The sequence below is a fragment of the Paenibacillus cremeus genome (assembly GCF_007786445.1).
In the GTDB taxonomy this organism is placed as follows: Bacteria; Bacillota; Bacilli; order Paenibacillales; family NBRC-103111; genus Paenibacillus_G; species Paenibacillus_G cremeus.
Genome location: NZ_VNJI01000061.1, coordinates 1 through 44116, shown reverse-complemented (window position 1 = coordinate 44116; position 44116 = coordinate 1). Strand labels below are relative to the sequence as shown.

General features: G+C 47.0%; 38 protein-coding genes, 16 tRNA genes and 4 pseudogenes. 9 read left to right on the top strand and 49 right to left on the bottom strand.

Annotated features, from left to right (window positions below):
- Positions 1–201: 201 nt before the first annotated feature.
- From FPZ49_RS30775 to FPZ49_RS30690, 17 genes and pseudogenes are all read right to left on the bottom strand, one after another.
- A pseudogene (locus tag FPZ49_RS30775) lies at positions 202–648 on the bottom strand (SDR family oxidoreductase); the annotation flags it as partial.
- Positions 649–756: 108 nt separating this feature from the next.
- Positions 757–1778: pseudogene (locus tag FPZ49_RS30770) on the bottom strand (AraC family transcriptional regulator ligand-binding domain-containing protein).
- 222 nt (positions 1779–2000) lie between these two features.
- Positions 2001–2447 (bottom strand): CBO0543 family protein, encoded by a 447-nt coding sequence (locus FPZ49_RS37345; RefSeq protein ID WP_315899216.1) that lies wholly within the window; start codon positions 2445–2447, stop codon positions 2001–2003.
- A 291-nt stretch (positions 2448–2738) separates the two neighbouring features.
- On the bottom strand, positions 2739–3833 hold the full coding sequence (locus FPZ49_RS30760) for a mandelate racemase/muconate lactonizing enzyme family protein (RefSeq protein WP_144854174.1): 1095 nt from the start codon (positions 3831–3833) through the stop codon (positions 2739–2741).
- Positions 3834–3887: 54 nt separating this feature from the next.
- On the bottom strand, positions 3888–4598 hold the full coding sequence (locus FPZ49_RS30755; protein WP_261381699.1) for a carbohydrate ABC transporter permease: 711 nt from the start codon (positions 4596–4598) through the stop codon (positions 3888–3890).
- Positions 4599–4748: 150 nt separating this feature from the next.
- On the bottom strand, positions 4749–5627 hold the full coding sequence (locus FPZ49_RS30750) for a carbohydrate ABC transporter permease (protein WP_144854172.1): 879 nt from the start codon (positions 5625–5627) through the stop codon (positions 4749–4751).
- A 15-nt stretch (positions 5628–5642) separates the two neighbouring features.
- Entirely contained in the window at positions 5643–7013 is a 1371-nt protein-coding gene (locus FPZ49_RS30745; protein WP_144854171.1) for an ABC transporter substrate-binding protein, read from the bottom strand.
- Positions 7014–7373: 360 nt separating this feature from the next.
- Positions 7374–7737 (bottom strand): annotated as a pseudogene (locus FPZ49_RS37120) (class I SAM-dependent methyltransferase); the annotation flags it as partial.
- Positions 7738–8084: 347 nt separating this feature from the next.
- On the bottom strand, positions 8085–9206 hold the full coding sequence (gene dgoD, locus FPZ49_RS30735; RefSeq protein ID WP_144854170.1) for a galactonate dehydratase: 1122 nt from the start codon (positions 9204–9206) through the stop codon (positions 8085–8087).
- Between the two features lie 270 nt (positions 9207–9476).
- On the bottom strand, positions 9477–11672 hold the full coding sequence (locus FPZ49_RS30730) for a carbohydrate-binding family 6 protein (protein WP_144854169.1): 2196 nt from the start codon (positions 11670–11672) through the stop codon (positions 9477–9479).
- Between the two features lie 76 nt (positions 11673–11748).
- On the bottom strand, positions 11749–12672 hold the full coding sequence (locus FPZ49_RS30725; protein ID WP_144854168.1) for a phytanoyl-CoA dioxygenase family protein: 924 nt from the start codon (positions 12670–12672) through the stop codon (positions 11749–11751).
- 526 nt (positions 12673–13198) lie between these two features.
- Positions 13199–14275 carry an NAD(P)H-dependent flavin oxidoreductase gene (locus FPZ49_RS30720; protein ID WP_144854167.1) on the bottom strand — a complete coding sequence of 359 codons (1077 nt, stop codon included), beginning with the start codon at positions 14273–14275 and terminating at the stop codon, positions 13199–13201.
- 791 nt (positions 14276–15066) lie between these two features.
- Positions 15067–16125 carry a Cj0069 family protein gene (locus tag FPZ49_RS30710; RefSeq protein ID WP_222429991.1) on the bottom strand — a complete coding sequence of 353 codons (1059 nt, stop codon included), beginning with the start codon at positions 16123–16125 and terminating at the stop codon, positions 15067–15069.
- 22 nt (positions 16126–16147) lie between these two features.
- Positions 16148–17047: a phosphotransferase family protein gene (locus FPZ49_RS30705; protein ID WP_144854164.1), complete on the bottom strand. Its 900-nt coding sequence runs from the start codon at positions 17045–17047 to the stop codon at positions 16148–16150.
- Positions 17048–17064: 17 nt separating this feature from the next.
- Positions 17065–17490 carry a chromate resistance protein ChrB domain-containing protein gene (locus FPZ49_RS30700; protein ID WP_144854163.1) on the bottom strand — a complete coding sequence of 142 codons (426 nt, stop codon included), beginning with the start codon at positions 17488–17490 and terminating at the stop codon, positions 17065–17067.
- Positions 17487–17921: a Chromate resistance protein ChrB gene (locus FPZ49_RS30695; RefSeq protein ID WP_144854162.1), complete on the bottom strand. Its 435-nt coding sequence runs from the start codon at positions 17919–17921 to the stop codon at positions 17487–17489. The genes FPZ49_RS30700 and FPZ49_RS30695 overlap by 4 nt, the downstream gene beginning before the upstream one ends.
- A gap of 269 nt (positions 17922–18190) precedes the next feature.
- The gene (locus FPZ49_RS30690) at positions 18191–18778 is read right to left on the bottom strand and encodes an NAD(P)H-dependent oxidoreductase (RefSeq protein WP_144854161.1); all 588 of its coding nucleotides are present in this window, start codon (positions 18776–18778) and stop codon (positions 18191–18193) included.
- A gap of 134 nt (positions 18779–18912) precedes the next feature.
- On the opposite strand from FPZ49_RS30690, the gene FPZ49_RS30685 reads away from it, so the two are divergent.
- The 3 genes from FPZ49_RS30685 to FPZ49_RS30675 all read left to right on the top strand — a co-directional run bounded on the left by FPZ49_RS30685 (position 18913) and on the right by FPZ49_RS30675 (position 20806).
- Positions 18913–19326, top strand: coding sequence for a MarR family winged helix-turn-helix transcriptional regulator (locus tag FPZ49_RS30685; RefSeq protein WP_391563887.1), 414 nt, complete (start codon positions 18913–18915; stop codon positions 19324–19326).
- Positions 19327–19403: 77 nt separating this feature from the next.
- The gene (locus tag FPZ49_RS30680) at positions 19404–19880 is read left to right on the top strand and encodes a DinB family protein (RefSeq protein ID WP_144854159.1); all 477 of its coding nucleotides are present in this window, start codon (positions 19404–19406) and stop codon (positions 19878–19880) included.
- A gap of 146 nt (positions 19881–20026) precedes the next feature.
- Positions 20027–20806: a lipase family protein gene (locus FPZ49_RS30675; RefSeq protein ID WP_144854158.1), complete on the top strand. Its 780-nt coding sequence runs from the start codon at positions 20027–20029 to the stop codon at positions 20804–20806.
- Positions 20807–20874: 68 nt separating this feature from the next.
- On the opposite strand, the gene FPZ49_RS30670 is transcribed toward FPZ49_RS30675, so the two are convergent.
- From FPZ49_RS30670 to FPZ49_RS30660, 3 genes are all read right to left on the bottom strand, one after another.
- A complete protein-coding gene (locus tag FPZ49_RS30670) occupies positions 20875–21090 on the bottom strand; it encodes a cold-shock protein (protein ID WP_261381698.1) in 216 nt (71 codons plus the stop codon).
- Between the two features lie 241 nt (positions 21091–21331).
- Complete coding sequence (locus FPZ49_RS30665; RefSeq protein WP_144854157.1) at positions 21332–22525, bottom strand: MFS transporter; 1194 nt, start codon at positions 22523–22525, stop codon at positions 21332–21334.
- 67 nt (positions 22526–22592) lie between these two features.
- A complete protein-coding gene (locus tag FPZ49_RS30660) occupies positions 22593–23168 on the bottom strand; it encodes a TetR/AcrR family transcriptional regulator (protein ID WP_144854156.1) in 576 nt (191 codons plus the stop codon).
- Between the two features lie 501 nt (positions 23169–23669).
- Between FPZ49_RS30660 and FPZ49_RS30655 the strand changes: the two genes are divergently transcribed.
- A complete protein-coding gene (locus FPZ49_RS30655) occupies positions 23670–24188 on the top strand; it encodes a CBO0543 family protein (protein ID WP_144854155.1) in 519 nt (172 codons plus the stop codon).
- Positions 24189–24508: 320 nt separating this feature from the next.
- On the opposite strand, the gene FPZ49_RS30650 is transcribed toward FPZ49_RS30655, so the two are convergent.
- A complete protein-coding gene (locus FPZ49_RS30650) occupies positions 24509–25405 on the bottom strand; it encodes an AraC family transcriptional regulator (protein ID WP_186446199.1) in 897 nt (298 codons plus the stop codon).
- Between the two features lie 208 nt (positions 25406–25613).
- Between FPZ49_RS30650 and FPZ49_RS30645 the strand changes: the two genes are divergently transcribed.
- Positions 25614–26456, top strand: coding sequence for a sugar phosphate isomerase/epimerase family protein (locus tag FPZ49_RS30645; protein WP_144854153.1), 843 nt, complete (start codon positions 25614–25616; stop codon positions 26454–26456).
- Positions 26453–27505, top strand: coding sequence for a Gfo/Idh/MocA family protein (locus tag FPZ49_RS30640; protein ID WP_186446198.1), 1053 nt, complete (start codon positions 26453–26455; stop codon positions 27503–27505). Before FPZ49_RS30645 ends, FPZ49_RS30640 begins: the two co-directional genes overlap by 4 nt.
- Positions 27506–28037: 532 nt before the next feature.
- On the opposite strand, the gene FPZ49_RS30635 is transcribed toward FPZ49_RS30640, so the two are convergent.
- Complete coding sequence (locus tag FPZ49_RS30635) at positions 28038–28679, bottom strand: HAD family hydrolase (protein ID WP_144854151.1); 642 nt, start codon at positions 28677–28679, stop codon at positions 28038–28040.
- A 621-nt stretch (positions 28680–29300) separates the two neighbouring features.
- Complete coding sequence (locus tag FPZ49_RS30630; protein WP_144854150.1) at positions 29301–30389, bottom strand: hypothetical protein; 1089 nt, start codon at positions 30387–30389, stop codon at positions 29301–29303.
- 328 nt (positions 30390–30717) lie between these two features.
- Between FPZ49_RS30630 and FPZ49_RS30625 the strand changes: the two genes are divergently transcribed.
- Entirely contained in the window at positions 30718–32061 is a 1344-nt protein-coding gene (locus FPZ49_RS30625) for an ABC transporter substrate-binding protein (RefSeq protein ID WP_144854149.1), read from the top strand.
- A gap of 141 nt (positions 32062–32202) precedes the next feature.
- Here FPZ49_RS30625 and FPZ49_RS30620 read toward each other — a convergent pair whose 3' ends face one another.
- From FPZ49_RS30620 to FPZ49_RS30515, 22 genes and pseudogenes are all read right to left on the bottom strand, one after another.
- A complete protein-coding gene (locus tag FPZ49_RS30620; protein WP_186446196.1) occupies positions 32203–32718 on the bottom strand; it encodes a DinB family protein in 516 nt (171 codons plus the stop codon).
- Positions 32719–32781: 63 nt separating this feature from the next.
- Positions 32782–34125, bottom strand: coding sequence for an FAD-dependent oxidoreductase (locus tag FPZ49_RS30615; protein WP_144854147.1), 1344 nt, complete (start codon positions 34123–34125; stop codon positions 32782–32784).
- A 173-nt stretch (positions 34126–34298) separates the two neighbouring features.
- Entirely contained in the window at positions 34299–34448 is a 150-nt protein-coding gene (locus tag FPZ49_RS37730) for a hypothetical protein (protein ID WP_391563886.1), read from the bottom strand.
- Positions 34449–34466: 18 nt separating this feature from the next.
- Positions 34467–34658: pseudogene (locus FPZ49_RS37725) on the bottom strand (nucleoside deaminase); the annotation flags it as partial.
- A gap of 31 nt (positions 34659–34689) precedes the next feature.
- Positions 34690–35199, bottom strand: a complete 510-nt coding sequence (locus tag FPZ49_RS30605; RefSeq protein ID WP_144854145.1) for a GNAT family N-acetyltransferase — start codon at positions 35197–35199, stop codon at positions 34690–34692.
- Between the two features lie 336 nt (positions 35200–35535).
- Positions 35536–36003, bottom strand: a complete 468-nt coding sequence (locus tag FPZ49_RS30600; RefSeq protein ID WP_144854178.1) for a DUF523 domain-containing protein — start codon at positions 36001–36003, stop codon at positions 35536–35538.
- A 203-nt stretch (positions 36004–36206) separates the two neighbouring features.
- Positions 36207–36277 (bottom strand) — tRNA-Gly (locus tag FPZ49_RS30595).
- A gap of 13 nt (positions 36278–36290) precedes the next feature.
- Positions 36291–36367: transfer RNA gene (locus FPZ49_RS30590), tRNA-Pro, on the bottom strand.
- A gap of 2 nt (positions 36368–36369) precedes the next feature.
- Positions 36370–36448, bottom strand: a tRNA-OTHER gene (locus tag FPZ49_RS30585).
- A 9-nt stretch (positions 36449–36457) separates the two neighbouring features.
- Positions 36458–36531, bottom strand: a tRNA-Arg gene (locus tag FPZ49_RS30580).
- A 76-nt stretch (positions 36532–36607) separates the two neighbouring features.
- Positions 36608–36679 (bottom strand) — tRNA-Gly (locus FPZ49_RS30575).
- Positions 36680–36688: 9 nt separating this feature from the next.
- Positions 36689–36772: transfer RNA gene (locus FPZ49_RS30570), tRNA-Leu, on the bottom strand.
- 12 nt (positions 36773–36784) lie between these two features.
- A tRNA-Leu gene (locus FPZ49_RS30565) sits at positions 36785–36870 on the bottom strand.
- Between the two features lie 93 nt (positions 36871–36963).
- Positions 36964–37036: transfer RNA gene (locus tag FPZ49_RS30555), tRNA-His, on the bottom strand.
- 26 nt (positions 37037–37062) lie between these two features.
- A tRNA-Tyr gene (locus FPZ49_RS30550) sits at positions 37063–37148 on the bottom strand.
- Between the two features lie 4 nt (positions 37149–37152).
- Positions 37153–37228 (bottom strand) — tRNA-Thr (locus tag FPZ49_RS30545).
- Positions 37229–37255: 27 nt separating this feature from the next.
- Positions 37256–37346, bottom strand: a tRNA-Ser gene (locus tag FPZ49_RS30540).
- 5 nt (positions 37347–37351) lie between these two features.
- A tRNA-Ser gene (locus tag FPZ49_RS30535) sits at positions 37352–37439 on the bottom strand.
- A gap of 3 nt (positions 37440–37442) precedes the next feature.
- Positions 37443–37516: transfer RNA gene (locus FPZ49_RS30530), tRNA-Met, on the bottom strand.
- Between the two features lie 20 nt (positions 37517–37536).
- Positions 37537–37624: transfer RNA gene (locus FPZ49_RS30525), tRNA-Ser, on the bottom strand.
- Positions 37625–37629: 5 nt separating this feature from the next.
- Positions 37630–37705, bottom strand: a tRNA-Asn gene (locus FPZ49_RS30520).
- A 4-nt stretch (positions 37706–37709) separates the two neighbouring features.
- A tRNA-Ala gene (locus FPZ49_RS30515) sits at positions 37710–37785 on the bottom strand.
- A 589-nt stretch (positions 37786–38374) separates the two neighbouring features.
- On the opposite strand from FPZ49_RS30515, the gene FPZ49_RS30510 reads away from it, so the two are divergent.
- On the top strand, positions 38375–40054 hold the full coding sequence (locus tag FPZ49_RS30510) for a ribonuclease J (protein WP_144854144.1): 1680 nt from the start codon (positions 38375–38377) through the stop codon (positions 40052–40054).
- A 462-nt stretch (positions 40055–40516) separates the two neighbouring features.
- On the opposite strand, the gene FPZ49_RS30505 is transcribed toward FPZ49_RS30510, so the two are convergent.
- Positions 40517–40696 (bottom strand): hypothetical protein, encoded by a 180-nt coding sequence (locus tag FPZ49_RS30505; protein ID WP_144854143.1) that lies wholly within the window; start codon positions 40694–40696, stop codon positions 40517–40519.
- A 531-nt stretch (positions 40697–41227) separates the two neighbouring features.
- Between FPZ49_RS30505 and FPZ49_RS36170 the strand changes: the two genes are divergently transcribed.
- A complete protein-coding gene (locus FPZ49_RS36170) occupies positions 41228–41389 on the top strand; it encodes a hypothetical protein (RefSeq protein WP_186446195.1) in 162 nt (53 codons plus the stop codon).
- 152 nt (positions 41390–41541) lie between these two features.
- Here FPZ49_RS36170 and FPZ49_RS30500 read toward each other — a convergent pair whose 3' ends face one another.
- The 3 genes from FPZ49_RS30500 to FPZ49_RS30485 form a co-directional block, all read right to left on the bottom strand.
- Complete coding sequence (locus FPZ49_RS30500) at positions 41542–42402, bottom strand: aldo/keto reductase (RefSeq protein WP_144854142.1); 861 nt, start codon at positions 42400–42402, stop codon at positions 41542–41544.
- 340 nt (positions 42403–42742) lie between these two features.
- Positions 42743–43114 carry a VOC family protein gene (locus tag FPZ49_RS30495; RefSeq protein ID WP_261381694.1) on the bottom strand — a complete coding sequence of 124 codons (372 nt, stop codon included), beginning with the start codon at positions 43112–43114 and terminating at the stop codon, positions 42743–42745.
- A 178-nt stretch (positions 43115–43292) separates the two neighbouring features.
- Positions 43293–43757, bottom strand: a complete 465-nt coding sequence (locus tag FPZ49_RS30485) for a MarR family winged helix-turn-helix transcriptional regulator (RefSeq protein ID WP_186446194.1) — start codon at positions 43755–43757, stop codon at positions 43293–43295.
- Positions 43758–44116 lie beyond the last annotated feature (359 nt).

Sequence of the window (44116 nt, the reverse complement as noted above, 5' to 3'; positions counted from 1 at the left end):
ACGCTTTTGCCTTCGTGCCAAGATTTTTAAAGTATCCCTGGTTTGGAACAAGAGTATTTCCATTCCTAAATTAAGAAAATTACGGAATTATTGAAGGGGTATTGACCGCCTCGTTCATATCAGCTTAACGAGGCTACCGATTGATCGCCGCGGCAGCCTCGTGGTTGTTTTGCTGAGCTCTTTTATCCGCCGCACAAAAAATTAAAATATTGTCGGTACCATTCCTCCATCCATGCGGATCGGAGATCCTTTGAAGGCGGAGGCCATCGGGCTGCAGATGTAAGCAGTCAATCGGCCGATCTCCGCAGGTCTAATAAACCTTTGGATTTCTGATTGAGGCAGGTTCTTCGTCATAAAGTCTTTCTCTTTAGCCTCGAAGGTCATCTCTTCGTTCGAATAAATGCTCTCGATGATCTGCTGCACGTTCTCGGAGAGGGTCGGTCCAGGCAGGATCGTGTTTACAGTAACCTCGGCGCCGCGGGTCAGCTTGGACAAGCTCTTGGACAACGACAACAGCATGGATTTGGTCACGCCGTATTGAGGCATCTGTCCGGAAGGCATGACGGCTTCCTCACTTGCGATGAAGATAATGCGGCCGTATTCGCGACTCAGCATGGAAGGTAAATAAAACTTGGTTAAGTCGTTGGCGACGGCCTCTGGTTGATCCCGTTACTAAAGCCGTCTTATTCTTCAGTCCCATATCCATCTGCCTACACTCCTTATGTCTAGGATAGGGATAATGATACTTCGTTTCGCCTACTCAGTAACTAGCGCAGAACGACAATGTTCTTGCGCAATGCGCCAATTGGCTGGGGTCTCCCCCTCCCATGAGCGGAACGCGCGATAGAACGAATTCTGGTCCTCGTAGCCGACGAGAAAAGCGACCTCTTTGATCTCCAACGACGGGTCTGCCAAGTAAGCGATAGCCTTCTCGCGCCTGGTTTGCGTCAGCAACTGCTTGAAGCTTGTGCCTTCGTCGGTCAGCCTGCGCTGCAAGGTACGATCGCTCATCCCTAGTTCGAAGGCTACGATTTGAATGTCGATTCTCCCTCGAGTTAGGCATCGTGACAAGATCCCTTTCACTTTAGCGCTCACAGTGAGCCGGCTCTGTCGTTCTTCCAGCGTACGATCCAAGGCGGGAGTCAGAATCTCGAGAAGCTCTTCGTTGTACGACGCAAAGGGATGGTCCAGATCGTCGCGATTCAGCATTAACCGATTGCGGTCCATCCCAATCTGAACGTGGCAGCCGAAATAACCTTCCAGAGCTTGAACGTCGCCCATAGGGTGTATGAATTCGACGGAACGAGCGGTCAGATGACGGCCGGTTCCACGGCGCCCGAGCTCAAGCAGATAGGCTAGCGTAATGCCGACAAGCACCGGCGGTCCGGGTTGCTCGGCATGTTGCCACTCCAATTCAATCGAGCATTGCTCACCTTCCTCCTGAATGTTTAAGTTTTCCGGAGGGCACATTTGATTATAGCGCGCCATTCGGTTCAACGCGTCCCTGTAGTTGTGAGCGTGGAAGGTCGCCAAAGCGGCCGGCGGATACTGAGCCGTCTCGTACGTGGTCGCAAGCTTAACGATTCCCGTAGCGGTGTCTCCGACTAATTCGGAATAGGCTTGCCAAATCGAATAATATTGTGCAGTCGTAACTAACGGCTCGTTGATGACGGTAGACGGGCTTGACGCACTATATCAATGGGTTCTACTCCTATTCCTCTCAGGTTAGTCCAGAAGCCTGGCGTGATCTTGATACGGTCTGCAGAAAGAGCGTTCATGGCTGTCAACCTCCAAGGACAAAGTCCAATTGCAAATGGTCCACGGAGCCCGTGGACCATTGATTCTTCTGATTATAGCCTATCCGAGTGGGGTAAGGCCACACGGTTAATTAATTCGCGGTGGCCTTACGAGATGTTTTTCACGCTATCGTATCCGTTAGTCATAATTTCCCAAAAAGTGGGATCTTGACCGCCTCGTTCATATCAGTTGAACAACCCAATTTACTTAGCGGATCTTATCCCCCCCGTTTGTTTCCTGATAAACCAGAGATAAAACGACCTGTCCACGTAAAAGGTTATCAGAAGGGAGATCCAAGTCCAGTACCAATGCCAAGTAATGTAATGAATGAGGTGAGTGTGCTTCTCTAACATTACCTCGAGTGCGGTCATCCAACTTGGGAAAAACAGATACCACAGTGTTTTCTGAATGATTCCTTTTTTTTCTGGAAATTTCATATTAAATACGACGCAAATAGCGGGATAGATGAAATATTCAAACGAAAAACTGTTCTGTGCTACATTGGCAAACTCGCGAACAGGGTATTCAAGCAGATTGTAATGAACAACTAGAAGCCCAAGGAGCCAGGTTTCCATTTGTTTAAACGAGAAGATTACGAACGCCTCTCGGATTTTAATGCGGGGGACCGTCAGAATTAAAAGCACACTCATTATAATCCATATACCGATCAATATGATTCTGTCCAATGTCAAAATAACGTAACACCTCATTCAAGTGAGATGCGCTCATTATTTCCAATTGACCAGATATTATTATTGAGCTATCTCGTAGCCGTCGTATTCCTGTAAAACAAATAATTTGGTGATTGAACAAAAAAAGAGCGCCTCGGTACGATGGGGTTACGCACGAGGTCATTGCCTCAAAAAGCCCATCAGGAGGTCGCTCTACTATGAAGTTTAAAGCACAAGATAAGCAAAATCAACTCATTGAAAATATTACCGTCAATCCACGCGATGCGCCGCAATGAAGTCCTCTCTGACCTCGGTGCCCATTCCCGGCGTATCGGGCAGCAGCACCTCGCCGTCAACCATCTTAAGCTGGGTGACCAGCATCTTGTTCTCATGCTTCAAGCTGCCGCTCTCCAGATAGATTGCATTCGGGATCGCGCACAGCATGTTCACGTTCACCGGCCCGCCGCCGTGGCTGGCGATATGAAGGCCTGCGGCATCAGTGATCGCGCCGATCTCCAGCCACTCCGTCGGTCCGCCGGCTCTGCGGTTATCCGGCTGCAAGACGGATGCCGCCCCTGCTTGAACCGCATCATAAAACTGATGCTTTGAGTAATAGTTTTCGCCGATGGCGATCGGGATGTCGAGCGCCTGCACGAGCCGCGCGTGATTTTGCTTATGCTGCGGGATGAGCGGCTCCTCCAGCCAGCGGATGCCGTACTCCTGGTACGCCCGACCGCGCCGGATCGCTTCCCTCTCGTCGAAGCCCTGATTCGCGTCGACCATGATTGTGAACTCCGACCCCAGCTCTCGTCGCGCCGCCTTGATGCGCTCAATGTCGTTTTCCAACGAATAGCGGCCCACCTTCAGCTTAATCGCCTTGAATCCTTCTTCAACGACGGCGATCACCTTTTCCAAGTAGGCCTTCTCCGAATCAAAATACCATCCGGCCATCGAATAGGCAGGAATCCGATCGCGGCAGGCGCCCAGTACCTTTGCTGTCGGCTGGTTCATCGACTTGCCGACGATGTCCCACAGCGCGATGTCGATCGCGGAGATGCCCCAATGAGCCAGCCCCTCGGCCCCGTGATAGTCGGCGATGTTCCACAGCTTGTGGCGGATTTTTCTCGTAAACAAGGGGTCCTCGCCAATCAGCGCAGGCGCCAGCTCCTTCTCCAGCAGCACCTTCAGCACGTCCGCCGTCGGCTTGCCACGGCCAATATGCGTTGTCGCGTAGCCGACATGACCCTCGTCCGTGTAGACTCGCGTCACTACCGTCCTCCCTGCATCATACGTATGCAGCGCGTCGCTGGCTGGATTTTTCACCTCCACCTCCAAAATGATCGCTTCGAGATTCGTAATTTTCATCTGTACAGCCTCCTTATTAGGTTGGTGGATCGCACAGTGCGCTGACCTGGGGTATTACTTGATGCCCGATGTGGCGATCCCGTCGACGATATATCGTTGAAAGAAAACAAACACAGTGAGCAACGGAATAAGCGATAGCATTGACATGGCGAACAGCTGGCTGTATTCCGACTTGCCCTCGCCCGACGTAATGAATAGGCTTAACCCTAGCGACACCGTAAAATGCTTTACTTCACTGATGTAAATGAGCGGGTGCAAGAAGTCGTTCCAGGTGGAGATGAACGTGAAGATCATCGCGGTCACCAGCACCGGCATCGACAAAGGAAGGATCAGCTTCCAGTAAATTTGCAGCCGGGAGCAGCCATCCACCGTAGCCGCTTGGTCCAGCTCCTTGGGCAGACTGCGAACAAATTGAATCATCAGGTAAATGAAGAAGGAGTTGACCGCAAAAAATCTCGGTACGAGCAGCGGCAAGTACGTGTTCACCCACCCGAACGTGTTGAACATGATGTACTGCGGAATGAGCAGCACATGCTCCGGGATCATGATTGTCATCAGCATCATGCCGAACAAAAGTTTTTTCAGCGGGAAGTCCATTCGGGCGAACGGATAGGCGGTAAGCGAGCAGCTGAACACGTTGCCGATAATGGCCACCATCGCAATTAACAGCGAGTTCCGGAAAAAGATCGCAAACGACGCTCCCGAAAAGCCGGACCAGCCGTTAATGTAATTGTCCAATGTCACTTTGCCCGGCCACAGACTCATACTGTCCAATATGTGCATATCCGCCTTAAACGAGCTGACCAACATCCACAACACGGGGTAAAACATAAAGCACGCGAAAAGGACGACTACAGTATGAAAAATGACGGATTGGAGTCTCAATGGAACTGCCATAACGTAAGTTCCTTTCTTTTATTCCATATAGTGCACCCATCGCTTGGAGGTCCAGAAGGTGAGCAGCGAGAACAGCCCAATGATCACCATCAGCAGCCACGCCATCGCCGAGGCAAACCCCATCTGATAGTTTTGGAAGCCCTGCTGGTACAAGTACAATGTGTAAAACAGCGTCGATTTGACCGGCCCGCCCGAGCCCCCGCTGACGATATACGCAGGCGTAAAGGCTTGGAAGGTGGCGATAATCTGCATGATCAGATTAAACAGGATGAAGGGGGTAATGAGCGGCAGCGTAATATGGAAGAAGCTGCGCACCCTTCCCGAGCCGTCGATGGCCGCCGCCTCGTACATTTCCTTCGGGATTTGCTTAAGTCCGGCCAAATAGATAATCATCGGCGAGCCGAACTGCCACACCTTTAGCAAAATAATCGTATACAGCGCCGTCTGCGGGCTCGCGATCCAGCTCGTCGCATGAATATCGAATAGCGCCAGAAACTTGTTAACTAGCCCCTCAGAGCCAAAAATTTGCCTCCACAATAGGGAGATCGATACGCTCGCGCCGATCAAGGACGGAATGTAGTACAAACCGCGGTAGATGTTGACCGCCCGGCTCATGCTGTTGCTGAGCAGCAGCGCGAGCGCCAAGGCGAAGATAAGCTCCATTGGAACGCTGAAGAAGACGTATTTGAACGTCACCTTCAGCGATTTATAGAAGGTATCATCCGTAAAGATATAGTGGAAATTTTGCAGCCCTGTCCATACCGGCTTATTGAACATATCATAGGACGTAAACGACAAGTAAAAGGAAGCCAGTAATGGGAACAAGCTAAACGTCAGCAGGCCTATAAGCCATGGCAGCAGGAATAAGTAAGCCGTCCGGTATTCTCTCCATTTCATACAATCGCTCCCGATCTACCGTTTTAACAGCTTTTCCGACTCCGCAAAAAATGCATCCACCGCCTGCGCGATCGTTTTTTGCTTGTAGGCGATTTGCTGGTTATTGTCGGCGATCAATTTATTGACCGCGTTACTGGCGACCGGATAAGGGTTGGTCGGTCCAGTGTTCTTGCTGACCGCCTTCTGATAGTCATTGACCGCCTTCATCGCCGGGCTCAAGGTTGGCTCAAGCTCCTTCATAATGTTGGTTTGGCCGACAGGACCGTACAGCAGACCGAATTCCTTCGCGGCGTTCAAATCGTTGGCGAACAGATTAATGATTTTGGCGGTTTCTTCGGGCACCTTGGACTTGGTGTAAATGCCCATGTATACGCCGGCGATTTGGTCGTAGGACGTGCCGCCTTTCGTTTGCGGCATCCTGGCGATGCCAAGCTTCGTATTCTTCATAATGTCCTGCGCCAGTGCCAGCTGGTTGGAGGCGCCCATTCTGACGGCGACTTTGCCGAGACCGAACAAGCCCTCTGCTTCCGGCTTTCCGTCATATTCGGCTGTCACGTCCGCAGGCGGAATGCCGCCCTTCTGGCGCAAGTTATCCCACATCGTGTACCAATCGATCATATCCTTTTTCTCGAAGCCAAGGCCTCCGTCCGCACTGTATAGGTCTTTGCCGCGCTGCTTCAGGAAGGCTTGCAGCTGGTTGATGGAGCCGCCAAGATCGACGCTGCCCCATGTCCCTTTACCGAGCTTGGCCGTGAGCGCGATCATCTTCTCCGAAAATTCATCCCAGGTCCAGTCAAAGGTAGGCTCGGCGACGCCTGCCTTCGAAAACAAGTCTTTGTTGTAGAAGGAAGCCAGAATCGAGTTGCCCTGTGAGACCGTCAGCAGCTTGCCGTCCACCCGGCCGCTGTCGATGATCGATTTGTCGAAGTTTTTCAGATCAATTATTCCTTTATCTACATATGGCTGCAGGTCCAGCAGCTGGCCGCGCTTGGCGTAATCATACAGCGTATACAGCGTGAAAATCATCAAATCCGGTGCGTTTCCGCCTGCCGTCTGCGTGTTCAGCTTGGTGTAGTAGTCGTTGGAGGCAGCGAATTCCCGCGTAATTTTTAGCTCGGGCAGCTTTTTCTGGATCTCGTCGTACGTCTTGTCATAAATTTTGTTGCGCTGAGCGTCGCCGTACCAGCTCACCCGAACCTCTTTCTGCGCTCCGCCACCTGCGGGAGCGCTCGCCGGGGCGCTTGGAGCTGCGGCGCTCGGCGCGTTCCCTGTCGGCTTTGGAGCCGCCGCGCCGCCGCCGGAATTGCTGCCGCCGCTGGAGCAGCCGACTATCGCCGCTGTCGTGCAAAGCGTCAGCAGCAGCATCGATACCGATTTTGTTTTCACAGTACCTACCTCCCGATATTACCGGACCTGAGTGTGCCGGCTATTGTTTGCCACAAGCTCAACTAAACCCCTTCTATCGATCTTCAACCGGTGTACTTTCATGAAGCCTATAAGTCTTAAACGTTAAACGCTTCCAACTCATGCTGACCTTTGCTTCGCTTGCCTCCTCTCCAGGAGCAATCGCCTGTTATTGCCTATTGTATACAGGCCGTAAGCTCTTTTCTTCGGAATTATGCCTGAAATCAGAAGGGTTGGGCAGGAAAAATTTAGACGATTGCACAACGTCCAATTTTCTCCATATAAGCGCTGCTGGATCCGTTAGCGTTGATTTTCTGGCGCCTTTTTAGCTAAAAAAAACCGCTACCCGTTTCGGGGAGCGGTGGAGCCAAATGATTTAGTCGCATCAAGAATAAGTGATACAAAGCCTAACGTACCACCTTTGTTTCTGTGATCAAATCTTTTTGATCGGTAAATAAATCCTTTTGCTTCATCCCAATCGTTATAATGAAATACCCCTTTTTCATCACAATACTCGAGCAGTTGTACATTATAACCTGCTTCCTCGAAAATGGATCGTAATGAATTATAAGTATGTACTATATTATGAGAAGCTACAGGATGATCTTTTGGCCCTGGCCCCCAATTTTGACTATATTTTGATACGCTTCATCTGGAAAATAACGTCTGGTACTGCACAACGAATGTAACCCCCAGACTTTAGATATCCTACCTCCAGAACCAATTACAATACGTACCATAGCTCTCCCCCTTTGCTCCAATCCATTCTAAATGATAGCTATACAAAGTCGGAATGGAGTAAAAGAATTCAAACATGGAATTAATTTACATATTTACTTTCCTATCCATTAGTGCAGCAAGGCTGCCGGATTTAGTCCCCGGCAGCCCTATAATGGTAATAATTATGCTATCTCGTACCCGTTATCTTAATAAATCGTGGCATTTTGGGGGATTACGGGACTGTATAGAAGTTCTTGTCTTGAGCAGACGACAAGAACTTCTTCGTGAACCTTTCTCCATTCCCATACAAGTCCGATTCTATAAAGAGTGGACCTAAATTTCAGCTACGCTTCCATCCACTTTATAGCGCGGTTCATACTGTTTATAGATGTATGGATATTTTTCAAACGCCTTTTCATCAAGTTCTATACCCAGGCCAGGACCTTCCGGCAGAGGAAAATACCCATTTTCAGGTTTAAGTGATATATTGAAGATGTCCGCCCGTTCGTATACAGAAGAGGCCGCAAACTCCAGGATATCGAAATTTTGAGTGGCGGCGCTAACGTGCAGACTCGCTGCCGTTGCGACCGGCCCATTGGGGTTGTGGGGGGCAAACCTGATATGATACGGTTCCACCATCGAAGCAATTTTTCGGATCTCTGTAATGCCCCCGCAGTGGCAAATGTCAGGTTGTACAATATCAACCAGCTGGTTTTCAACAATCTCGCGAAACTCGAAACGGCTGAAAAGGCGTTCACCTGTTGCTATCGGGACTTTGCTTGAGTTATCACGTATTCTCTTATATGCAGCTGAGTTCTCGGGTGGGATCGGTTCTTCGTAGAAGTAGACATTATGTTTTGCGGCTACCTCGAGCAGCTTGATAGCCTCAGCCGGTGCCGATTGACCATGACTGTCAATACAGATCACTTTATCCTTACCGATCGCCCTGCGGATTGATGCAAGATTCTCGTCCAAAAACTCGATATCGGAAGCCGGGTCGTAAATGAGTCCACTTTTCCCGCCTCCCGTTTTAATGCCGTCAAAACCCATTTCTATCGCCTTCAATGCGGATTCCGCGTTGCTTGCGTGCGTATAGGTGCGAATTTTGTCACGCACAGCCCCACCGAGAAGCATGTATACCGGTATATTATAAATCTTGCCGTTGATATCCCACAGCGCCTGGTCAATTGCACTCATGGCAGACATATAAATAAATCCGCCTTTCCAAAATCCGTGGCGATACATCTTCTGCCAGATCTTCTCGATATTGCGGGGATCGTCTCCAATGACGCTGCGCTTCGCCAATACATGAATGCTCTGTTCAACCGCCATCTCCTGTCCTTCTACGCTAGCCTCTCCCCAGCCATGGATCCCTTCATCTGTCAACACTTTGACAAATAGCCAATTCTGTCTAAGTGTAGATACCAAATAGGTTTTGATATCTGTAATTTTCATATTCTGCACCCTCCTACAATCTTTTGAAAAATCTTCACATGAAAAACGCCTTATTCGAACTGTTTCACCAGCTCTTTGATTGTGAACGGTTTTAACAAATCAATAGTTTGTTCAATGATCTTCTGCCCGCATTCGATGTAGAGATCCAACTTGAGTTTAGCCTTATCCACGCGGGAAGTGACGGATGCCTCCTTCCCGTTTACGTCCTAGCCCAGGAACTCTCTCCATGCACAGCATGTTTTGGAGGGCAATCATATAAAATGACTCCTTTTATTGCTTTACGCGAAACGTCTGCGCTATCGTTATATCTTGATCCACTTGAGCCTGAAGGGCTGTCACGTCCACTTTGCCGTAACCCTGACGCGTCAATTGTTGCGGCACATATTGGCTGGCGGTTTGGGCCGCATATTGTTTCCAATGTCCGGATGCAGTTTGTAAATGCTCAACAGCCGCCGTTTGATAGGACGCATCGTCCGTTTTTTGATAAAGACAAAGTTGCACCGCACCCGATATTTTGGAGGCGTAATATCTTCCTAAATAAGCCATCGCTCTCAGGTCCCCGATCGTCAAACGCAGCTCTTTGTCGGTTACCGCACTTATCCCCGCAATGAGCGATAACGTCCGATCCGCATAATTGTTCAAATCCTGACAGACCTGCTCCGGCGTTATTCCCGCGATGGCGCCGTCCCCGATCAAATGCCAGCAATATTCCGGAATGCTCATCAGACCGCTTTCGGGCATAGGGCCGTCATTCATAAAATGCAGTACCGTATGGAACCCTTTGGCTCTCTCCGGATGGCTATAGCAAGCCTCGGGATACCATTGAAAATCGAGATGGTTCTCCTCCCAGTGAAACCGGGTCACCAGCGGCAAAATTTTCGACGCGCTCGACCAAGCTTCAAACAACATACGGCTGGGCGCCTCGGGAAAACGACACGCAAGCTGCTGCTCGAAATGCCAGTCCGGAACGGTCGGGTCGTACGCCAGTCGGCCCCACAGCATAAAGCCGTACCAACGCTTCTTGATAATTGGCTGGCGCGGCGATTCCGGTTCGGTGCTGACGAATTCCCGGCCCCATATAACCCCGTCCGGCCCCATGTAGAAACCGGCCAGCTTCTCGGCTGGCGGCATATTGACAATGTACTGCCGGACAAATTCAGGATCGCCCCAGCGGAAATAATAATAGTCGTCGTCCCGGACGGTGAGCCACGTTTTCTTTCCTTCGGGCAGTCCGTTCAAGAAACCGGCCTGCAATTCCTTATAGCCATTCGTTCGATAAATGAATGGAGGGCGGACCGCTGAATACATATGCGCGAGCGAATATTTGTAGCTGACGTCAAACGTATCGGGGTAAGCCGCAAACGCCTCGTAAATGGTGGATAACGCGGACTCGTGCGCCCTATGAATGAACCTGATTTTGCGCTCCGGCATTTTCCGCTTTACGTCCATAACCCCTTCCCCGTAGGCCCGCCACAACCATTCTTCATTGAGCTGCGGTTGATGGCTCAGCATGTTTTCACCGGCGGTTACTCCGATGCCGGCAAGCAGCGGGTACGTTTCAAGCAGAGCGCGGACGCTTGCCCGGAAATAGTCGATCGTGACTTCGTTATCCTGATCGCTCGTAATGCCGTAACGATTGCCCTCGGTGCCGTATGTGAAAATATTCCACGTAATGATGTAGACAGCAATGCCGCGGTTTTTGGCGTACGTCATGACCTCTTGCCAAAAGGAAACTTTATCGGCCATCGTCATTTCCCGTACGGTTTCCAACTGAGCGAGCGTTGACTCGGTCGACATTCCGGTTCCTCTAAGACTTGCCCGGATTGGAGCAGTCGTTCGCTTTACGTCAGTAAGCGCGATGTCCGGATACTCGGGAACCTGGACCATCGACGGAAAAGGATGCATATTCCACAGCGACAACGTATTGTAGCGATAAAGCGCCATGTCGTCCAAAAACTGCCGCCAAAAATCCATATTCCACATTTCCGCGATATTGTGCTGCGCGGAATCTCCGTTATCGGAGTAGCTTGGCGTGCGGGCGTCGAGCGGAATGTTGAATTTGACCCCCCGCCTAGATATATACGGCTTAGAGGTCTTGTTCCCGATATTTTCGATATCCGTTCCGGCATTGACCGTGTCCGCCACGTCGAGTCCGCCGTACATCGCCCCTTCGGGGTCGGCTCCGATTACCCGGCATAATGTAAAATCGCTTTCCTGCTCCAGCCTAATGGCATAACCTTCCGGGGAAAGCGATGGCATAGACAGCACGCCCGGTTCGGCATGACCTTTGTGCAAGGAAGTCAGCACGATGCGAAGCGGTTCGGTTGACGCGGATAATGCGGCCGGGGAGGCAAATGCAACGGTAATACCTCTGTTTTCTAAGGATTCCCGCAGCTTGACGGCAGCGAAGGAAATAGTTGGATAAGCTTCGTCGAATACAATGACAGCCTTATTAATTTCAATCATCCCCTATTTTGTCCGCGGAGGGCGGACTCGTGATTATACACTATTATAATATTCACGTAGACTGTTCCTAATTTGCTCAAGATGATCCTGCCGTATCTGCTAGTGCGAGTTTGATGCTACGTTCAAGCGGGGAATATTCCGCATCATTTGCCCTGTTTAGGTTCATTTTTTCCTTGAGTGGCGTCGTCCGATTGCACATAAACCTTGGAATTGACGAGTGATTTTGTGATGCCGAATGAAATAGGAAGGGATGACATAAGAAAACATCTCCTGCTAATCCTGTCGTTTCAACAACCTTTAACCGGATCCCGTTAGAATCCCTATAATACCGGTTCATGAATATTTCATTACGTTCTACCGTCGAGCCAATTCCATCAGAAGTATTGTCCGTCAATTCCGCAAGCCATGGATGACTGACGCTTGCAGCTTTGATTCCATCAATCAGATCAATTCCCTCAGGTCGCTCATTTAAAAATCGAGCCACCAGCTTGTGGGAGCCTTCCGCCACCAATGTTCCTCCCCCCTTCGGGGAAACGTCTGAAAACAAGCAGAGACATAGGAGCCCTTGATCCGGGCTGTCAATGTAATGACGAAAGTGGATACCGTCCCAATGCCACCCATTGGTCGGTACCGTCCAAGGCCGATCAGCGCCAGAGGAAAAATTCACTGGCCACCAGCCCCATCTGTTCTTTTCCGAATCCTTGCCGTACACGATTCGCTGGGCAAAGCGCCCTTCACCGATTAAATCCTCGATCGCGTCCGCAAGCCGGTTTGTATTGCATATTTGAAACACATCATCATCATAAGCTTCACGGATATGGATCATGGGCTCGGTCCATGTAGTTGAATCCGATTTGGAGACGCCACTTTCTTTCAATCGGTCCCATATAAAATTTTGAGCTCCCATCGCAACCTTCCTCGGATAAGCCTGTTCCAGTTTGATGTAACCATATTCCATAAATTGCTCAATCTCCAATGGGGTTAACACTTTTGATCGCACGAATATTGCCTCCGATCTAAACGGTTGTTGTCATTTTTCCCTTTAATAACGCATTGCGAGATAGCGATCATAGTTCTTAAGCCCGGCAGCGTAATATACCAGAATTGCGCTGCGGCCGGCACCTTCGCAACGGTCGCTTCAATAAATTAGGAGCGATGGATGTAAGAAAGGCAAAAAAGATGACCGCATTCCATCCGGCTTCTTTCCATATACTTTGCGATACGTAAATCCAGCGGAAGCATTTATCTGTGAATAGTGTACGCGCGTTCATTATAATTATAAATGAATCCGTTTAAAAAGATTGTCGAATATTGGAGTATAATATAAAAGAATTTCGTATTCCTAGTAGATCAATATGATGCGTAGAACGTTAGCAAACCCTGCTCAAGCAATCCAAATTTGTTCTACCATTCAATTGTTTCATTTCTGGCTGTGTCGAGTTCTTCGAGAACCTCAACTGGAAGTGGCTGAAATCCGACGTATGAAGGCGATGGATTGTCCTCCATCGCCTTTTTCTCTATATATCCTAACTATATTTGTTGAGGTTTTTTATTATGGACTCCGTCTGGGTAATGAGACTATCAAATATTTCTTTCGCAGGTAAGCATCTGCTTAATCGTGAGGCTTGGCCTGCCCATAATGACATAAATTCTATATCGTTTTGTTCCGAGGCGGCTTTTCTGATATCCTTTGTCAACTCCCCTTGAATCGGGTAACCAGGGATAATATCGTTATAACGTTCCATCTCCGTTATAAATTTATTCCGAATCCCCCTTGCTGGTTTTCCGGAAAACGTTCTTGTAACCACCGATTGTTCCTCAGTACTGTTTAAGATCGCTTCTTTATGTTTTTCGTGAGCTCCACTTTCTTTACTGGTTAAAAAGGCAGTTCCCATTTGTACACCAGATGCGCCTAAGGCCAACGCCGCAGCAATACCGCGGCCATCCATAATGCCGCCTGCCGAGATAACCGGAATATTTACGGAATCAACGATCTGAGGAATCAATGCCAATGTTCCAATCAAGGAGCTATTGAATTCCCCGAGAAATGTTGCCCTATGGCCACCCGCTTCGCTCCCTTGACCAACAATCATGTTAACCCCGCATTGTTCCAAATATACCGCTTCCTGTACTGTGGTCGCAGTTCCAATTACGATGACACCATTTCGTTTTAACTCATGAACCCTTGTCGGATCAAGATAGCCAAAAGTAAAACTTATTACCGGGACCTTCTCTTCAATAATAACTTCAATCTGCTCATCAATACTTTGAACAGGAATTTGAGTATCGTCAGAAGGGGGAAGAATTCTCAGCTCTTGCCTATACAGGTTCATCAATGAGTTGATTTGATTGACATGATCTAAGCCATTAACGGCTTTCTCAGGAATAAATAAATTTACGGCAAAAGGATTATTGGTTTGTTCCCTAATTTTCCTTATAGCCGATCGAATCATTTTTGCATCAGAGCTTCCTGCACCGAAAGAACCTAATCCTCCTGCATTTGATATCGCGGAAACAAGTTCTGGTTTCGTGCTCCCGGCCATGGGGGCCTGAATAATCGGATACTTAATGCCCAGTTGCTCAGTAAATTTAGTAATCCACATTGGTTACTGCCTCCTCCGTTAGAATCGATTCGTTGAAATAATTGCGCTTTCTAGTAACTCTTATTTTACCGTATTTACTTACTATTGTGTGTTAATGTATGCCGTCGAATCCAATCAGAGGAATTGAGGGCTTTATTTTTTCTGGCCTAAGTGATTGCATATGGATGAATCCAGTTTTTGATAAAAACGAATAGCCCTTAAATTTTAAAAATAAGGCCTCAGTAAGAGAATTCAATTAATGTAACGTTAAAAAAGACAGGAACCATACGGGATTTTACCCCGCTCGGTTCCCGTCTTTTTCATGCGTCTAGTCGGAAATGAGATAATGCGTTCCCATCAAGTAGGCGCAAACTGTGCTAAAGTTCAACAGGCAGCCCAAGATACCGACTGCTGCCTGTTCCTCATGATGCTATGTACCGTTAGCATTCCTGTAGATGGATTATTTTCCGTTTTGCAAAAAAACAAGCGCCTCAGTTCGATGGAAGTACGCAACGGGTCAAAAGCCCTTTTATCCCATCATCCTGGAGGACGCTCTACTATGAAGTTTAAATCGCAGGCTAGACAAAATCAACTCATTGAAAAAATTACCGCACAGCATTTGGTTGTCGGGATCCGACATCGACAGACACAAGTGCTCCTACATAAACGACACAAATCCTTCTATATAAACATTCTCTATTCTTACAATCCTACTAAACGAGTGTGCTTCAAAAAACAACAAAACAGCGGCAGACTTCTTCCGCCGCTGTTTCCATACTTTTAAGCTTAATAGCAAAATACATGTTGATATTTCAGTTTATTCCTTTAGTATTCTTGATTCTCGTTGCAGCTCTTTGAACCAGTTTAGAGACTGCAGAATCCGGGAAAGGGTGAACACTGCTTACATTAATTTCGCACAATATGTATGAATCTTCACCAGAAGCTGATTTTGGTCCGTAGAGAAAATCCGCATCCCAAATAATAGGAAGATCCTCAGTCTCAAGTCCGAGTAAGCTCTGCAAATGCGGAATCCATTCCGACTCCATCTTTACTTTTAATGCCTGAAATTCCGGTTTGGATTCTGGATGATAAATTCTTGGTTGCGGCTGCAGAGGTTCAGAATCATGTTCTGATCGGAGTAATGCTGTTACATACTGGTGTCCAAATCCGACAACCTCGTTCTGGGACATATAGCACCGAACCATACCATTGGGCTCGGGAGAGTAAAATGGTTGGTCAATCATTTGACCGGAGCCTTCAAAATAAGCCTCACACTGGCTAAAGAATTCACTAAGAGGCATCTGTGCTTCCAAACTGTTACGCATTGCATGGAGTACACGAACCATAGGATCTTGTCCCTCTATGGCGTTCCCTTCAATGAATTCGACTCTCCAAACTCCGTTTCCGCCATTGCCTCGATTCTGCTTTAATACACGAGAAGCTCCATTGGCAAGACGAACCGGCAGGTGCTCACGGAGTTCGTGGATGGTTTTATAGAGATGAATGTCGCCTCCCCATTCCATTTCCCGTGTCTGGTACAGAACCTCTTTGGTACCCAGTTTCAGGATCACATCCGGATGCGTGCTGACAAAAACTCCACTCGAAGCTACATCCCTTAACATGTTGTCTAGAATCGACCGATTACTTCCGCCTTCAATAGGATTGACCCACACAAGAACTCCATCGACTTGACGCAGATGCTGTCGCACTTCATCGACAAATTCATCGTTGTAAACTGCAGGTACAGCTGTAACATTGTAATGTTGAAACTCTTCAAATATTTTACTGAACTTATTGTTTTCAGCAGTGGCATTATTCCGAGCTTCATGGTTACCGTGCCAGAGAATCGCTACTTTTGCTTGTTGGTTCAAAATCTAACAGCTCCTTTATTGATTATGATAGTTTCTCTAATATCGCGGCTAAATCAGCGCTCATGTTCTCCTTATTGCTAGACACGGTAAAACTGTCTAGGATCTGTACCACATCCCAAACTCGCATAAACTCTTCACTTACGGGCTTCTCCGACACATACCCGGCTAAAAGCGTACCTCTGTCAAGTAATCCCCATCTCCGAAGATCAAAAACCGGATGGCTGATATACGCATCACCAAAATCGATCGTTCCCGTATAATGTCCAGTTTCTGGATCTACAAAAGTATGAGTTGTTGCCGGATTAGCGTGTACAGCCACGAGTACATCATTATCAGGTAAGTGAGCCAATGCTTTCGTGGCAATTCCCTGTGCGAGCTCGATCTCGTCTGCGTTGCCTCTTAAAACAATTTTTCCAATCTCTTTATCAAAAGCCGATTTCAATCTGGTTTTTGTATCTTCGAAAGTCCGATCACCCGGGAATAATCCGCTCTCAATGAATGGCTGTTGCACGGCCCCATGAATGCGTCGTAATCTCTTTCCCAGTTCAATGAGCATGTTGTTCCGGGCTTCGAAAGCTAAGCTTGCATACTTCACCGCAATACCTGGTATCCGGGACATACAAGTATACTCAATGCTCCCTTCCCTCCCGTACCCCAGTACACGCGGCACGCTTATATCAGGATACTTCTCCAACTCCCGAAGGAAAAAAGCTTCTTTTTCCAAACTGGTACTTGGACGTATTTTGTGTGGGCGCTGCGTCTTTAGGATAATTAGTTCATCGACAGCATAGGTTCTTGCCTCTCCGCCTGTTTCATCGATTCCAGTTACGGATTGTGCTTCGGGCACGTGACGTCGTACAAGTGAGAGCACGAGAGCATCGTCTAAAATCGGATCCTGAACGTTTGATTGTATATCGGCCATGAAACACCTTACCTTCCTTATTTTTGGCTATTATCTGAGGCAATCTGAGCATATAGAGCTTCGTAGATCATATATCCCCGTTCCAGAGCCTGCGTATCATCCACACTGATCAGACGTAAGCCATGGCAGATGTTATCCAGGCCAGAAGCAGCTGGCTCGAGCTGGACCTCTTGGATCGTATCCGCTTCATCCACAATGGAGGCAATCCGGTCAAGAATCTGATCCTTGAATTGGTGCTCTCTTACCATCGTGTGAAAAGAGCAATGACCGCGGTAATGCGAATAACGCACACCCGGGATATCGAATGGCTCCGCAGCCTCTGGAAACTGTTTACTGCCGACAGGTATAAATATGAACTGGGCATCTGGATCAATGAATCGTTTAATTAGCCATGCGCAAGCCATACGGTCTACACCTACGTTTTCCCACGTAACCCATTTCACCTGTCATCTCCCCCTCTTGATGCAAGTAGTGCTTCTCTTACCTTTTTACCAATGATCGATTGAAAATGGTCATGCTGCATGATTTGCTGATATTTCCGTGAGAGTACGTTCAAATCAGCGTCTTTCAATTGAATCGCATTCCATATTTCTTCATAAGCAGAATCCGTTTGTTGAGTGAATTGTTGAATCAATGCCTCCTCTTGTCCGGATAAGACTGCGCTCGACTTCCACACATGTGCCTTACCGCCAAGTTCGATAATTTCAGCAGCTAACCATTGAAATTGCTCAAAGGATCTCGACGTATATGGAAGGACCCAAATCGCATCAAACACTAGAATGGCTGCGAGCTTCTTTAATTTCCGCCATACATATACCCGAGGTGTGGTCGGTTGACGTGGAATTTTATAGCTGAGCAATAGCCACTCATGCAAGCTTGCCACCTCATTTCTATTGATTCACTTTTTTGCCTAGAACAATGACAGCTCTTGTAATTGTTAGTGAAACCACGGTTACATTTTACCCTACTATTACCAGTTTGATCAATAAGCTCTTGGATTCACTTTCGAAGCTACGACATGAAAGTTCCTACATAATCAAAAAAAACTCAGTGACGCGTTTGTGCGTATGAGTTTGATGAACCGTCAAGCAAATCTCCCCTGTACTTCACCAAACGGTTCACCGCGCTGTCTTGAACGGCAAGTTATTTTCCTACCGTTTTGAAATAGCGATAGATTTTATTTAGTTTTTCCTTTTGTCTGCCCCGTGGGCTCTCCATGCTGCCAAACTCAAAGAACTTCACGTTTTTGATGCCAACGTAGCTAAAGAGTGCTTTGCGCATTAATATTTTGTGTGCATTATTCAGCCATAGCAATGGATAATGAACTGGTCCTTTCATACTGGAGACGCAAACAACCGACTTACCTTTTAGAAGTCCTTCCGGCATAAGCCCACCCTTATCTTTGTACGCAAATCCTGAAGCAAACATTTGGTCTATATATCCCAAGAGCATAGCCGGGGGACGCCCCCACCAGATCGGATATACAAGAACAATTTTGTCCGCCCACATCAGTTGCTCTCTGTATACCGCAAGATTTGGGTCGGCATGCATATCTCTCCTGCGTTTATTCTCGTTAAAAATCAGAACCGGGTTAAACCCTTCCTCATACAAATCCAGCACTCTTACCTCTTCGATCATCGCATTTTCATTGCATCCTCGAAGGACCTCCTGAAAAAACGCAAAACATAAGCTCCGATGATTAGGGTGCGTGTAAATAACCAGCGTTTTCATCCGCGTGCTCCTTTACTTATCATTTGATAAGCAAACGGTAACATGATTCAATTATTGTTGTCAATTGATAATTGTTATTTGATAATTAATTTGTTATTGTGTCAGTATGAGGTGATCTTGTGGATAGGAATATAATGTTCCATAAATTTGTGGCCTTCACAGCCGCGGTCCATCAAATAGCGAATGACATGACAAAAGATGCAAGATCTGAAACGATTACGCTTGTTCAATATAAGATTCTTGAGTACATTGCCATCAATCAACCAGTTACTCTCAGTGAGATCAGTGAATGTATGCATATGTCCATGCCTAACACTAGCCGCGAGCTGAGGAAATTAAGCGATAAACAGCTATGCGAAAAAGCTGCCGATACCGAAGACCGGCGCAAGCAATTTATTCGGCTTTCCGAAAAGGGGGAGGCCATGATGAAAGAGGCTTTTCAAAGCATTGAAGCCCGGTTCATCAAACGAATCGAAACGGTTTCTGATGAAGAGTTGAACGAAATTGAGCATGCGCTCGATCTTCTTCACACTAAAATTTTTTATTGAAGAAACTTGCCGTTACTTATGGTACGGTTCAGCGCGACTGATCTTAAACTATCCTGCAAAAATTGGAGAGTGGCAATATGATTCATGATATAAAGGAATATGTAAAATATTTAGATGGGATTCATAAACGAACGATGCAATATGTGAAAGCAATACCTAAAGAATTCTTAGATTGGAAACCTTCTGAAGACAAATTTTCTACAGGTGATTTATTACGACATATCGCATCAGCTCGATTGATGTTTCTTGGTATATTTGAACATGAAACGTGGACATACACAGGACATGATAGTAGTAAGGGAGCTTCTCTTGAGGATATTTCAAATTATTTAGAGGCATGTCAGATTAAATTAACAGAGGGTCTATTAAAACTTGGCAATGATGTGTTGACAAAAAAGGTTAAAACCCTTCATGGTCACGAAGTTAGTGCGTGGAGAATTCTTATGGCAATTCCAGAACATGAAATTCATCATCGCGGACAAATCTCTACATATTTACAAATGAATAAAATTGAACCGCCTCAAATTTTCGGGTTAAAAATTGAGCAAGTTTAAAAAATGTAATTCTATAGAAGTGCTTTATCTCGTTGTTTGGCGAATACACTTGCAGCATGTTTATCATAAATGACAAGAACTTGGGCACACCCCTGCTCCTTCCCTCATACAATAAGGAATGATGCGTATCTACGGGGGACTGGGAGATGAAGGGGCAAGATTACGACAATCGATTGGCGATATTTTTAGCGGCTGTGTGCGGGCAGACTTACACCCAGTTCAGCAATAAAGATGGGTCGTTCGTTGTCCCCAAAGGCTATGAGCTGGTTACTGGCTTCAAGGGGGTCGCCTTCTACGGGATCGAAGAATGGTTTGGCTATATTATAGAATCGGATGAGAGAATTATTATTGCCTTTCGGGGTACTAGCTCGTCAGCCGACTGGATGGCGAACGCTATGGCGCGTCAGGTGAAATACAAGTTCGTGTCGGACGCGGGCTGGACGCATAAAGGATTCACACAAATATACAGCTCGCTCCGAGATGATGTGATCGGAGCCTTGAAGCGATTACCTGCGCGTAAAACAATGTTCTTGACGGGGCACAGCCTAGGTGGGGCGTTAGCGACTTTATGCGCGCTTGATGTAGCCCATAACACCAAGTTCAACTCGCCAATCATCTACACCTTCGGGTCTCCGCGTGTGGGGAACCCGGATTTTGCCAGAGCATTATCGCGTAAAATCAGTCACCGGGTTGCGAATAAGTACGATCTCGTGCCTCACCTGCCGCCGCTTCTGTTCAAGGTGCCCGAGGATGACACGATCTATTATTATATGCACGTCAAGGAGCTGCACCAGCTCGAATTCCAGGACGATTCCATCACAGCGAACCATATCATTGCTGATTATTTCAAGGACTTGTCCAGTTCAGACAGCGCTTACTCCCAGCATATGTGCACTAACAATCCGGGGTTCTGTCCAGAGCCATGATCAAGTTACCATGAGCGTCACCGACTGCTTAAAATTTAACAGCTGGTCATCTCGTCATTGCCGACGGTTTAGCTTTCACACGATACTGCGACGGCGTTTTTTTCAATGCTTAGAATAGGAAGAACTTTTGTTCTGCGAACCATCTCCGAGTCATACAGTGCACATTTGAGAACTTTATTGAACGGAAAGTCTTCACGGACCCATCCCTTGTATTCTTCTTTTACACATATCCAAACTGATGTCTCTTGTTCTTGAACTGGTGGTTTATTTAACTGTCCTTTCAACAACCGTCCCTCCTTTTGAACTGAACTGATCGAACTAGGAATTTCATTTAAAATTCGCGCACTAAAACGATCCCCTAATCTTCCTGGGATCATTTTAGTAATTCTCAACTCGTCAAACTACTTTTTTACGTAATTAAAACAAGAAACCGCTTTTCAGCGGTTTCTTGTTTTTTGGCTGCCGTTTGGCTGTAAAAGGAACTGCTCCGATGTTTTTTAGATGCAGTCAAGGTTTTGCGGAATATCACTTACTATACTCCGTCGCATAATACGCCATGGCGATGGCCGGTAAGGCGATCCCGATCAGCAGCGCCGCCTCCCAGCCCCCCGTTGCGTAAGCCCATCCCCCTGCCGCTGAGCCGATAGCGCCCCCTAAAAAGAAAATGGCCATATACAAACCGTTAAGCCGACTGCGAATTTCCGCCCCTAATGAGAAAATCACCCGCTGCCCGAGAACCATGTTGGCGGATACCCCCAGGTCGAGTAAAATGGCCGCAACTACGAGTATGGGGACCGCGATAGCAGAACCCGATGGAACCACCAAGGGAAGCAGCCCGGACAAGATGACGATGGCCAATGCCCAGCCTGTCGCCGGACGAACCCACCCACGGTCCGCCAAACGACCCGCCGCTGGCGCCGCAATTGCCCCCATTACCCCGACTAATGCGAACAGAGCGACCTCCTTCTGAGTAAAATGAAACGCCGGACTTGTCAATACCAACGGAACTGTAGTCCAAAACAAACTGAACGTCCCGAATACACAAGCATGATAAATTGCCCTCCGGCGCAATGCCGGTGTCGTCTTCAGCAGATGCAGCATGGAGTGCAGCAGCGCCGGGTAAGCTGTGGCGGTCGAAGGCTGCCTTGAAGGCAGTGCCTTTGCCAATACAAGAGCCAGCGCGAAAATCAGTGCTGCGGAGATGAAATATACGGCGCGCCAGCCCATATACTCCGCCACCAAGCTTGAAATGGGACGCGCGAGCATAATCCCCAGAAGTAGCCCGCTCATGACGTTGCCCACATTGCGACCGCGCACGGCTTCAGCCGAAAGATGAGCCGCATACGGCACAAGGATTTGCGCTGCGACGGAACCTACTCCGATCACGAGTGAAGCGATAAGGAACAGGACAGCGCTTTTGATTACAGCTGCAATTGTCAAAACGGCGGCTGTGAGGAGCAATGACGAAACGATCAGCTTACGATTTTCTAGGATGTCTCCCAGTGGTACGATAAATAACAAGCCTATCCCGTAGCCGACTTGGGTCATCGTAACGATGAGTGCGGCAGCCCCGGAGGAGAGCCCGATAGTCGAACCGATCGGACCTACCAATGGTTGAGCATAATAAAGATTCGCCGCGATGATACCGCAGGCGGCTGCCAGGATAAAAATCAGTGATGCCGAAATCGATTTCTCCGTTGGAATTAAAGCTGAATGCATAGAGAGAGCTCCTTTGCTGGTCAGATAAATTTACTGGAACAATCGTTCCGATATAGTTAAAAAAAATTTACAGTATTTCCAGCACCGTGTCCATCATCTGCTTCATCTTGCTGCGGTCACCCTGAACCTTCGCAACGATATTTATACTATGATTCAGGTTTGAGAGCAGATACGATAAAGTCTTGATATCTTTCTCCGGGATGATTTCTCCCGTCTCCTGACCTTTGCGCAGCAGCTCGTAGAAGGATTTCTCCAGCTCGTCAAACCGCTCCCTGATCAACGCATTCAGTTCCTCATCTGGCGAATCCATGCCGACTGCTGCATTAGTAATGAGACAGCCCTTTGGCGACTCGCCGCCCAAGGCGGAATCGATGTGTAGCTCGAAGTACTGCCGGATTCCCGATTTTGCGGATGTCGCATTGACGAGGATGTCCCGTTTAGCTTGCTTCCACTTCTTGTACCAGTTGATCGCCTCGATATAAAGTGTTTGTTTGTCCCCAAACGTTTCGTACAGACTTGATCTGCTAAGATCCATGGCTTCCAGCAAATCGGGTATGCTTGCCGCATCGTAGCCCTTTTTCCAAAAAACGAGCATCGCTTTATGGAGCACCGCTTCTTTATCAAACTCTTTGTAGCGTCCCATGGTTCTCCCTCCGTTTCCGTAGGTACAGTATATATTTTCTGGAACGATAAGTCCAGTATTTCCTTGTGCAAATAAATTGTTACGACGGGATCCTATAATTATACGGTTTCTGCTACGACCACCAATGACGGGTAACGTCACGTCCTATGAGGCGATGAGGTTGATGAAATGAAGGTACTGTTCCTCGGTAATTAACCTGTAAAGATGCCAGAAATCCAACTCATTCTTTGTAACCTTCTCCGGGTGGGCCCCCATTAATTAAGCTTGTTCATGATCTGATAATCGTAGACCATCTTATACTTTTCACCGGTTTGCTGGAACTTGCTAAGTTCATCTGCTGATCTCAGGGGCTGGGTTATTAACGTCTCTGAAGGATGACATAAAAATTTCAATTACCATAAAGTATTCTTTAACCAACAGTCGCTATAGGATGTGGTATGGTTATATGGATAATAATGGGAAATGAGTTATTAACTTAAAGAAGGTAGGTGTGAGAATCTAATGCACTTTGCAATCGCAGTTTTAATTTTGATCGTCGCGTGGAAACGAGGAGATTGGAAAAATTGGAGGGATTATCACACTACAATGATGTATTTTGTACTTGGGGATTTGCTTTATCTTTTTCTAACCGCAAATTATGCATTGTGGAGATTAAAGCCTGATATTTTGCTAAATAACGCTTTCACTGAAATGATTTATATGTTTGTTACTTTCCCGCTTACTGCACTTCTATTTTTGTCCAAATATCCAAAGGGTGATATTGGTAAGCAAGTCATTTATATTCTAAATTGGGTTTTGATTTACGCTGCAGTAGAGTGGATTCTATTGATTACTGGCCGTATTATTTATCAACATGGCTGGAATCTTTATTGGTCAATAATTTTTGATTGCACAATATTCCCCATGCTTCGATTATTCTATAAACGACCCGTGTTAGCCTATGGTATCTCATTAATTATGTGTGTATTTTGGGTGTGGTATTTTAAAGTTCCTGTTAATGTACCGGTCGAAATAAAATAGCGTCCACTGAGGCTTCCGCCTGAGGGTTGGACCCGCTTAACGAAAATAAGAACACAGCAATCGACTCTCAGTTGCTGTGTTCTTATTTGGAATGGTACTTTAATGTTCCGGTCGAACTAAGCTAATGCCTGCATCAAGTGGGGCCAACTCGATAAGCTTGCGATCAGTAAATTTGTTGAACTTCAATTTTTCTAAGTGTCCTTGCGTTGCGTTGGTCTTCACGATTCATATTTGACTTCACGGCATATCTCCGTTTCGCTATAAAGAGTTACCTCTCACTTTTGGCCCAGTAGAATTCCAATAATTATTACCAAATTTAGCTACCTCGCCTGTTTCCGGTACTGATGAGGGCTGACGCCGACGGTTTGTTTGAACAGCTGGCAGAAATAGGAGACATTGGTCAAGCCGATCTCCTGCGCTATGTCCTGGATTTGCATGACGCCCGACCGCAGCAGTACGCAAGCTTGGCGTATTCTACGGCTCATGATGTACTCCGTGATGCTGCTGCCGATCATTTTTGTAAATAAAGCGGAAATGTATTTCGGGGATAAATGAACAGCTTCGGCAAGCTGCTCCATCCGAAACGGCGTCCTATAATGGTCCTCGATCCATTGGAGAATCGTCTCCACATGGGGCGAATCGCGCAGCTCCGCCTGCTCGGCAACCTCCTCCTGCTCGCGCCAAAACGGCTGGATCGTCTGAAGAAACGTAACAAGAAATACAGCAAACCGCTCCTCTGCTGAGTAATGCTCATCATTCGGCTCCTCTTCGGCGATAATGCGCCCAAGCTCCTCAAACAGCTGCTCCAGAAAAGGCGCCCGGCTTCCCGTCCGAATGGCATGGAACGCCGGGAATCCCTTCCATACACGGGTAAAAAATTTATGTACACCCGCAAAGGGCTGCAAATACGGCTCCAGTACGGTCGGCTCGAAAATAACGAACGAACGGACGTACGGTGTGCTTACCGTTACATCCATCTGAATCCGGTGCAGCTGAAACGGCTGAAACATGAGCAGTGTACCCGGTGTCACCTCGATGACCCGCTGATTCACTACCACTCGGCCGCGCCCTTCGTAGACGTACAGCAGCTCCAGCCCCTGATGCGCATGATAAGTCGGCCGATACTCGGAAGCCGAGGTGCGGCGAAGCGCCATCCGAAAAGGATCGCTTCCTAACATTTTCCCCCTATGCCCTGTGTAGCCCGCGTGATCCGGCATCGTTCGCCCGCCTTCCTTCCACGATTTCCATTCATCTATAATCATACTCAGACAACATTTTATCAGACTACAGCAGGACACGGATACAGAAAAAATTGATATGCTACTCGTAGATCTCCATGAAAAATAGCGCTATGGTCCTGCCAGACACATATTGACTGCGACCGGACGCGCTCTAATCTTGTTCCAGACTTGGGAGGGAAGCCGGATGGAGTTTTGCATTGTCAGCGATGAAATTAGCCAGGATATCGACGCAGCCGTACATATCGGCACGTCTTGGGGAATCCGCCATTATGAAGTGCGCAATATTATGCAAAAGCGCCTTCCCGACGGGCTGACGGATAAGACCGTGCAGCAACTGCTCCGATTGAAGGAGCAATACGGCATCACCTATACGGCGCTATCACCCGGCGTGTTTAAATGCGCCCCGGAAAAAGCGCTCATGGATGAGCATTTAAGCGATCGGCTCGATCAATCTATTCAGCTTGCTCGGCAAATCGGCGCTGATACGATCGTCATTTTCTCCCTGTACGACCGCGCCAATCCACGCCAGCCAGAGCTACAGGAAATGGTCATTCCATATTTGAAGGAAGCGTGCCGCAAGGCGGAAGAAGCCGGCCTTCGTCTAGCCATAGAGACAGAGCACGGAACCGCTTGCGAGACGGCGAAGCAGTTCATGGCCGTATGGGAAGCGGTTGGCTCAGACGCGCTGTGGGCCAATTGGGATCCCGCCAATTCGTGGGTAGCCGGCGAGGACCCGTTCGAAGGGTATGCCACTCTCCGCGGGCGCATTACGAGCATTCATATTAAAGATGCCAAGACGCAGGGCTATCACGCAGGCAGCCCATGGACCGGCCTCGGCGACGGACAAATCCCGTGGACACGCTTGCTGCCGCGGCTTTCGGATGATCCGACAATTCGCAGAATGACAATGGAAACGCATATCCATCCGAAAATCACCCAGTCGCAAAAAGCGCTCGCCCTGCTTCATACATGGCTGCAAAATGCCGGCTTCGAGTCGCCGCTTCTCGCAGAGGAGCTTGCTCTATGACGATAAGGATGCTTACTTCCGCCTTAATCGGCGCCGGCAACATCGCCAGAAGCCTGCATATTCCCGCTCATTCACGCCTGCAGCGCTCCAAGCTGAAATGGGTGTGCGATACCGACCTAGAGGCTGCACGTCAGGTTGCGGAGAAGAACGGCATTCCGCACCATACCGACAAGCTAGAAGATGTGCTGAACGACTTGGAGGTCGATTGGGTCGACATTACGACGCCTAACGCCTCTCATGAGCCGATTGCGCTGCAGAGCTTTCAAGCGGGCAAGCACGTGTTCGTGCAAAAGCCGATGGCCGGCACCATTGATGCCGCCGAACGCATGATCGCTGCTTCCCGTACATATGACCGCAAGCTTGGCGTATTCATGTTTTTACGGGGAGACGGCGGCATTGAGACACTTCGCAATCTGATCGAGCATGGCCATCTCGGCAAAGTCATCACGCTGCGCGGGAGAATGATCTCCTACAAGGGTTTCTCGCTCGATGACGATTCGTGGCGGAAGCAGGAAGCCCGCGGCGCGCTGGAGCAGCTTGGCACGCACCTGATCGACCTGTTCCTCCATTTACAGGGAGAGATCAAGTGGGTGCAGTCGTATTCGGACACCATTTACGCGCCAATGAAGGCCGATGATGTGACAACCGCCATCTACGGCTTCGAGGGCGGCGTTTCGGCAGTCCTGGAGACGACCTACTGCCAATTTACGAACCGCCGGACGGTTGGGTCCATCCTTGAGGTAAACGGTACAGCCGGAAATGTGCGCTACAACTATAGAACCGGCGAAATGTCCATACAGCTTGAGAACGACTGCGAGCTTGGAGATTTCCGTTACAACAAGGAGGAAGGCGTTGCCCAGCGCACCTTTGAAAGCTCTTACAGAGGATGCGTCCACCGCGTGCACGAGTCATTCGTTGAGTCGCTCTGCGACGGTACGCCGCTTCTAATCGATGGACCAACCGGCCTATATGCGCTTAAAATTATTGAAAAAACGTTCGAGTCGGCACGAGAAGAGCGGAGATTGCCAGTCGACGCCCCGGTCCGATAATCCCATATTTAAATATCTAGACGCACGGCATATTGCAATTTCCCTTTACGCTCTAAACGGGGGCTTTTTCTACTGGGCTTTTTTCATGTAATGATAGAACAACCCCTCCAATCTGTTCGGAGGGGTTATTCTTGCTTGGCACAGACATAAAGGAGCCATTTTCATGTTTCAACTAAACTGCCGTTTAACGTAACAAAGCTGCCAAGAATCGTGGCAAGAAGTTAAATAATTTATACGTAATGCGAATCAGCCATTTATTAGTTTGACTACAATTTTATCACCAAGGCGAAGCACCCCCACTGGCTCCAAACCTATAGGATCTTCGAGCTTGTCAAGAATCGCGTAAATTTTATCTTCAGTTTGTGGGTCCAAATGATTAGTAGCTTCATCTTACACCAATATTTCCGAGCACCGGTTCAGCGCGATCGGCGCCAGACGCCGGCTCGGGCAACTGCAGCTCACTTTCCTAGATCACAGCCCGCACTGCTCTTCACTCTAAAAGTGAGTTCGGGACACGCTGGCGGATGCTCTCTCAGGTTACATTCAGGATAATGTCCTTTAGTTCAATCAGAGTCTTGATTCGATAGCTGGCCTGTGAGAAGTCATGTGTTTTTGTGAAGTCGTTATGCACAATAGCACAGTCGATGCCAGCCGCCACGGCTGAGTTCAACCCTCTGTTTGAATCCTCTACAACCAGGGTCTCTTGTTTGGAAGCTCCGAATCGCTTTAGACCGTTCAAGTATGGTTCCGGGTTCGGTTTGCTGTGCTCGTAGTCTTCGCGAACAAGGACGAATTCCATGAATTGTCTAATCTGGCGCTTTTCATGAATAAGTTGAAAATCCGCACGTTTTGCAGTCGTCACGATGGCCATGCGGACGTACTTTGACAGTTCGGCTAGAGCTTCAACTACGCCTTCAATCTCTATGGCTTCTGTTCGTAGATATTCCTGATAATAGACGTTGCGGACCTCACGCTGCTTGCTGATAGTCTGCTCATCAATACCTGCCGCCCTAGCTTGGGACCAAGTGCCCAATGACTGGGTCATGTCGCGGAGATATTGATCTTTATCCAAGGTAAATCCAATGTCAGCCAGAGCGCGTTCTCCCGCTTTGTAATACCAGAATTCAGTATCAACCAGAACACCATCATGATCGAAGAGTATGTACTTTTTCATTGTTTCGCTCTCCTTTGTCAGCTGCGGCAACCATGCGTGGCCATCACGCATCGTTGATCACCCAATATGATGTAATATATATTCGTCATCGTGATATCGAACTCTCGTTTCTTTATTGAAACTTCCCTCGCAGCCTAGAAACTAATAAAATCGCATCAGCTTCATCACATGCACAATTCAAAGTAATTAATTTCATCCCTTTTGCGGGGCTATCACTGGTTCGAGGAAAAAAATGTTCATGGAAGTGAGGAACGCCTTCAATCGTTACTAACGAATATATTCGTTCTGCACCTGTCTCTTGTTTGAGTGTAGAGTATATCTTTTTAACGAGGATACCATAAGATTTTGCTTCTTCATCCGTCATTTCAGAGAAGACTAAAAAGTGACGGTTCGATTCTAAGACAAGTCTCCCTAACGCGGATTGCTCTACGGGAAAATGACAGAGCCTCCAGTTTTCATCTTCATAAATATATCCACCAGGTGGTTGATTTGAGAGCCAGAGTGTTTATCACAAATGAAACAAGACATTCATATCCCCTTCTTTCTATAGCTTTTTCCTTTGCTATATCAACTAACCGTGGCTTTTTTGCCTTCTGGAGGAACTACCTGATTTTTTTATCTCTACTCCAAAAAGCGGAACCGCGCGATACGTTCGGCTGACGTATAAAATTCTGTTTTTCCCGTCAACTGCGAGCCCATTACGAATGCCTGAACGATTGAGCGATACGCCGGCGTCTTCTGAACGCCGGAACGATCCGTCTCATTGCCAACCCTCGTGCTGTCCTCCGTTGATACGTCCCCATTTGCCTTAGTTTTGGCCTCGCTATAGGTCAGCCCTTTATCGGCCATTGCTAGGACCTGAGTCTTCAACTGCTCGTCCCGGCACACCAAGTAATATCGTTCGGCCATCAAAATGCCGAAGTTATGGTACGTGATGTCGAAACCGCCCTTTTCCGGATTAATGCCCTCAGCCGTTTGCAGCGCCAGCCCTTCCTTGGCGTACAGCTCCGCTTGCTTAATCAACTTTTCGTCCCCGGTAAGCGCCCCCGTCATCCCGAACGCCGCAGCCGAAATCCATCGCCGGTGAGTGAGGTTGTCGTTTTTATGACGCGTCTTCTCTACCTCGGGCTTTAGCATCCACAGTGCAGCCGTGTGCAGCTTCTCCAGATATTGGGAGCTGTATTCGGCGTAGTACGAATCGCCGCTCTGCTTCATCAGCAGAAGCGCTCTGGCAACCGACTCCACGAACATATCCGTACTGTGGTAAGGATCGCCCGTTCCAAGGAAGCCTCCGTCAGCGCCCTGCTTTGCAAACGCCCACGCAAACGTTTTCCAGCCTTCGTCAATTAGCTTTCGGTTTTTCATATACAAGCCGGCCTCGATGAGCTCCGCTCCGCTGCGCTGCTCTTCTACGAGCCAGACGGATTTTTCACCTTTCTCGTATTTTACGTTCGCTCCTGTAGCATAGGTGGCCGGCCGATCAGGTACCTTAGTTTTTTCGTAAAATGCTTTGACAAACAACGGATCCTTTGCGCTTTCGTACAAATTCATCTGCCCTGCCACCTCTTTGCCCGTTATAGCCGATTGCTGCGAACCGGCCTTCGGCACTGTGTCCGCTTCACCGGGCGGGGAAGCTTCGTACACGTTAGCGCAGGCTGCCAGTATGAAACAGAAAAGGATGCAGCTTGCTGTTGCCACAATAGCTCTCATGCCGAACCTCCCACCCACCAATGCGCTCTGAAGTTCGTTTCGATTCAAAATCAAGTTATCTATACGGCCGTCAAATGGTAACTCCAGAATAACAGGTATTCCCAGATTGAGTAAAGACTGAACTATGCTCCCGGTATCGTGTTAAAGCTGCCCGCTGTAATATAAAGCTCGTTGAGGAAGAAAGCCGTAAATTGTTCGTAACTCTAAAAAATACACAATCTAATGCAAAGAATACACAAGCTGACCTAAAACTACAATCTTTACCATTTACTAGTATCCCCCTTATAATTTATTTGCAAGCGCTTTCTATAAAAAGAGGAGGGGTCCTATGAACTCAACCAAGAAAATCGTATTACCGCTATCCGTCCTAATGCTTCTTAGCTCTACGCTTGCTGCTTGCAGCAAGGCGCCTGCTCCGGCCAGCGCGCCCGCGGAAGCCGATTACATGAAGAAGCCGGTCACCCTGGTGTTTAAATCCCAATTCGACGACAGTATGGAAAAATTTAATGAACGCTACGGGGATCGGATTCGCGCCAAATTTCCTAATGTCACGGTGAAGTTTTTGCCGCGGGAAAAGGATCTGGATATTCTCAATCTAGTCGCATCGGGTACGTATCCGGACATCATGTATGGGAATACGTCGCAGATTGACCAGTTTCTGATCGGTACCGGATTGGCCTACGATATGTCCGAATTAATCAAAAAGGATAATTACGATATCAGTCGCTTTGAGCCTGCTTTGATGGACAATCTGAGGAATGTGACCCCAGCCGGTACGCTGTACGGATTGCCGATGCCGTGGGCCGGTGCTCAGGTGCTGTACTACAATAAGGCTTTATTTGACCGTTTTGGCGTCCCTTACCCGAAGGATGGCATGACCTGGGACGAGGTGTACGAGCTGGCCAAGAAAATGACCCGAAATACAGGCGATCAACAGTATCGCGGCTTCAGCTCGTTTATCAGTGCAGTGCTGAGGGATAATCAGATTTCGCTGCCTTACTTGGATCCGAAGGTGGACAAAATGGCCGATTCCGACCAGTGGAAGCGTCTGTTTTCGAACCTGTCCCGATTCTATGAGATAGCAGGCAACAACCGCGATACGAAGAGCCGCTCGCAGACGATTGAAGAGCAGGCTTTTATGAAGGGCAACGTGGCGATGGCGATCAATCAGTTTAATAAGTTCCCTTCGTTTCCACCCGATCTGGATTGGGATATGGTGTCCATGCCTCAATTCCCCGGCAGCCCGAAGGTAGGCAGCCAAGCGGGGTCGAACTACTGGTTCATAACGAAGACCAACGAGAATAAAGAGATCTCCTTCCAAATCATTAAGTACCTGCTCTCAGATGAGCTGCAGCTGGAAGCCGCGAAGAAGGACGCCACATTGCCCTCCTTGAAAAAGGGCGCGGTCAACCTCGAAGTTCTCGGTCAAGATGTTCCCGCGCTCAAGGGCAAGCATGTGCAGGCCGTGTACAACGATCCTCCGGCACCAGCCATGCCAAGGCGTGAACCGAATCTGAAAGGAGCGGACCCCAATGTGCTGAAAACGACGATGGAGGAAGCGTTCAACCGCGTCGTCATTGATAAGATCGACATTAATACGGCGTTGAGGGAAGCCTCTGAGAAGATGGATAAAGCGGTGGCTGAAAAGAATAACAGCGAAGGGAAGAAGTAAAACAAACAAGCCCTTCCCGGCATATGCTGGGGAGGGCTTGTTTGCGGTTATCCGAATAGATAAGCGATGGGTCGTTTCAATCGCCAGCTATCATAATCCGTTAGTCTAATCATAAGCGAGCAAAATCTTTACCAAATCGGGCTATCTTATACCAGCCTCCACCAGTTTCTCGTCCAGCTTCGCTTTCTGGCGCAAATGGTGCCTACTGTGCATACCAACCATCTCAAACCATTCACGCGCGTTGAGCCAGCCAAACCAGCCATGGCGTACCTTGCAAGCCGGATTCGCATCATCTACGCAACACTCCCAGTAAGCCAATTTCTCTAGCACCTGCTCCAGGCCAGCTATGATTTCATCCTTGCTTTCGGGGTTGCTTGTCGAGTTGGGCGGTTGCTCAAGTTTTACACGGATATTAGGCCATTCTTTTTCGGCAAACGCCTTCGTTCCGTCTTCCGTCTTGCATTCAAATTCTTCATGTGTAGCCTTGGTGCATGTTTCAATATGCTCGATGTACTCTTTCGCCACTTCGATCACGTGGATATACATTTGCCCGACCGACCATACGTCTTCTTTGCATTTAAATTGCAACTGCTCTATTGAATAACTGTCCAGATTCCGCATGTATTGCTTGATAATAGCCGAAGAATCGTTCGACATCCAAATCCTCTCCATTCTGTTGAAGAATTCTGCCAAATAATTCAATATTGGCTTCGTCATTACTCACATTCTGCGAAATGTTTTATAAAGGATCGATGGGGAAAAAAGCGTACTTGCTGGACGTAATAAGTTCATAACATAAATAAATGCATTGTAAATATCGGTATTTTGAGAAGATCGTTGAAATATTCGCTTAGTATACCATTGTAAAAAAGAAAGTCCTATTGGTTTCTTCCCCGTCACATGCCCATAACGGAAATCTTCAATGAGGATCATTTTCCATACGGGGTCAATTACCTTGGATACTTTTTTGTAAAAATGCTTAGTTAAGTGAGTTGAAATTCCCCTAGTTTCTTTCCATTCCTGCTTGAGACAATCTTCTAACTCCAACACTTCCAAAGCGGCTGCGGACATACCCTGTCCAAAAACAGGATCAAATCTACATAAAGCATCTCCAATAAATAGAAATCCCTGAGGAAGATTTTTCACTTTCTCATAACGGTGACGAACGATATACGGAACCTTGTACACCTTGATTTCCGATAGAGCTTTCGCTCCTTGGAGATTAATATAAACATCCTCTTGTGATAAGTGCTTCGTAATGTTGATAAAGTTTTGCTGAACTGAATGAGACAAGTCACTATCGTAACTCATTAACGTGACGATATGACGATTTCCTTCAATACGAGAAATTGATCCGCCGACTTTTTCCATTGGTGCAGAAGGATAAACCAACAGAGTAGACCAGTTTCTTCGCTTCGTATCATCTAATTGGTAGATTTGACTGGCATAACAAAGGTCAATGTTCACTTTTTCTTCGGGACATTTGTAGCCATTACGGGTAAACCATTGATGGAATATTGATCCAAACCCACTTGCATCAATCACTAAATCCGAGTAGAGATCATTTGACTGAGGCGAAGCCCCATCCAGTACTTGGATTCCAATTATCTTGTTCAGGCTTGCATCATGTATGGGTTGTACAGCCTTCATGGTATATAGGATACGGACATTTGAATTCTTTTCCACCTGTAATCGAATATGACCTTCTAAAAAAGGCCTACTCTGTAGAAGAACAGAAATATCGCCTTCAAATCTCTTTTTCCATTCTCCGTGATGAAACCATTTAAGTTCTTTTGTGCCATTGATACGAATAGATCCATCTTGTACCATAGCATGTGTGATGCCGGGAAACAGTTGTTCCAAGGCTTGTTCTCCTGCTTTGAGTAAAGCATGGAGATGATATCCTTGAGGAACTTCCTTTCTGGGCTCGCTAGCATGTGGTGGTTCTGCACCGCGTTCTAGTATGGTTACCTCTTTAAAGTAACGACATAAAACTTGAGCGGTACATAATCCAGCTATACCAGAACCAATTACAATAGCGTGGGAACCTATTTGTTGATTCATATGTATCTCTCCGTGAACAATTTAAAAAAACTGGGCTTTTACCGTGCCTGGTTGAACTATATCATCTCCGTAATATTGATGTACTCCTGTCGTTATCTTAGTTTCAATCAATTTTCATTGAAGACGTTGATTAAATTAACCATCAGCCTCGTATTCGTTATTACAAAAAACACTTAAATGATATCACTTACTATGTATTTTTTGCCGCGCCGTTCATCCCATTGCCGATGAAGTTCTTGTGAACGTATTGCTAAGTCTTTATAGGGCATAGCTGTAACAGAAATTTTATCAAATTTGTGTCTAAAATGATTACCTTGCTTCATGATTCTCATAGCCCCTAAATATTCATCGCTTAATGCCCAAACCGCTCTATGAATATTGGCTAAGATTAAAGCCCCTGAACACATTGGACAGGGTTCGACTGTTGAATATATAGTACATTTGTTTTTGTACAGCGGATCTAACAACTCTCGGACAGCTTGTCTTATGACGTCAATTTCTGCATGACATGTTGGGTCTAAATTAGTAAAAATCCTTCAAGTGCCAACTCAAGAAAATATCGGTCTAAATCCAAACCTTTAGAACCATAAAATCTTCATCAAAATACTGTCCGTTGTACTTCAAAGCGTTATGCTCCACGCCATACACCGTGAATCCTAGTGACTTGTACAGTTTTTTTGCGATGCCGTTTTCGGATATAACTGCTAAGTTTATTTGTTCCAGTCCATCGCAATCTTTGGCTTTTCTAATCAGTTCAAGCATTAAGGTTTTCGCTAAACCCTGTCCCCTCATTTCTGGTGCTACATACATCCCAAATACATTACCTTTATGAGCAGTTTTTAGACCGCTCTCTCGCACAAAAGCAACTATTCCAACAAGCGAACCATTGTCATTAAAAGCTCCAAGTACAAACTTATCCCTAGTTGGCTTCATTCGCTCTATTACAGTTTCCAGTGAAAATATCACCTCTCTCTCATAAGTCGAGCCAAAAGCCTCAGGATTGATTTTTAAGGCACTTAACCGTATTTCTTGATATGACCTTGCGTCAGGCTCATCCAAAACTCGAATGTTCATTGACTCCTCCACCTCAATTACGTTAGAAGTTCATCCTTATGTTACTGTATGACCTTAATCAAGAAGGCATTTGTGTTCTTGTCATTGAATGTGGTCGGTAAAATCATACCATATTATGGTGATTATCTGCGCGTTAACGCAACGAAGCTGCCGGTTGTAATGCCGGCAGCCTGTTGTTACGGCGCTCTCGATGCCTGTTACTTCAATGAAAAAAGGAGAAGCGTCGATCTTCTCCACTGAATAGTGGTTAATTGGTGTCACACCGCTTTACCATAGCGATTGTCGGATCGCGGCAGCCTTTATTCACAGGAAACCTTTGCTTATCCTTGTCCGATGCTACTTGATTTTATCCAGCAACGACTGAAAGTTGATTTCCGAGTAAACTTCGATGCCGTGGCGTTGGAGTAGCGCGGAAGTCACCCCGAACCCCGCTTTCTTATTTTTTGTGTACGTACCATCGTAAATGAGGTTACTGCCGCAGGAAGGACTGGACTCTTTCAAAACCGCATATTTTGCGTTTACGGTTTGAGCGATTTTTAAAGTTTGTTCGGCACCGCGGATAAATTCCTGCGTTACTTCATCATGATCGGCCGTCATGACTTTTGCTTTGCCGTCCAATACATCCGCCCCGTTGCCCCCAACAATCTCTGCCGGTTTGCGAGGGGTAGGCAATCCCCCCAACTGCTCGGGACACACAAGCACCGCTTTCCCCTGTTTGAGCAAGCTTGCGATTTCTTCACGGTAATTGTCCCGCCCGTCATAGGTCGTGGCTAAACCCACCAAACAGGCACTAATCAGAATCATCATAGTCCCTCCAAATGTGTTCAAAGTGAGGTTGAAATTTCCTTCAAGTGTAGGTGCTTTTATCTTATCAAATGTTGCCGTAATTGCCCATTTCTTTCGCTTCACAGAGAGCCGTTTAGCAAGTGATGGAAAATCCGCTATCATGTATAAACACAAAAGGGACCTACACAACGTGCTGCAGGTCCTTGTTTAGCTTATTCAAAAGCGGATGATGGGAATCGAACCCACGCTACCAGCTTGGAAGGCTGGAGTTCTACCATTGAACTACATCCGCATTTATAAAAAAGTGGTCGGGACGACACGATTTGAACATGCGACCCCCTGGTCCCAAACCAGGTGCTCTACCAAGCTGAGCTACGTCCCGAATGCCGGTAGAGGGACTTGAACCCCCACGGTTTCCCTCACGATTTGAGTCGCGCGCGTCTGCCAATTCCGCCATACCGGCTAAATACTACGTGCCCTGAGAGATTCGAACTCCCGACCTTTTGATTCGTAGTCAAACGCTCTATCCGGCTGAGCTAAGGGCACACATTATATATATTAAGGCACCACCCAGACTCGAACTGGGGGTTACTACTTGGCTATGGCGCCAGTTAAAAATAAAAGCGGAAGACGGGAATCGAACCCGCGACCCTCGCCTTGGCAAGGCGATGCTCTACCGCTGAGCCACTTCCGCATAAATCAATGCGCTCGAGAGGACTCGAACCTCCACGGCTGTTACCCCACTAGAACCTGAATCTAGCGCGTCTGCCAATTCCGCCACGAACGCATATGCAACTATTGGTGCGGTTGAGAGGATTCGAACCTCCACGGGCGTACACCCACTACCCCCTCAAGATAGCGTGTCTGCCATTCCACCACAACCGCGCATGAAATCATTAAACATGAGCCATGTAGGACGAAACCTACGACACCCTGATTAAAAGTCAGGTGCTCTACCAACTGAGCTAATTAATAAAGGGCGATCGATGGGACTTGAACCCACGAATGCCGGAGCCACAATCCGGTGCGTTAACCCCTTCGCCACGACCGCCGCGCTAAATTTGACCCTATAAAAACTGGTGGAGGCTGATGGATTCGAACCACCGAACTCGTACGAGAACAGATTTACAGTCTGCTGCGTTTGGCCACTTCGCTAAGCCTCCGTGATGGTGCCGCCGAGAGGACTTGAACCCCCAACCTACTGATTACAAGTCAGTTGCTCTACCAATTGAGCTACAGCGGCAAATAAATTAATGGTGGAGCTGAATTCTGGCGGAAAGAGTGGGATTCGAACCCACGCACGGCTTGCGCCGCCTAGCTGATTTCGAGTCAGCCCCCTTAGGCCACTTGGGTACCTTTCCAAAAACGGAGAGAGAGGGATTCGAACCCTCGCACCACTTACGCAGTCTAACCCCTTAGCAGAGGGTCCCCTTGAGCCACTTGGGTATCTCTCCATATAGCGGCAGAGGGGATCGAACCCCCGACCTTACGGGTATGAACCGTACGCTCTAGCCAGCTGAGCTACGCCGCCACAATGATTACACTTTCAAACGGAGAAAGAGGGATTCGAACCCTCGAGACGCTTGTCACGCCTACACGATTTCCAATCGTGCTCCTTCGGCCTCTCGGACACCTCTCCATGAATGGCTCCCCGAACAGGACTCGAACCTGTGACAACTCGATTAACAGTCGAGTGCTCTACCAACTGAGCTATCAGGGAATACTGGTGGAGCCAAGCGGGATCGAACCGCTGACCTCCTGCTTGCAAGGCAGGCGCTCTCCCAGCTGAGCTATGGCCCCAAACTTTTATTTATTGGTGCACCATCGTCACCAAACGGGTGGTTGATGCTTCTGCCAGGAAACATCAAGTAGTTATTCAAGGCGGCTTGCACCCTGAAAACTGGATTCGAAACGAAGCAGCTGGATTTGGACAGCGCCGAGATGCAGCTTTGTTGCTTGTTTCGTTATCCAGTTTTCAAGGAACAAATCAATTATTCACTGCCGTTTTACTGGCTGGAGTGATATCGTAGCACGAGCGCTGCGGCCGATGCAAGCATCAGCTTTTGGCATTCTTACCAAGATCGAAAGGCAGTGCACCTTTCAAAACTACATGCCGCTCTTCAGTGGCCGGAGTGACAATTTATCATACTTATTTGCTCGAGTGCAAGTGGTTTTTTTAGTTAAAATCCAATCACTTTTCTTATGGCTTACTGCCACCGTTCTTGGACAGCGAAAAAGAATATAGCACAAACGCCGGAGGCAAGGCAAGTACTTTTTCCGATTATTAAAACTGCTGCTGTATGGAGAATATAAAGAAAACTGAGAGCTTTGGTTCCGTTGTGCAGCTGTACGAAATCCATTGAATTCCATTAGTTTGGAGGTTTTGTAGTTGGAGCAAATCCAAAACCAGGATAAGCTTTCAATAGTTGCTCTTGGCGGTGTAAATGAGATTGGTAAGAATATGTATGTTATTCAGTATAACGATGATATTGTCGTTATCGACTGCGGTTCTAAATTTCCGGATGAAAGCCTTTTAGGAATAGATCTGATTATTCCTGACATCTCCTACTTACTTGAAAATAAAGATAAAGTAAGAGGCTTGGTGATTACCCATGGACATGAGGATCATATCGGGGGTATACCCTATATCATCAAACAGTTGAACATGCCAATTTATGCTACACTGCTCACCCTTGGCCTTATTGAGGTGAAGCTTAAAGAACATGGGATTCTTAACACGACAACCACGCATGTGATTGATTCAAATTCGAGCCTAACCTTTGGGGCCATTCAAATAAGCTTCTTTCGAACGAACCACAGCATACCTGATTGCCTGGGCATTGTCTTTGATACCCCGCAAGGTACGATCGTGCATACCGGCGATTTTAAATTTGATTTAACACCGGTAAACGAGCAATATGCAGATATACATAAGATGGCCTCTATTGGGGAAAAGGGTGTGCTTGCACTACTCTCCGAAAGTACAAATGCTGAACGGCCAGGATTCACACCGTCTGAACGCTTAGTTGGCGATCATATAGAGGAATCATTTACAAAGGCCACAGGAAAAATATTTTTATCCACCTTTGCTTCTAATGTCAACAGGCTACAGCAAGTCATTGTTGCAACTGAAAAAACGAACCGCAAAATTGCCCTTTTAGGAAGAAGCATGGTCAATGTCGTAAATATCGCCTTAAAACTTGGCTATTTGCGAATGCCTCCTGACATGTTGATTGAGGCTCAAGATGTGAATCGTTATGCTCCAAACGAGTTAGTAATCCTATGTACGGGTAGTCAAGGGGAACCCGTGGCTGCCTTATCCCGTTTAGCAAGCGGTACACACCGACAAGTCGAGGTCTCCCCTGGTGATACCGTCATTTTAGCTGCCACACCTATTCCTGGTAACGAACGTAACGTAGCTCGTATTGTAGACAACTTGTTTGCGAGAGGTGTGAAAGTCATTTACGGATCGGGAGCCGTGACGGGGATGCACGTTTCCGGGCATGCAAGTCAAGATGAATTAAAGCTCATGCTGACATTAATGAAACCAAGATACTTTATCCCTATTCACGGGGAATACCGAATGCTCTATCAGCACCGAATATTAGCTGAATCAGTTGGTGTTGATCCAGATAACATTTTTATAATCAACAACGGTGAGGTTGTAGACTTTAGTAATTCGGAAGCTCGTAAAGAGCGTCATATCCCGAATGGAAATACGTTAGTTGACGGACTGGGTATTGGGGATGTTGGCCATATCGTATTACGAGATCGGAAGGTTTTAGCTGAAGACGGAATATTGATTTTTGTACTAACCCTTAGTAATACGGATGGCAAAACGGTTTCAAGTATCGATGTCATTTCTCGCGGATTCGTATATGTCAAGGAATCAGAGGGATTATTGAAGGAATTGCAGCAAATTGCATTAAGTTCTATCACACAAATAAAAGAGGCGAAAACCAACCAATGGAGTGTATATAAGCAATCTATTAAAGACGCTGTTGGTAAATATTTATACGCACAGATCAAAAGAAGACCTATGATCTTGCCTATTATTATTCAAGTTTAATGAAGTGAATAAAAATTTTTGACTAGATTTCTAATTACAACCGTCGATGACTCCAAGGCCAAAGGCTGCCATCCCTTTCCCCTAGGTTGGCAGTCTTTTATCGTATGTTGAATTTTTCATACCTCCTGCAGTGCCGATTCAACCGAAATTCCCGCTCCAAGTGCAGAAGAAAGTGCATGTCTTAACTGAAGCTTGAGAACCGTTTTGCCATCCTTCTTCATATTTATTACGGGATATGAATTGTGATAGAGAAACGGCGTAATTATTCGCTATGTGAGCTTCGGTGGGATGCCCAGCGTATTTTAAAGAAGAGTTACCGTTCTCACTCACTCAAACAAAAAAACGATTCCTCTTGGAATCGTTGATATGCCAATTTCGTCAAAGTCTGCTTTTCAGTTTTTAAAGACAGCCCAGTAATCAGTTCTTTTTATGCGTTGGAGATTAAGCAATTATCACAATTTATCAAATGTCCAGGCTTCGATTTTTGCTGATGCTCTTCAACTCAAAAGCCTCTTTGGAAATACCCATGTCTAAGGCCAACTTCTTCTTGATAACCATAGCCTGCTGTATACTGGTGGCCCGATATTCAATTGCAGTGCCGGATGGATCTTCGAATGAATAGTAATTCTTTTTATTGGACATGAACCATGCACCTCACTTTCCTGACAGTTAACAAGATTATTATGTCCCTGTTTCTAGTTTATAAACGTTAGTTTGAATGAAGGCAGGAATCCTTCATCGACGTGGCCTATAGACCGAAACAGGAGAGCTGTCTTAAGGAGCTCTTCTGCTCGAGCAACAAACAATGATCCCAGACTTCAGCAATCATGTGTTTACACATCATACTATTGTATTGTCCCAACAAGGTCAGAAGCTTCGAGGCATTAAACTGGAATTTCGACGAGACGCTACGACAGTGTCTGGTCGTCGCAACCCCCTCCATTGACAAGGTGGACGGGGGGCTTTTTCTTTGCCTAGGCACAAATACCCCTCACCCTTCACGATCGTGATCTAGAGCATCTCCCTTTCTGCAAAACGAAAGTATGAACTGCATCCTCTTTAGTGCAGCCATTTTCTGATACTACGGATTTTTTTCATGGGAGCTTAACAACCGTTATCACGAATGTGGGCTCCTTTCATACTGTATAGAAAGTCCTTTTGGGAGGTTGAGGTATGAGTGAGTTTGAAGAGCAGTTGCTGACTTTGTTGACGGAAATTAAAATTGAATTGCAGTCAATTCATCAGTTGATTGATGAATCGCTAAGCTCGAATAGTGAGAAGAGTTCGGAATTAATTTCGAACCTGTTCGGCATTTTGGGTCAAGAGCCGAAATAATCCGGCCGCCCACACGAACTTTTCTACAAAACGAAATAGCCGGATCCTGATCGGATCCGGCATTTGTTCTAGTCCAACTGAACTGACCGAAAAAGCCGCCCCTAGGTGCTGGTCCGAGACGGTATTTCACATTACCGCCGGTTTTTGTTGAGTTATACTCTTACCTGGCGTGGTGCCCATGATTGCGGATTCCCAAGGTCATTAGATTTCCAAAACATTGTCTCGAAGGTTGTGAGATGCATGATTTCTTTGAAGAACTCCAGTTTCTCCACGTCTGTCATCGGCTGGAAGTCACGGGCAACCTGGAGGTTCTTTTCCAGCTGCTCCATAGTAGACATTCCTAAGATTGCTGTAGACATAGGCAACGAGAAAGTATAGCGGAGTGCCTTTTCGGCCCATGGTTCCAATGCCCCCATGCCCATAACCTTCATCCCGACTACAGCAACACCTTTATCCACCGCTGTCGGCAAGAATTCATGCTCAAAGCTGTAGATAAACGGATCCAAAGCGGATAACGGAACCAAGGCGCTATCAAAAGGAAAGCGGTTAATGGCCTCCAGTTGAATTTTGGGATTCCGGTGTCCGCTAATAATCAATCCCTGCTCCTTGGCTTCAATGCATGCCTGTAAAGCACCGTCATTGGCGAAAATTTGATCGACTTCCTCCCAATTCTTCACGCTGTGCAGCCGGAATTCATCGATATAGTCTGTTTGTAACCGCTTTAGGCTTGCTTCCAAACTTCGAAGCGCTTCGTCTCTGCTGCGTTTAGTGGTTTTGGTAACGAGAAATACCTGGTCTCTGCGTGAACCAAATGCCTTTCCCAAACGCTCCTCGGATTGTCCGTCCGAGTAGGTTGGAGCCGTATCAAAATAAGTGATTCCCTCATCAATGGCACGATTGACGATGTGGATTGCTTCTTCTTCACTGCAATCATGGCCATCCACAATGCGTTGTGCCCCAAAGCTTAATATAGGGAACTCCAAACCGGTATTGCCGTATTTACGTTTTTCCATGGATTGCACTCCTTTTTTTAATATACAAGGCTGCTCCGTTTAATATTAGAACAGATGCGCCACTTTTTCAAAGGTTCTGGTCACCTTTCTCAGCTTGAAATCAGCAAATATGTCTTGATTCGGCTGGGTAAAGTTATACTTTCGACTCCAAATGTTAATGAGTTCTTTTCAACAGCGTTACTGGATTTTCGAATGTTCAGCAAACCCTCATGGGTCGGTTCTATCGCGAAAGTGTCGTACCTTAGCGCAATGAGATCTGTGGAAACTGTGGAAACAATACGTGTTCCAGTTCCTAAAGAGTCGCCCCAATAGGAAGACTCCGCATCTCGACTTCTCAGCATTAAGTTCGATAGTAGGACAGCACCCAACACACGCCGTTTCGGTCGGTAACGATGGCCAGCAGCCCGTTAAACGGAGCTTCGTACGCTTCCGAATTAATAATTCCTCCGGTCGCAAACTCTCCGTAGATCCTTTGGAACGCCTCCTCCGTCTCGATTCTCAAGAAAACCCTCACGTAATCGCCTTTCATTACCGGCTTTGCTACTTGAGTATCAGCAAACTTAAGGGTTCCCCCCTCGACATGCAGGTCCGCGTTAAGCACCTCTTCCCCTTGCTTGCGAAGAATGGCAATCTCGCCACCAAACACGCCTTGATAATACTTGATTTCGTCTTTGCAATTGTCCACTACGATAAACGGATTTGCTATCATCATTTACATCCTCCTAAATTTTATTTGATCATATTTGGAACGCGCGATTTCAATGGCATGAACGACATCTGGCTCGGTATTTAAATAAACTAAAATTCAAGCCCTCCGAACCGATGAGGTTGCATAGTAACGCAAGCCCAAGTCAACAGCTCTTCGGTCAAGCCTGCCCCTCTGTACCCGCTCATCTCTTCATCTCCTCTTGCTCGCTCAGATTGCGAAGCACGGTTCTAAGCAGGTCTACCAACAAGTCATATTCCTCATCGGTAATGCCCTTCCGGGTTTTGTTCTTAACGCGGCTCAGCGCTTCCTGTACCTTAGGAACCACCTCACGTCCCGATTCTGTCAAATAGAGCAGCTGATAACGGTTATCGGTGGGATCGGCTTCCCGCCGTACGTATCCTTCTGCTTCCAACTTGGTAATCGCCTTGGCCGTAGTCGTCTTGTCAATGAGCAGCTTCTCGCTTAACGCCTTCTGCGTAATTGGCTGCTGAATAGCAATCGCCATCAAAAATATATACTGTCCGCTTCCGATTCGATACGGCGCCAGCTCGGCTGAGATCAATATCTGCATGTGGCGATAGATGGCTGAGATGTATTGACCGTGCGATTCCGTTACGCCCTTATCAGGTTGTTTCCAATCGCTCAATTCACTCTCTCCTTAAATAGGATGTTATTGCAACTAATTTTATAATATGCCATATAGGATGCTATTGCAACTAATTTTATGTAAAATTCCACCATATTAGTCGTCGCATCTTGAGGTTCCCTGTCTTTCTTGGTAACTGCGCGTTAGTCATAATGAACGAGGCGGCCCCATTCGCTTAGCGTAGGTTACATTTGGTAACAATGTGTAGTGGATTCTACTAAAACCAAATGCAGAGTTACATTCGAAAGGAGCCGCTATTATGAAGGATTACACAAAATTTGTTGGTTTAGACGTATCAAAAGATTCAATTTCTGTTGCTGTTGCAGATACAGGACGTGGTGAGCCACGTTTTCTCGGAA

Coding starts and splice junctions, on each gene's coding strand:
- FPZ49_RS37345 (WP_315899216.1), bottom strand. CDS start 2,447: ATGAGTGTGCTTTTAATTCTGACGGTCCCCCGCATTAAAATCCGAGAG.
- FPZ49_RS30760 (WP_144854174.1), bottom strand. CDS start 3,833: ATGAAAATTACGAATCTCGAAGCGATCATTTTGGAGGTGGAGGTGAAA.
- FPZ49_RS30755 (WP_261381699.1), bottom strand. CDS start 4,598: ATGAGTCTGTGGCCGGGCAAAGTGACATTGGACAATTACATTAACGGC.
- FPZ49_RS30750 (WP_144854172.1), bottom strand. CDS start 5,627: ATGAAATGGAGAGAATACCGGACGGCTTACTTATTCCTGCTGCCATGG.
- dgoD (WP_144854170.1), bottom strand. CDS start 9,206: ATGAAAATTACAGATATCAAAACCTATTTGGTATCTACACTTAGACAG.
- FPZ49_RS30730 (WP_144854169.1), bottom strand. CDS start 11,672: ATGATTGAAATTAATAAGGCTGTCATTGTATTCGACGAAGCTTATCCA.
- FPZ49_RS30720 (WP_144854167.1), bottom strand. CDS start 14,275: ATGTGGATTACTAAATTTACTGAGCAACTGGGCATTAAGTATCCGATT.
- FPZ49_RS30705 (WP_144854164.1), bottom strand. CDS start 17,047: ATGGCCGATATACAATCAAACGTTCAGGATCCGATTTTAGACGATGCT.
- FPZ49_RS30690 (WP_144854161.1), bottom strand. CDS start 18,778: ATGAAAACGCTGGTTATTTACACGCACCCTAATCATCGGAGCTTATGT.
- FPZ49_RS30685 (WP_391563887.1), top strand. CDS start 18,913: ATGTTCCATAAATTTGTGGCCTTCACAGCCGCGGTCCATCAAATAGCG.
- FPZ49_RS30680 (WP_144854159.1), top strand. CDS start 19,404: ATGATTCATGATATAAAGGAATATGTAAAATATTTAGATGGGATTCAT.
- FPZ49_RS30675 (WP_144854158.1), top strand. CDS start 20,027: ATGAAGGGGCAAGATTACGACAATCGATTGGCGATATTTTTAGCGGCT.
- FPZ49_RS30665 (WP_144854157.1), bottom strand. CDS start 22,525: ATGCATTCAGCTTTAATTCCAACGGAGAAATCGATTTCGGCATCACTG.
- FPZ49_RS30660 (WP_144854156.1), bottom strand. CDS start 23,168: ATGGGACGCTACAAAGAGTTTGATAAAGAAGCGGTGCTCCATAAAGCG.
- FPZ49_RS30655 (WP_144854155.1), top strand. CDS start 23,670: ATGCACTTTGCAATCGCAGTTTTAATTTTGATCGTCGCGTGGAAACGA.
- FPZ49_RS30650 (WP_186446199.1), bottom strand. CDS start 25,405: ATGCCGGATCACGCGGGCTACACAGGGCATAGGGGGAAAATGTTAGGA.
- FPZ49_RS30645 (WP_144854153.1), top strand. CDS start 25,614: ATGGAGTTTTGCATTGTCAGCGATGAAATTAGCCAGGATATCGACGCA.
- FPZ49_RS30640 (WP_186446198.1), top strand. CDS start 26,453: ATGACGATAAGGATGCTTACTTCCGCCTTAATCGGCGCCGGCAACATC.
- FPZ49_RS30635 (WP_144854151.1), bottom strand. CDS start 28,679: ATGAAAAAGTACATACTCTTCGATCATGATGGTGTTCTGGTTGATACT.
- FPZ49_RS30630 (WP_144854150.1), bottom strand. CDS start 30,389: ATGAGAGCTATTGTGGCAACAGCAAGCTGCATCCTTTTCTGTTTCATA.
- FPZ49_RS30625 (WP_144854149.1), top strand. CDS start 30,718: ATGAACTCAACCAAGAAAATCGTATTACCGCTATCCGTCCTAATGCTT.
- FPZ49_RS30620 (WP_186446196.1), bottom strand. CDS start 32,718: ATGTCGAACGATTCTTCGGCTATTATCAAGCAATACATGCGGAATCTG.
- FPZ49_RS30615 (WP_144854147.1), bottom strand. CDS start 34,125: ATGAATCAACAAATAGGTTCCCACGCTATTGTAATTGGTTCTGGTATA.
- FPZ49_RS37730 (WP_391563886.1), bottom strand. CDS start 34,448: ATGAAGCAAGGTAATCATTTTAGACACAAATTTGATAAAATTTCTGTT.
- FPZ49_RS30605 (WP_144854145.1), bottom strand. CDS start 35,199: ATGAACATTCGAGTTTTGGATGAGCCTGACGCAAGGTCATATCAAGAA.
- FPZ49_RS30600 (WP_144854178.1), bottom strand. CDS start 36,003: ATGATTCTGATTAGTGCCTGTTTGGTGGGTTTAGCCACGACCTATGAC.
- FPZ49_RS30505 (WP_144854143.1), bottom strand. CDS start 40,696: ATGTCCAATAAAAAGAATTACTATTCATTCGAAGATCCATCCGGCACT.
- FPZ49_RS36170 (WP_186446195.1), top strand. CDS start 41,228: ATGAGTGAGTTTGAAGAGCAGTTGCTGACTTTGTTGACGGAAATTAAA.
- FPZ49_RS30500 (WP_144854142.1), bottom strand. CDS start 42,402: ATGGAAAAACGTAAATACGGCAATACCGGTTTGGAGTTCCCTATATTA.
- FPZ49_RS30495 (WP_261381694.1), bottom strand. CDS start 43,114: ATGATGATAGCAAATCCGTTTATCGTAGTGGACAATTGCAAAGACGAA.